Source organism: Mesorhizobium sp. ORS 3428, from assembly GCF_001854785.1.
Taxonomy (GTDB): Bacteria; Pseudomonadota; Alphaproteobacteria; order Rhizobiales; family Rhizobiaceae; genus Mesorhizobium.
In genome coordinates, this window is sequence record NZ_MDFL01000115.1 from 228370 (window position 1) to 284421 (window position 56052).

At 63.0% G+C, this 56052-nt stretch carries 60 protein-coding genes and 1 tRNA gene (1 of these 61 only partly in view); 33 read left to right on the forward strand and 28 right to left on the reverse strand.

What is annotated here, in order from left to right; genetic code table 11:
- From ORS3428_RS14205 to ORS3428_RS14220, 4 genes are all read left to right on the forward strand, one after another.
- On the forward strand, positions 1-298 hold the 3' end of the coding sequence (locus tag ORS3428_RS14205; RefSeq protein ID WP_071098714.1) for an AAA family ATPase. It extends 479 nt beyond the left edge of the window; the window shows 298 of its 777 coding nt (coding positions 480-777); its start codon lies beyond the left edge, outside the window; its stop codon occupies positions 296-298.
- Entirely contained in the window at positions 295-816 is a 522-nt protein-coding gene (locus ORS3428_RS14210) for a CoA-binding protein (protein ID WP_071098716.1), read from the forward strand. Before ORS3428_RS14205 ends, ORS3428_RS14210 begins: the two co-directional genes overlap by 4 nt.
- Positions 817-975: 159 nt before the next feature.
- Positions 976-2256 carry an O-acetylhomoserine aminocarboxypropyltransferase gene (locus tag ORS3428_RS14215; protein ID WP_071098719.1) on the forward strand — a complete coding sequence of 427 codons (1281 nt, stop codon included), beginning with the start codon at positions 976-978 and terminating at the stop codon, positions 2254-2256.
- A 4-nt stretch (positions 2257-2260) separates the two neighbouring features.
- Entirely contained in the window at positions 2261-2605 is a 345-nt protein-coding gene (locus tag ORS3428_RS14220; RefSeq protein WP_071098721.1) for a cupin domain-containing protein, read from the forward strand.
- A gap of 261 nt (positions 2606-2866) precedes the next feature.
- Here the strand turns inward: ORS3428_RS14220 and ORS3428_RS14225 are convergent, their stop codons facing one another.
- Positions 2867-4105 (reverse strand): cytochrome P450, encoded by a 1239-nt coding sequence (locus tag ORS3428_RS14225; RefSeq protein WP_071098723.1) that lies wholly within the window; start codon positions 4103-4105, stop codon positions 2867-2869.
- A 121-nt stretch (positions 4106-4226) separates the two neighbouring features.
- A complete protein-coding gene (locus ORS3428_RS14230) occupies positions 4227-4817 on the reverse strand; it encodes a TetR/AcrR family transcriptional regulator (RefSeq protein WP_071098725.1) in 591 nt (196 codons plus the stop codon).
- Between the two features lie 131 nt (positions 4818-4948).
- On the opposite strand from ORS3428_RS14230, the gene ORS3428_RS14235 reads away from it, so the two are divergent.
- Complete coding sequence (locus ORS3428_RS14235) at positions 4949-5521, forward strand: peroxiredoxin-like family protein (protein ID WP_071098727.1); 573 nt, start codon at positions 4949-4951, stop codon at positions 5519-5521.
- A gap of 78 nt (positions 5522-5599) precedes the next feature.
- Here ORS3428_RS14235 and ORS3428_RS14240 read toward each other — a convergent pair whose 3' ends face one another.
- Positions 5600-6340 (reverse strand): hypothetical protein, encoded by a 741-nt coding sequence (locus ORS3428_RS14240; protein WP_071098729.1) that lies wholly within the window; start codon positions 6338-6340, stop codon positions 5600-5602.
- A 121-nt stretch (positions 6341-6461) separates the two neighbouring features.
- Between ORS3428_RS14240 and ORS3428_RS14245 the strand changes: the two genes are divergently transcribed.
- Together ORS3428_RS14245 and ORS3428_RS14250 are read left to right on the forward strand one after the other, a co-directional pair.
- Positions 6462-6794 carry a DUF6949 family protein gene (locus ORS3428_RS14245; protein ID WP_443136855.1) on the forward strand — a complete coding sequence of 111 codons (333 nt, stop codon included), beginning with the start codon at positions 6462-6464 and terminating at the stop codon, positions 6792-6794.
- Between the two features lie 17 nt (positions 6795-6811).
- Positions 6812-7339 (forward strand): gamma carbonic anhydrase family protein, encoded by a 528-nt coding sequence (locus ORS3428_RS14250; RefSeq protein ID WP_071098733.1) that lies wholly within the window; start codon positions 6812-6814, stop codon positions 7337-7339.
- A 41-nt stretch (positions 7340-7380) separates the two neighbouring features.
- Here ORS3428_RS14250 and ORS3428_RS14255 read toward each other — a convergent pair whose 3' ends face one another.
- From ORS3428_RS14255 to ORS3428_RS14270, 4 genes are all read right to left on the reverse strand, one after another.
- Positions 7381-7929, reverse strand: coding sequence for an ankyrin repeat domain-containing protein (locus ORS3428_RS14255; protein ID WP_071098735.1), 549 nt, complete (start codon positions 7927-7929; stop codon positions 7381-7383).
- A 209-nt stretch (positions 7930-8138) separates the two neighbouring features.
- Positions 8139-8744, reverse strand: a complete 606-nt coding sequence (locus tag ORS3428_RS14260; protein ID WP_071098738.1) for a transglutaminase-like cysteine peptidase — start codon at positions 8742-8744, stop codon at positions 8139-8141.
- A 269-nt stretch (positions 8745-9013) separates the two neighbouring features.
- Positions 9014-9628, reverse strand: a complete 615-nt coding sequence (locus tag ORS3428_RS14265) for a PilZ domain-containing protein (RefSeq protein ID WP_071098741.1) — start codon at positions 9626-9628, stop codon at positions 9014-9016.
- A 176-nt stretch (positions 9629-9804) separates the two neighbouring features.
- A complete protein-coding gene (locus ORS3428_RS14270) occupies positions 9805-10443 on the reverse strand; it encodes a PAS domain-containing protein (RefSeq protein ID WP_071099263.1) in 639 nt (212 codons plus the stop codon).
- A 423-nt stretch (positions 10444-10866) separates the two neighbouring features.
- Between ORS3428_RS14270 and ORS3428_RS14275 the strand changes: the two genes are divergently transcribed.
- The 4 genes from ORS3428_RS14275 (at position 10867) to ORS3428_RS14290 (ending at position 14316) form a co-directional block, all read left to right on the forward strand.
- Positions 10867-11601 carry a rhomboid family intramembrane serine protease gene (locus ORS3428_RS14275; RefSeq protein WP_071098743.1) on the forward strand — a complete coding sequence of 245 codons (735 nt, stop codon included), beginning with the start codon at positions 10867-10869 and terminating at the stop codon, positions 11599-11601.
- A 132-nt stretch (positions 11602-11733) separates the two neighbouring features.
- Entirely contained in the window at positions 11734-12165 is a 432-nt protein-coding gene (locus ORS3428_RS14280) for a CBS domain-containing protein (protein ID WP_040969253.1), read from the forward strand.
- Positions 12166-12323: 158 nt separating this feature from the next.
- Entirely contained in the window at positions 12324-13826 is a 1503-nt protein-coding gene (gatB, locus tag ORS3428_RS14285; protein WP_071098745.1) for an Asp-tRNA(Asn)/Glu-tRNA(Gln) amidotransferase subunit GatB, read from the forward strand.
- Between the two features lies 1 nt (position 13827).
- Complete coding sequence (locus ORS3428_RS14290; RefSeq protein ID WP_071098747.1) at positions 13828-14316, forward strand: GNAT family N-acetyltransferase; 489 nt, start codon at positions 13828-13830, stop codon at positions 14314-14316.
- 16 nt (positions 14317-14332) lie between these two features.
- Here ORS3428_RS14290 and panC read toward each other — a convergent pair whose 3' ends face one another.
- A complete protein-coding gene (gene panC / locus ORS3428_RS14295) occupies positions 14333-15184 on the reverse strand; it encodes a pantoate--beta-alanine ligase (RefSeq protein ID WP_071098749.1) in 852 nt (283 codons plus the stop codon).
- Entirely contained in the window at positions 15181-16020 is an 840-nt protein-coding gene (panB, locus tag ORS3428_RS14300; RefSeq protein WP_071098751.1) for a 3-methyl-2-oxobutanoate hydroxymethyltransferase, read from the reverse strand. Before panB ends, panC begins: the two co-directional genes overlap by 4 nt.
- A 226-nt stretch (positions 16021-16246) precedes the next feature.
- Here panB and ORS3428_RS14305 point away from each other — a divergent pair, with 226 nt between their 5' ends.
- Positions 16247-16645, forward strand: a complete 399-nt coding sequence (locus ORS3428_RS14305; RefSeq protein WP_071098753.1) for an NADH:ubiquinone oxidoreductase subunit NDUFA12 — start codon at positions 16247-16249, stop codon at positions 16643-16645.
- A 118-nt stretch (positions 16646-16763) separates the two neighbouring features.
- The gene (locus tag ORS3428_RS14310) at positions 16764-17348 is read left to right on the forward strand and encodes a DUF2155 domain-containing protein (RefSeq protein ID WP_071098756.1); all 585 of its coding nucleotides are present in this window, start codon (positions 16764-16766) and stop codon (positions 17346-17348) included.
- Positions 17349-17423: 75 nt separating this feature from the next.
- On the opposite strand, the gene aat is transcribed toward ORS3428_RS14310, so the two are convergent.
- The 6 genes from aat to ORS3428_RS14340 form a co-directional block, all read right to left on the reverse strand.
- Complete coding sequence (gene aat, locus ORS3428_RS14315; RefSeq protein WP_071098758.1) at positions 17424-18041, reverse strand: leucyl/phenylalanyl-tRNA--protein transferase; 618 nt, start codon at positions 18039-18041, stop codon at positions 17424-17426.
- A gap of 22 nt (positions 18042-18063) precedes the next feature.
- The gene (accC, locus tag ORS3428_RS14320; RefSeq protein ID WP_071098760.1) at positions 18064-19407 is read right to left on the reverse strand and encodes an acetyl-CoA carboxylase biotin carboxylase subunit; all 1344 of its coding nucleotides are present in this window, start codon (positions 19405-19407) and stop codon (positions 18064-18066) included.
- Between the two features lie 18 nt (positions 19408-19425).
- Positions 19426-19893, reverse strand: coding sequence for an acetyl-CoA carboxylase biotin carboxyl carrier protein (gene accB, locus ORS3428_RS14325; RefSeq protein ID WP_071098763.1), 468 nt, complete (start codon positions 19891-19893; stop codon positions 19426-19428).
- 26 nt (positions 19894-19919) lie between these two features.
- Entirely contained in the window at positions 19920-20354 is a 435-nt protein-coding gene (gene aroQ / locus ORS3428_RS14330; protein ID WP_071099264.1) for a type II 3-dehydroquinate dehydratase, read from the reverse strand.
- A gap of 242 nt (positions 20355-20596) precedes the next feature.
- Positions 20597-21403 carry a DsbA family protein gene (locus tag ORS3428_RS14335; RefSeq protein WP_071098765.1) on the reverse strand — a complete coding sequence of 269 codons (807 nt, stop codon included), beginning with the start codon at positions 21401-21403 and terminating at the stop codon, positions 20597-20599.
- Between the two features lie 52 nt (positions 21404-21455).
- Entirely contained in the window at positions 21456-22847 is a 1392-nt protein-coding gene (locus ORS3428_RS14340; RefSeq protein ID WP_071098767.1) for a M48 family metalloprotease, read from the reverse strand.
- Between the two features lie 213 nt (positions 22848-23060).
- Between ORS3428_RS14340 and ORS3428_RS14345 the strand changes: the two genes are divergently transcribed.
- Together ORS3428_RS14345 and ORS3428_RS14350 are read left to right on the forward strand one after the other, a co-directional pair.
- The gene (locus tag ORS3428_RS14345; RefSeq protein ID WP_071098770.1) at positions 23061-24209 is read left to right on the forward strand and encodes a pyridoxal phosphate-dependent aminotransferase; all 1149 of its coding nucleotides are present in this window, start codon (positions 23061-23063) and stop codon (positions 24207-24209) included.
- A gap of 5 nt (positions 24210-24214) precedes the next feature.
- Positions 24215-25144 (forward strand): glutaminase, encoded by a 930-nt coding sequence (locus ORS3428_RS14350; RefSeq protein ID WP_071098773.1) that lies wholly within the window; start codon positions 24215-24217, stop codon positions 25142-25144.
- A 95-nt stretch (positions 25145-25239) separates the two neighbouring features.
- On the opposite strand, the gene ORS3428_RS14355 is transcribed toward ORS3428_RS14350, so the two are convergent.
- Complete coding sequence (locus ORS3428_RS14355; protein WP_071098775.1) at positions 25240-28227, reverse strand: Rne/Rng family ribonuclease; 2988 nt, start codon at positions 28225-28227, stop codon at positions 25240-25242.
- A 92-nt stretch (positions 28228-28319) separates the two neighbouring features.
- On the opposite strand from ORS3428_RS14355, the gene ORS3428_RS33305 reads away from it, so the two are divergent.
- From ORS3428_RS33305 to ORS3428_RS14395, 9 genes are all read left to right on the forward strand, one after another.
- Positions 28320-28457 carry a hypothetical protein gene (locus ORS3428_RS33305; protein WP_157895961.1) on the forward strand — a complete coding sequence of 46 codons (138 nt, stop codon included), beginning with the start codon at positions 28320-28322 and terminating at the stop codon, positions 28455-28457.
- A 408-nt stretch (positions 28458-28865) separates the two neighbouring features.
- Positions 28866-30122 carry an N-acetylmuramoyl-L-alanine amidase gene (locus ORS3428_RS14360; RefSeq protein WP_071098778.1) on the forward strand — a complete coding sequence of 419 codons (1257 nt, stop codon included), beginning with the start codon at positions 28866-28868 and terminating at the stop codon, positions 30120-30122.
- Positions 30123-30354: 232 nt separating this feature from the next.
- On the forward strand, positions 30355-32811 hold the full coding sequence (locus ORS3428_RS14365) for a penicillin-binding protein 1A (RefSeq protein ID WP_071098780.1): 2457 nt from the start codon (positions 30355-30357) through the stop codon (positions 32809-32811).
- Between the two features lie 182 nt (positions 32812-32993).
- Positions 32994-34125, forward strand: a protein-coding gene (gene prfB / locus ORS3428_RS14370; protein WP_108723081.1) for a peptide chain release factor 2 whose coding sequence is annotated in 2 segments (ribosomal slippage) — positions 32994-33059 and positions 33061-34125 — 1131 coding nt in all. Because the reading frame shifts where the segments join, the coding sequence is not laid out codon by codon here.
- A 92-nt stretch (positions 34126-34217) separates the two neighbouring features.
- Positions 34218-34613: a GFA family protein gene (locus ORS3428_RS14375; protein WP_083355137.1), complete on the forward strand. Its 396-nt coding sequence runs from the start codon at positions 34218-34220 to the stop codon at positions 34611-34613.
- Positions 34614-34909: 296 nt separating this feature from the next.
- Positions 34910-35287: a hypothetical protein gene (locus ORS3428_RS14380; RefSeq protein WP_071099267.1), complete on the forward strand. Its 378-nt coding sequence runs from the start codon at positions 34910-34912 to the stop codon at positions 35285-35287.
- Positions 35288-35590: 303 nt separating this feature from the next.
- Positions 35591-35959 carry a GFA family protein gene (locus ORS3428_RS14385; protein WP_071098783.1) on the forward strand — a complete coding sequence of 123 codons (369 nt, stop codon included), beginning with the start codon at positions 35591-35593 and terminating at the stop codon, positions 35957-35959.
- A 105-nt stretch (positions 35960-36064) separates the two neighbouring features.
- Positions 36065-36715 carry an OmpA family protein gene (locus ORS3428_RS14390; RefSeq protein ID WP_059184805.1) on the forward strand — a complete coding sequence of 217 codons (651 nt, stop codon included), beginning with the start codon at positions 36065-36067 and terminating at the stop codon, positions 36713-36715.
- Between the two features lie 438 nt (positions 36716-37153).
- Entirely contained in the window at positions 37154-37762 is a 609-nt protein-coding gene (locus ORS3428_RS14395) for a hypothetical protein (protein WP_071098785.1), read from the forward strand.
- Between the two features lie 103 nt (positions 37763-37865).
- Here the strand turns inward: ORS3428_RS14395 and ORS3428_RS14400 are convergent, their stop codons facing one another.
- From ORS3428_RS14400 to ORS3428_RS14435, 7 genes are all read right to left on the reverse strand, one after another.
- Entirely contained in the window at positions 37866-39371 is a 1506-nt protein-coding gene (locus tag ORS3428_RS14400; protein WP_071098787.1) for a DEAD/DEAH box helicase, read from the reverse strand.
- A 223-nt stretch (positions 39372-39594) separates the two neighbouring features.
- Entirely contained in the window at positions 39595-40368 is a 774-nt protein-coding gene (locus ORS3428_RS14405) for an NAD kinase (RefSeq protein ID WP_071098790.1), read from the reverse strand.
- 446 nt (positions 40369-40814) lie between these two features.
- Positions 40815-41576 (reverse strand): MBL fold metallo-hydrolase, encoded by a 762-nt coding sequence (locus tag ORS3428_RS14415; RefSeq protein WP_071098794.1) that lies wholly within the window; start codon positions 41574-41576, stop codon positions 40815-40817.
- Between the two features lie 3 nt (positions 41577-41579).
- Positions 41580-42644 carry an ABC transporter ATP-binding protein gene (locus tag ORS3428_RS14420; RefSeq protein WP_071098796.1) on the reverse strand — a complete coding sequence of 355 codons (1065 nt, stop codon included), beginning with the start codon at positions 42642-42644 and terminating at the stop codon, positions 41580-41582.
- On the reverse strand, positions 42641-43423 hold the full coding sequence (locus ORS3428_RS14425) for an ABC transporter permease (protein WP_071098798.1): 783 nt from the start codon (positions 43421-43423) through the stop codon (positions 42641-42643). Before ORS3428_RS14425 ends, ORS3428_RS14420 begins: the two co-directional genes overlap by 4 nt.
- 2 nt (positions 43424-43425) lie before the next feature.
- Positions 43426-44271, reverse strand: a complete 846-nt coding sequence (locus tag ORS3428_RS14430; RefSeq protein ID WP_071098800.1) for an ABC transporter permease — start codon at positions 44269-44271, stop codon at positions 43426-43428.
- 7 nt (positions 44272-44278) lie between these two features.
- Complete coding sequence (locus ORS3428_RS14435; protein WP_071098802.1) at positions 44279-45358, reverse strand: polyamine ABC transporter substrate-binding protein; 1080 nt, start codon at positions 45356-45358, stop codon at positions 44279-44281.
- Positions 45359-45451: 93 nt separating this feature from the next.
- On the opposite strand from ORS3428_RS14435, the gene ORS3428_RS14440 reads away from it, so the two are divergent.
- Positions 45452-46066, forward strand: a complete 615-nt coding sequence (locus ORS3428_RS14440) for a TetR/AcrR family transcriptional regulator (protein ID WP_071099268.1) — start codon at positions 45452-45454, stop codon at positions 46064-46066.
- 55 nt (positions 46067-46121) lie between these two features.
- On the opposite strand, the gene ORS3428_RS14445 is transcribed toward ORS3428_RS14440, so the two are convergent.
- Positions 46122-46322 (reverse strand): DUF2905 domain-containing protein, encoded by a 201-nt coding sequence (locus ORS3428_RS14445; RefSeq protein WP_071098805.1) that lies wholly within the window; start codon positions 46320-46322, stop codon positions 46122-46124.
- A gap of 175 nt (positions 46323-46497) precedes the next feature.
- Here ORS3428_RS14445 and ORS3428_RS14450 point away from each other — a divergent pair, with 175 nt between their 5' ends.
- Positions 46498-47061, forward strand: coding sequence for a DUF2569 family protein (locus ORS3428_RS14450; RefSeq protein ID WP_071098807.1), 564 nt, complete (start codon positions 46498-46500; stop codon positions 47059-47061).
- Between the two features lie 709 nt (positions 47062-47770).
- Positions 47771-48058 (forward strand): DUF3303 domain-containing protein, encoded by a 288-nt coding sequence (locus tag ORS3428_RS33655; protein ID WP_201788315.1) that lies wholly within the window; start codon positions 47771-47773, stop codon positions 48056-48058.
- Positions 48059-48238: 180 nt separating this feature from the next.
- Here ORS3428_RS33655 and ORS3428_RS14460 read toward each other — a convergent pair.
- A tRNA-Thr gene (locus ORS3428_RS14460) sits at positions 48239-48314 on the reverse strand.
- Positions 48315-48470: 156 nt separating this feature from the next.
- Between ORS3428_RS14460 and ORS3428_RS32470 the strand changes: the two genes are divergently transcribed.
- Both ORS3428_RS32470 and ORS3428_RS14465 read left to right on the forward strand, forming a co-directional pair.
- Positions 48471-48638: a hypothetical protein gene (locus tag ORS3428_RS32470; protein ID WP_108723064.1), complete on the forward strand. Its 168-nt coding sequence runs from the start codon at positions 48471-48473 to the stop codon at positions 48636-48638.
- 242 nt (positions 48639-48880) lie between these two features.
- Entirely contained in the window at positions 48881-49198 is a 318-nt protein-coding gene (locus tag ORS3428_RS14465; protein WP_071099269.1) for a BA14K family protein, read from the forward strand.
- A 76-nt stretch (positions 49199-49274) separates the two neighbouring features.
- On the opposite strand, the gene ORS3428_RS14470 is transcribed toward ORS3428_RS14465, so the two are convergent.
- The gene (locus tag ORS3428_RS14470; protein WP_071098810.1) at positions 49275-49697 is read right to left on the reverse strand and encodes a hypothetical protein; all 423 of its coding nucleotides are present in this window, start codon (positions 49695-49697) and stop codon (positions 49275-49277) included.
- Between the two features lie 123 nt (positions 49698-49820).
- Between ORS3428_RS14470 and ORS3428_RS14475 the strand changes: the two genes are divergently transcribed.
- Positions 49821-50177 carry a hypothetical protein gene (locus ORS3428_RS14475; RefSeq protein WP_071098812.1) on the forward strand — a complete coding sequence of 119 codons (357 nt, stop codon included), beginning with the start codon at positions 49821-49823 and terminating at the stop codon, positions 50175-50177.
- 81 nt (positions 50178-50258) lie between these two features.
- On the opposite strand, the gene bhcR is transcribed toward ORS3428_RS14475, so the two are convergent.
- Positions 50259-51080: an HTH-type transcriptional regulator BhcR gene (gene bhcR / locus ORS3428_RS14480; RefSeq protein ID WP_071099270.1), complete on the reverse strand. Its 822-nt coding sequence runs from the start codon at positions 51078-51080 to the stop codon at positions 50259-50261.
- Between the two features lie 205 nt (positions 51081-51285).
- Here bhcR and gcl point away from each other — a divergent pair, with 205 nt between their 5' ends.
- The 3 genes from gcl (at position 51286) to ORS3428_RS14495 (ending at position 54927) form a co-directional block, all read left to right on the forward strand.
- Positions 51286-53067 carry a glyoxylate carboligase gene (gene gcl / locus ORS3428_RS14485; RefSeq protein ID WP_071098815.1) on the forward strand — a complete coding sequence of 594 codons (1782 nt, stop codon included), beginning with the start codon at positions 51286-51288 and terminating at the stop codon, positions 53065-53067.
- Between the two features lie 26 nt (positions 53068-53093).
- A complete protein-coding gene (otnI, locus tag ORS3428_RS14490) occupies positions 53094-53891 on the forward strand; it encodes a 2-oxo-tetronate isomerase (RefSeq protein WP_071098817.1) in 798 nt (265 codons plus the stop codon).
- Positions 53892-54042: 151 nt separating this feature from the next.
- A complete protein-coding gene (locus tag ORS3428_RS14495) occupies positions 54043-54927 on the forward strand; it encodes a 2-hydroxy-3-oxopropionate reductase (RefSeq protein ID WP_071098819.1) in 885 nt (294 codons plus the stop codon).
- 105 nt (positions 54928-55032) lie between these two features.
- Here ORS3428_RS14495 and ORS3428_RS14500 read toward each other — a convergent pair whose 3' ends face one another.
- Complete coding sequence (locus tag ORS3428_RS14500) at positions 55033-55896, reverse strand: TrmH family RNA methyltransferase (protein ID WP_071098821.1); 864 nt, start codon at positions 55894-55896, stop codon at positions 55033-55035.
- Between the last annotated feature and the right edge of the window lie 156 nt (positions 55897-56052).

The following is a 56052-nucleotide window of genomic DNA, read 5'->3' on the forward strand; positions in this document are numbered from 1 at the left end:
CTGTCGCCGGCAAGGCATCTATATTCTCGACGAACCCGAAAGCGCGCTTTCGCCGACGCGCCAGATCGAATTGCTCAAGCTACTACAGCGTATGGATCGGTCCGGCAGTGCGCAGGTGATCATGGCGACGCATTCGCCGCTGTTGATGGCCTGTCCGAATGCGCGGCTGTTTCGCATCAGCCGCTTTGGTCTCGATCCGATGGATTTTTACGACACCGATCATTTTCGCATGATGCGCGACTTCTGCAGCGATCCGGCTGGTTTTCTCGCTGAAGCGCTGTATGAGGACGAGCCATGAATCACGACGCCTACGACAGCAGCTACATTGCCGGTATCCTGAACTCGGTGAAGACGATCGCCATGGTCGGCGCCTCGCCCAACGACGTGCGGCCGAGCTATTTCGTGCTGAAATATCTGCTCGCCAAGGGCTTTTCGGTGTTCCCGATCAACCCCGGCCATGCCGGCAAGCAGATCCTGGGCTGCACCGTCTATGCCAGCCTGGCCAACCTGCCGCAGCCGGTCGACATGGTCGACATTTTTCGCGGTTCGTCGGCGGTGCCTGGCATCGTCGAGCTGGTGCTGAAGATGGACACTCTGCCCAAGGTGCTCTGGATGCAGCTTGGCGTTCGCCATGACGAGGCCGCCGCCCGCGCCGAGGCCGCCGGCATCAAGGTGGTGATGAACCGTTGCCCCAAGATCGAATATGGCAAGCTGTCCGGCGAGATCGGCTGGACGGGCGTCAATTCCGGCATGCTGTCGTCGAAGAAACCCTTGATGCGGCAGGGCTTCCAGAGCTTCGGCGTGCGGCAGAAATAGGCGGTCCGCGGGCGCGCAAATCAATTCCGGGATGAAATGGATTTTTCCCGGCGTTCGCCGCAGATCGCATGCCGAAAGGTATTTTCTTCTTTGCATTCCCGGACGGGCTTCGCCAAGAATGCGCGGCGATTTTCGCAAGGTTAGGAGAGGGAGGTTTCGATGACCCGTACGCCCGGTTTCAACACACTCGCCGTGCATGCCGGCGCCAGGCCGGATCCGGCGACCGGCGCGCGTGCCACGCCGATCTATCAGACGACCTCCTATGTCTTCGATGACGCCGATCACGCCGCCTCGCTGTTCGGGCTGAAGGCGTTCGGCAACATCTACACCCGCATCATGAACCCGACGCAGGCGGTTCTTGAAGAACGACTTGCGGCGCTCGAGGGGGGCACCGCGGYCCTTGCCGTGGCCTCGGGCCACGCCGCGCAGGTCATCGTCTTTCACAATCTGATGCGGCCCGGCGAGAATTTCATCGCCGCCAACAAGCTTTATGGCGGCTCGATCAACCAGTTCGGCCACGCCTTCAAAAACTATGGCTGGGAAGTCCGCTGGGCCGACGTCAACGACCTCTCGACCTTCGAGAACCAGATCGACGAAAAGACCAAGGCGATCTTCATCGAAAGCCTCGCCAATCCCGGCGGCATCTTTGTCGACATCGAGAAGATCGGCGATATCGCCCGCAGGCATGGCCTGCCGTTGATCGTCGACAACACGCTGGCCTCGCCCTATCTGGTGCGGCCGATCGAGCACGGCGCCGACATCGTGGTGCATTCGCTGACCAAGTTCATCGGCGGCCACGGTAATTCGATCGGCGGCGCCATCATCGACGGCGGCACCTTCGACTGGTCGAAGTCGGGCAAGTACCCGATGCTGTCGGAGCCGCGCCCCGAATATGGCGGTCTCGTCCTGCACGAGACCTTCGGCAATTTCGCCTTCGCGATTGCCGCCCGCGTGCTCGGCCTGCGCGATATCGGCCCGGCGATCTCGCCCTTCAACGCCTTCCTGATACTGACCGGCCTTGAAACGCTGCCGCTCAGGATGCAGCGCCACTGCGACAACGCCGTGAGCGTCGCCGCTTGGCTCTCCAATCATCCCAAAGTCGCGTGGGTGAACTATCCCGGACTGCCGAGCGACAAGAACAATGCGCTGCAGAAGAAATATTCGCCGCAGGGCGCAGGCGCGGTGTTCACCTTCGGCCTCAAGGGCGGCTATGAGGCCGGCGTCAAATTCGTCGAGGCGCTGGAACTGTTCTCGCACCTCGCCAATGTCGGCGACACCAAGTCGCTGGTCATCCACCCGGCCTCGACCACGCACCGCCAGCTTTCCGACGAGCAGAAGATAAGGGCAGGCGCCGGGCCGGATACGGTGCGGCTGTCGATCGGCATCGAGGATGTCAACGACATCGTTGCCGACCTGGAACAGGCGCTGAACAAGGTCTGATCGGATGTCTGCCTATCTTGCGGTCAATACCGATACCGTCGAGCCGGAGGCTGGCGCGCCGGCCCCGGAACGTGTGATCTCCGGCGATCCGAAATTCCGCACCTGGAATGTCGAGGAGCGCGACGGCGGCCTTTACGCCGGCGTCTGGGAAGCGACGCCCGGCAAGTGGCGCATCGTCTACGACGAATGGGAGTTCTGCCACATCCTGTCCGGCGTCTCGGTTATCGCCGAAGACGGCGGCGAGGTTCGCACGGTCACGGCTGGCGACAGCTTCGTGCTGCGGCCCGGCTTTAAGGGCACTTGGGAGGTGCTGGAGACGACGCGGAAGGAATATGTGATCCGGCTTTGAGGAGGCTTGTGGTTACTTCCCATCATGCCTTGGCACATAGAGATTGGCCGAAACGCCCATCGCGTCGTCATCCTATGGCGAAACAAGGAGCGAAGCGACGCAGCGCAGACCATGGGATCCATGCCCTGACGTTAAGGCGTTGCAACGGTGCAGAATTCTGCTCCGCTGCATACTTCGGCCAAGGTTACGGCGTGGATCCTTGGGTCTTCGCTCCGCTTCGCGTCGCTACGCCCAAGGATGACCAACTCGGGTACGCCTCGCTCATAAGTTGACAGCGAGCCTCTCCAACCCATGGAAATGATAGGTGTCGCGGAAGCGCGGCTCTTCGGTCAGCCGCAGCTCTGGCAGCCGCTCGAACAGCGTTTTCAATGACACCTGGAGTTCGAGCCGCGCCAGCGGCGCGCCGATGCAGAAATGGATGCCGGCGCCGAAGGAGACGTTCTTCTGGTCCGCGCGCGCGGGATTGAAGGTGGCAGGTCCAGCGAACGCCAGCGGGTCATGGTTGGCCATGCCGAGCAGCAGCGCTACCATTTCGCCGGGCTTGAGCAAAATGCCCGGTGCCACTTCGATCTCCTCATAGGCGTAGCGCAGGAACATGTGCAGCGGCGCGTCGAAGCGCAGGCATTCCTCGACCGTCGCGGCGTTCGCTTCCGGTGTTTCGAAGAAGCGGCGGGGATCGCCGCCTTGCGCCAGGATCGAGCGCACCGCATTGCCGGTCTGGTGCACGGTCGCCTCATGCCCGGCGTTAAGCAGTAGGATCGCTGAGGAAACCAGCTCGTCCTCGGAAAGCTTCTGGCCGTTGTCCTGAGCCTCGATGAGCAAGGACAGCAGGTCATCGCCGGGCTTCTTGCGCCGCTCGGCGACGTAGCCGCGCAGGAAGGCCGCGAAATCCCGCGCGGCGCGGTTGGCCGTCTCCTCGGCCTCGCGGGTGCGGCCATGCATGTACATGGCGACCATCTGATGCGACCAGTCGAGCAGTTGCGGCCCCATCTCGACCGGGACCCCGAGCATCTCGGCGATGATGGTGATCGGCAGCGGCGAAGCATAGGCCGGCAGAAGATCGACGCCGCCCGGCTCGAAGCGGTCGATCAGCTCATTGGCCAAGGCCTCGATGCGCGGCCTCAGCCGCTCGACCTGGCGCGAGACGAAGGCGCGATTGACCAGGGTCCTGAGCCTCGTATGCACCGGCGGCTCGAGCTCCAACATCGAATTCGCCTCGATCGCGTCGAAGGCGGCCAGATGCGAGCGGTCGTCACCGATCCCGCGGCTGTCGGGAATGCCTGCCGGGTTCTGCCGGCCGAAACGGCGGTCGCGCAGCAGTCGGTTGACGTCGTCGAAGCCGCCAAAACACCAGAAGCCGTAATCCTCCCAGAAGAAGGCATTTGAGGCGCCATGCAGGAAGGCATAAGCCTCGTAGGGGTTCTGTACGAAGGCCGGCTGATGCGGGTCGAGCCGCAGGCGGCGGTTGCCGGGATCGAAGGCGAGATAGGCTGGCATCATGTTGGACCATTAGCGCGCCTTGTCGGCCGGATGCCAGACCGTATCTGGCGCCCATCGTGCCGATGCATTGAGCCAGGCAAGCCGTCGGTAAGCGGAGTGGCCCAGTCTGTTCCGGCCACGGCTACGGTCCTTGATAGTCCTCAGCCAACGCGACTGCCGATCTCGCGATGCTGCGCAATCGGTCACCGTCGCCTCCCGCCCGCGCCAGCACCCTCAAGGCGATTACGGCCGACAGCATCTGCCGTGCCGTTGCTCGGGCGTCCCGCCGATGGTGAGAGCGGGGCTCGGGGGAAAGCCGCTCCAGCCCGCGGTGGAATCCGTCCTCGATTTCTCGAAGACTCGCCTCGATCAATTCCGCGAGCTCGTCGTCCCATGGCGCAACCTCCATCGCCGAATTGACGAGGAGGCATCCGCGGCGATCCTTGAGCGAAGCCTCGACGAGATTGTCGAAAAAGGCGCGGATCCCACGGATCGGATCGTCGCTGGCATCGAGCTCCGCAATACGCCGCCTTGCGTAGGTGTCCAGGTAGGCGTCGAGGCAGTGCCGGAACAGCGAACGCTTGTCGCCAAAGGCGTTATAGAGGCTGGCGCCGGTGATCGACATCGCGCTTGCGAGATCCCGAACGGAAGTTGCCTCGTAGCCGCGACGCCAGAACTGATCCATCGCAGCGGCCAGCACTGACGGCTGATCAAAAGTTCGTGGTCGCGCCATTCACCACTCTCCCAAACCACATGTTCCGTCTCTTCGCCCCTTGCAAAGCAAATCGAACGGTGCATGTTTTATAGCGATCGATCTAAAATGAAAACACCGCGCCCAATGGGCATCACAAAGGGATATGTACGATGACTGGTTCCTTCCCTCACCTTATTCCGCGTCAGCCTGTCCCCGATTTGCGGGTACCGTTGGTCGGTGGACGATCCTACAATGTCCGCGCGGAAAAACCGCCGGCATTTTCGCTTATCGTTTTCTACCGCGGGCTGCACTGCCCGATCTGCAAGACACAGCTCAAGGATCTCGAAGCCAGGCTTGGCGAGTTCGAGCATCGCGGCGTCTCGGTCGTCGCAATTTCGACGGACAATGAAGAACGAGCAAGCCAGACGAGCCCGACCTGGCAACTGCCGCAACTGCGCATCGGTTACGATCTGTCTTTGCCGGTCGCCCGGGAATGGGGTCTCTATATTTCCCGTGGCCGCGGGAAGACGTCCACCGGGGTGGACAAGCCCGACCTTTTCTCTGAGCCGGCGATCTATCTCGTGCGGCCGGACGGCACGCTCTATTTCGGCAGCGTTCAGACCATGCCGTTCGCGCGTCCCCATTTCGCCGACATACTGGGAGCGATCGACTACGTGGTGAAGAACGACTACCCGGCTCGCGGCGAAGTCGACAGAACTGTTGAGCACGCCGAAGCGAGCTAAAGGCAAGCTGCTCTCGACGCAAACAAGCGGCTTAGACGTCAGGGAAGCTCGGCGTGGCTCTCGCCGGCCTTGAGACAGTCAACGCTTGGAACTGACGGGTCTTGTCTTGAGGACACCCGCCACCTTGGCGGCGATCGCGGCGTCGAGCGCCTGCCATTCCCCGAGAAGCTCGCGCGGGAAACGGTAGGTGAGGCTGAGATCGTCGCCGACCTGGATGTCGCGCTCGCAGGGCGCCAGCGATTCTTCGGCGCTCGGCCCGCTCAGGCAGCGGGCGACGAACGGGTCCTTGCCCGGGCGGTCGGCAACCGCCAGCATCTCGTTGAGATAGCCCGACTTCTCGGTGAAGCCATACAGCGTCGTGCCGGCCGGGCCGGGCGTGCCTGGCTTGACGATCAGGCTGCTGTAGATGGGCGCGAAGCGGCCGCTCATGTCGCGCGACATCATCCGCGGCTCGAACGACAGGAAGATGATCTTCTTGGCTGTGCCGGTGTGGTTGAAGTCGTCGCGCGCGGCGGTGCTGTAGCCGTCCATCTCCGGATAGCGCAGATAGAGGTCGAGGCGCGACGCGATGCCGTCGCGCCGTGCCTGGTCGAAGCGGATGAAGTTGGCCGGCACGCTGATCACATTGTTGCCGATGACGACCTGCCGGACCGTCGTGTCGTCGCTATAGCCCGCCATCGCGATGGATCGGCCCAGCCATTTCCCGCCGATGCTGATTGCCACCGAAAGCAGGGCAAGTGATGCGAAGGCGTAGAAGACCCGCTTCATCAAGGCCGAGTCGACGATCTCGAAATCCGGGCTGTCGGCTGCCTCTCTCATCGCGATCCCCGATCCACTCACCTGTCCTCAGGTGGCACAGCTCGCGCGGCATGGCTCTTGCAGCGCGTCGGCACGACTGTGCAGTTTCATGGTAAACGGCTGGTAAAAGATGGATCCCATATTGCTCCCGCTCTACGCTTTTGCGGTCGGCCTGACCGCTTGCGGTCTCGCTGGCTCGGCGTTGGAACTCCTGTCGGGCCGCCGGCTGGCCTTCGCCGAACCCTACGTGTCGCCTGCCCATATTGTGCGCTCGCTTGCGGTTACCGCCTGCGCCGGTCCGTTCATGCTCACCAATGATGCGCTCGCCGCCAGGCGCGAGGGGCGCATCGGTATGCTGGCGCTGCTTTCCTGCGGCTGCACGGCCGTGGCTTGGGCGCTGGCGCTCGGCGTCGTGCTGATCACCATTGCCTCCTGGGCGACCGGTCTCCTAGGTTCGGCCGATTACTCGGCTTGAGACGAATCGGAGGCGAAATGCCAATCTATGYGATCAACGGGAAGGCGCCGCAGTTCGAGGATGCCGAAACCAACTGGATAGCACCCGACGCCACACTGATCGGTGACATCAGAATAGGCCGCAATGCCGGGTTCTGGTTCGGCGTCGTCATCCGCGGCGACGGGGAGCCGATCACGATCGGCGCCGACACCAATGTGCAGGAACATACGGTCATGCATACCGATCCGGGCTATCCGCTCACCATCGGGCAGGGCTGCACGGTTGGCCATCGCGCGCTGCTGCACGGCTRCACGATTGGCGACAACAGCCTTATCGGCATGGGCGCGATCCTGCTCAACGGTGCGAGGATCGGCAAGAATTCGCTGGTCGGCGCCGGTGCACTGGTGACAGAAAACAAGATTTTCCCGGACAATTCGCTGATCGTCGGCTCGCCTGCCAAGGTGGTGCGGGTACTGGACGACGCGGCGATCGAGAGGCTGCGCGTCTCGGCCGCGCACTATGTCGCCAACGGCAAGCGCTTCAAGGCCGGATTGAGGGAGGTTTGAGAGCGCGGCGGCCGGCGCCTCGCGGCACGGCTTGCGTCGGCTCAGCCTTGTCGGGACATCGCATTGCRCAGCAGCGATGCTCCCGCTTCAAAGCCGGCCCTGTCCGCGCCTTCCAGGGCCGACTCGTAATCATCGATGCGGGTTCTGAGCGACGGATCCGCGCCCGATGCCAGCAGCAGGCGGATGGCCTCCGTGTCGCGCTGCGCCACCGCATTGTGGAGAGGCGTCCAGTCGTTCACGCCGCGCATGTTCGGGTCGGCGCCGTGCTCGAGGAGGGCCCGGATGATCTCCAGCCGCTCCGGCCGCTCGGTGGACAGCGCCGCAATGATCGATGGAAAGCCGGCAGGATCCTCGTAGTTCGGATTGGAGCCGGCACCGAGCAATGTCGCAATGAAGGCAATCGGGCTCCAATAGATCGCGTATTCCAGCGGATGGCCAAGGCCGAGCTCGAACGGCATCCTCTCGTCGAACCAACGCGCTGAGCCGCCGAGCGCCCTGCCTAGGGTCTCGAAGTCGCCCACCTTGAAGGCGTCGTCTATGGCCTTGAACATCCGATGGCGTTCGCAGCGATCCTCGGGGATTTCCAGCATGGCCTTCCAATATTGCTCCCATCCGCTGCAAGGAGAAAGGCCTGCCGGATCGCGGGCCGGAGCGGGCGTTTCCAATAGGACATGGCCTATCGGTCGGTGTCGATAGCCGCGGAAAAGGCGGAGCCGGCCCGGGGACAGGGCCGGCTCCTAAAACCCGGTCGTTGGGGACGGGGAGGGTGGGGACTCGACCGGGCTTTTTGGTCGCGCCCTCAGCGGACGCTGGCGACGGCGTCTTCGCGGCCGCCGTTGATCGAAACCCAAACGCCGGAATTCTCGGTCGATTGGCGCTTGAGGTAGGTATAGACCGTGTCRTTCCAGGCGAGCACCTTCGGCTCGAGATTGTCGAGGATGAACTCGCCGAGACTGGTGCGCACCGTCAGCAACGCATGACCGTCGCCGTTCGGCTGGCGCACCACCGTCATCAAGAGGTCGCCGGCGGGGACACCGGCGGCCATCAGTTCGCGGCGCTTCTCCAGTGCATAGTCCTCGCAATCGCCATAGCCGTTGTCGGGATAGGCCCAGTATTCCTCGACCCCGTAGTTCTCCATGTCGGTGCGCGGCTTGACCCGCGTGTTCACCGAATTGTTGACGTTGATGATCGTCGCCCACAGCTTGCGGGTCAGTTCGATCGGAGGCCCTTTCGGCGTCCGTTCATTGCATTCGATCGGAATGCGCTGGCAGAATTCATAGTGGCCGACCGGCTGGGTGGTTCGGCTGCCCGTATGCATGAACACCGGTCCCGCGCTTGCCGTCCCCCAGGCGGAAAGCTGCATCGCCATTGYCAAGAGCAACAGCTTGCCCCTCGTCATTTTCATTCTTGCAGTCTCCCCGTTCGAGAGAGACTGTGCCACGTTGCAATTTATTTGGCGCAAAGACGGGAAGCAGATATTGAGTAAAACGCCAGTAGAACAAATATAAAATTTGAACTATCTCGATTTGGGATTGTTGAGATTTTGACCTGGCGTCGTCCCGCTTTTCGAGACGTTCCAACATGCCGGCGCTTGGTTATGAAAGCGCGCCGACACGGCCAACAAAAAACCGGCCACAAGCGGCCGGTTGGGTCCCTGCCTGGATTTGGCGGCGGTCAGGATCGCGGTGCGTTGAATTCCTGGTCCAGCGTTTCCGGCCGCTGGATGACAGCGAATTCGATGGCGACGCCGTCCTCGAAGTGACGCACCACCTGGCCGCGCATGGTCCCCAGCATGACCTGCACGCCGATCGCCGGCTTGACGTCGATCTCGATTGCCGCGCCCGAAAGCGACAGGTCGATGATGCGGCACTGATATTGGCGCCCGTCGGTGAGCTGCAGCACGCTCATCGGATTGCGCGGCGCGACGCGCTCGTGGCGGCGATCTTCCGGTAGGTCCAGCTCGTGCTTGTTGGCGAGCCAGGTGAGCTGCGCGGCAAGCTTGTCCCTCTTGCGCTCGGAAGCGATGACGGTCATTGCGAAACCGTCCTGCGAGGTCCGCGTCACGACGCCTTCGATGCGGCCGATATGGTCGATATAGGCGATGACCTTTTCGCCAGGCATGCCGACGCGGTCGGTGCGCAGGGCTACATTGCCGGGCGACATGTCGATGACTTGGCATGGATGCTCGGTGCGGTCTTCCAGCATGAAACGCCCGTACATCTTGACCCGGACGCGCYGGAAATTGCGCCGCTCCACTCGTGACGGCGCGTATTCCGCCGCTGACCTCATGACTGCCTACACCCCGTTGGCATCCCTGGCGATGATGCGAGGAATTTCACAGGAAAAAGCTACAACAAAGCAGGTTAATAAAGGGGAAAAAGCCGGCCGCGATGCCCCTGGTCGGAGCCCCATTCAAGCGCAATAAACTCAGGCCCGATTGGGGCAAGATTGCCCCGGGCTTTGCCTCACTCGTTGCGCCCGCCGTCGAAGACAACAAGGTGCCGGATCCGGCGCACGCGGCCGAGCGCCGAGATGGTCTCTGGTGCGTCGAATTCCGTCGGCACGAGCGACGGAACGTCGATCGCGGGCCGGTTTTTCAGGAACATCGGCTCCTTGTCGGGATCGATGACCCGGATCGCATCGATCAGGGCATCGGCGAGCGGGTCGGCGCCAAGCCAGAACGGCCTTTCCGCTGCGCTGATGATGCCGAGGCAGCGCGGGCTCTCGACGCCGCCGTCGAGCGGCAGCGCGAGCAGCTCGAACTTGTTGGAACGGCCGTTTCGGCTGAAGCCCTCATAGTTGAGCAGCAGGACCGATTTCTGGTCGAAGACGCCGTGGATGAGCCGCGACACCAGCCGCTGGTCCTTCTCGCGCCAGAGCGAGGGGAAGGAGAAGCCCTTGAGCTCGCGGCCGTAATAGGCGCAGAGCCTGGTGCCGGCGAGCCGGAACACGGCTTCGCCGCGTGTGTCGCGCTCCAGGATGAACGTATCGGCCAAGAGCGACTTGATGTCCGCCGGCTCCACTTCCGAACGCTTCGGGGCAGGGCGGCCATCACGCAGCTGGTTCCAATATTGGAACAGCGTGATTGATCCGTTTTGATTCATTTCCATTCCGCTCCGCGCAATCTGTCTTTTGCTGTCCCATCGGCGAACAGACAGGGCGCCCTCCGATGACCTTCATGCGGTGCGGAGCAGGATGCGTGCCAGTATCGTTAACGTTTGTTCACGGGTCGGGGTCGTTAAGGTTAACGATTGGTTTACGTTGCGCGCCGTCAGGGGCTGTGGCACACCAAAAGCCACTCCAAACGGTCGTTTTCGCAACGATCGGCAGCACTTCAGTCAAGGGTTTAGGGGAGCAGGGGACTTGACCCGCCGTTCAGGGGAAACCCTGGACGGCTTTCTTTTGATTCGCGCCTTAACGATTCGGGCCCTATTTGGATTCAGCTTGGGGCGATTCGCGGTTTGTGATTCGATCGAGCGTGATCTAGATGCTCGGCGAAATCGAGTCTCCAGCAAACCGCAAGGCGCATGAGCGAACCGGAAAGCCCTCCTGAAGCCGAACCGCAGCCGGACGAGGCGGCGAAGCCGCGCCGCGAGCCGGTGTTCAACCTGCCGCCGGTCGTGCTGGCGGTGATCGCCATCTGCATCGCCGTCCATCTGGTGYGGGTCTATCTGCTTACCGACGACCAGGACTTTGCCCTGCTGGTTCGCGCGGCCTTCATCCCGATCCGCTATTCGGGCCGCTACGACATCGATTTCTATGCCTTTTCCAGCCCCTTCACCTACGCCTTCCTGCATGGCGGCGCGGCGCATCTCCTTGTCAACATGGTGTGGCTGGCGGCTTTCGGCTCGCCCCTGGCAAACCGTTTTGGCACGCTGCGCTTCGCCCTGTTCTTTGCCGCAACGGGCCTCGCATCCGTAGCCCTGTTCTGGGCCCTGCATCCGCTGGGCCAGATGCCTCTGGTCGGCGCTTCTGGCGCGATCTCGGGCATGATGGGGGCGGCGGCGCGCTACGGCTTCCGTATCGACCGCTCGTCGGGCAGGGCGGCCTTCGCCGGCGAGCCGTTGCCGTTCGCGATTGTGCTGCGCTCCCGCGGTGTCGTGACTTTTCTGGGCGTCTGGATGGTGATCAACCTTGCCACCGGCTTGCTTGGCTTCGCCCCGGGTATCGATGGCCAGATCGCCTGGGAGGCCCATATCGGCGGCTTTGTCGCCGGCTTTTTCGGCTTGCGCATGTTCGACCGCCCCATGCCGGCCGAGTAGCGCGGCATCATACTTGAAATGCAACCAATCACGGCGCACGATGTTGCCTAGGCACCCAGCGTCTTCCAAAGGGCGCTGGGGCTGACAAGCCGCCGAAGGCCGGAGTCGGCGCGCTGGGCTGAGGAGGACGCCATGACGGTTAAGGCAATTCTTGAAAGCAAGGGCCATGACGTGTTCACGCTCGGGCCCAACGAGAAGCTGAGCGAAGCCATCCGGATTCTGACCGAACACAGGATCGGCGCGCTCGTCATCACCAATGGCGACCGCAAGATCGTCGGCATTCTTTCCGAGCGCGACATCGTGCGGGTGCTGGCCAGGGAGGGCGCGGCCGCGCTCGATATTCCGGTGCGTTCGGCCATGACGCCGAAGGTCAAGATCTGCAATGAGAACCACACGGTCAACGAGGTCATGGAGATCATGACGAAGGGTCGCTTCCGCCATCTGCCGGTGGAGAAGGACGGCATGCTCGACGGGATCGTGTCGATCGGCGACGTGGTCAAGCGCCGCATCGAGGATGTCGAGCGCGAAGCCGAGGAGATACGGGCCTACATCGCCACCGCCTGAGCGGTGCGAGCAGCCCGTCCGGCCGCTGCTGGCGGCTTTAAGCGCAAGCCGCCGTAAGGGCCAGCGTGYGGCTTTGCGCTTGTCTCACCGGGCGGTTTGCACTAGCGAGTGACTTTCACTTTCAACGTGACACTCACGTTCCGAGTTTGCAGGCCCCAATGAGCATCATCGATACCCGCACGCCCGACCCCAAGCGTTTAATCTCCGGCGCAACCGGCGACTGGGAAGTTATCATCGGTCTCGAAGTGCATGCGCAGGTGACGTCTGAGGCAAAACTGTTCTCCGGCGCTTCGACCTCTTTCGGTGCGGCGCCCAACGCCAATGTCAGCCTGGTCGACTCGGCGATGCCGGGCATGCTGCCGGTGATCAACGAGGAATGCGTCAAGCAGGCGATCCGAACCGGGCTTGGATTGAAGGCCGTGATCAATCACAAATCGGTCTTCGACCGGAAGAACTATTTCTATCCGGACCTGCCGCAGGGCTACCAGATCTCGCAGTACAAGCAGCCGATCGTCGGCGAGGGCAAGGTGATCGTCTCCGTTGGTCCGGACCGGCAGGGCGAGTTCGAGGACATCGAGGTCGGCATCGAGCGGCTGCACCTGGAGCAGGATGCCGGCAAGTCGATGCACGACCAGCATCCGACCATGTCCTATGTCGACCTCAACCGCTCGGGCGTAGCGCTGATGGAGATCGTCTCCAAGCCCGACATGCGCTCCGCCGACGAGGCCAAGGCCTATGTCAGCAAGCTGCGCACGATCATGCGCTATCTCGGCACCTGCGACGGCAACATGGATGAAGGCTCGCTGCGCGCCGACGTCAACGTCTCGGTGCGCCGTCCGGGCGGCGCCTTCGRCACGCGCTGCGAGATCAAGAACGTCAACTCGATCCGCTTCATCGGCCAGGCCATCGAATCCGAGGCGCGCCGGCAGATCGCCATCCTGGAAGACGGTGGCGTGATCGAGCAGGAGACGCGCCTGTTCGATCCCAACAAGGGCGAGACGCGCTCGATGCGCTCCAAGGAAGAGGCGCATGACTACCGCTATTTCCCCGACCCTGATCTCCTGCCGCTGGAGTTCGACCAGGCCTATGTAGACGCATTGGCCGAGCATCTGCCGGAACTGCCCGACGACAAGAAGGCGCGGCTGATCGGCTCGCTGGGCTTGTCGACCTACGACGCCTCGGTGCTGGTCTCGGAAAAGCCGATCGCCGACTATTTCGAAAAGGTAGCGGCCGGGCGTGACGGCAAGCTGGCCGCCAACTGGGTCATCAACGACTTGTTGGGCGCTCTCAACAAGGCCGGCAAAGATATTGAAAACGCGCCGGTTTCTCCCGATCAGCTCGGTGCCGTGATCGACCTAATCAAGGAAGGCACGATTTCCGGCAAGATCGCCAAGGACCTTTTCGAGATCGTCTGGAACGAGGGCGGCGATTCGCGCCAGCTCGTCGAGAGCCGCGGCATGAAGCAGGTCACCGACACCGGTGCCATCGAGAAGGCGGTCGACGAGGTCATCGCCGCCAATCCGGACAAGGCCGAGCAGGCGCGTGCCAAGCCGACCATGGCCGGCTGGTTCGTTGGCCAGGTGATGAAGGCGACCGGCGGCAAGGCGAACCCGCAGGCGGTCAACGAGCTGGTCAAGACCAAGCTCGGCATCGAGGGCTAGCATGTTCGTGCGGACGGCGAGCGAACGCGATCTCGCCGCCGTCCGTGCGCTGCTGGTCGAGACCTGGCATGCCACCTACGACGCCATCTATGGTGCCGGGCGAGTCACCGAGATCACTGACGACTGGCATTCGATCGCCTCGCTCAGGTCGCGGCTGACGCGCCCCAATTCGGAATTCCTGGTGGCCGACGACGGCAAGCGCATCGGCGGCATGGCTTTCGCTTCCGCCACCACGGATCCAAAGATCGTCCTCCTGAACCAGCTCTACGTGCACCCGGACTGCCAGCGCCAAGGGATCGGCCGGTTGCTGCTCGACGAGGTAGAGGCCAGCTTCCCGGAAGCGCGGACTCTGCGCCTGGAGGTGGAAGAGGCAAATGCTGCGGYGATCGCCTTCTACGAGGCGAACGACTTCCGGCCCACCGGCAGCACCGCCGATTGCGGCGGCGGTTCGGGAATGCCCGCGCTGATACTGGAAAAGCGCCTGGCGTGAGCCCATCCGAAACCAGTCAGGCGCCAGGAATCTCCACATTGTCGATTAGCCTGGTCGTACCGAGCCAGGCCGCAGCGAGCAGGCGGCCGTCGCGGTCCCGCCGCCAGGGGGCGAGTGTCCCTGCTTCCCGCGCGGCGACATAGTCGACCTTTCGAAAGCCGGCCCGGATCAGCGCTTCCGCGGCGTCGCCGGTGGCGCTGGTCTCATTGGCTCCGGCCGCGAGTTCCGCCGCTGTCCGACGCAGAACCGAGTTCAGCTTGCGCGCGACCTCGAGTTCGGCCTCGCCGAGATAGGCGTTGCGCGACGACATGGCGAGGCCGTGGGAGTCGCGCACCGTGGGCGCGCCGATGATCTCGACCGGCAGATTGAGATCGCGGCAAAGTTGCCTGACGACGCAAAGCTGCTGATAGTCCTTCTCGCCGAACACGGCGCAATTGGGCGCAGCCTGCAGGAAAAGCTTGGCCACCACCGTGGCGACGCCGTCGAAGAAGGTCGGCCGGAAATCCGTTTCAAGGCCGGCAGCAGGGCCGCCAACCGAAATTTTGGTGGCAAAGCCGTCCGGATACATTTCCGCCACGCCCGGCGTAAAGGCGAGGTGTGCGCCTGCCTCCTGCAGCCGTTCGATATCGCGGGCCAACTGGCGTGGATATTTGTCCAAGTCCTCGGTCGGCGCGAACTGCGTCGGATTGACGAAGATGGAGACGACGCAACGCTCGGCCTGTTCGAGCGCGATCCTGACCAGCGAGATGTGCCCGTCATGCAGGGCGCCCATGGTCGGCACCATGGCGATCCGCAGGCCGTCCTGGCGCCAGTCCCGGATTTGCGCGCGCAACGCCGCGATTGTGTCGACGACAATTAGCCCGCTCATACCTCGTCCTTGCTTGATGCTGCCGAGAAGACGTGGTCCGATCCTGGAAATGTGCGGCTGCGCACCTCGGCGGCGTAGCGTGCCGCCGCATCCGAAATGGTATCGCGCAAATTTGCGTACTCCTTGACGAATTTCGGCACGCGGTCGACCGTCATGCCGATCATGTCGTCGATGACCAGGATCTGGCCGTCGCAGTCGCCGCTGGCGCCGATGCCGATGGTCGGGATTCCAATATGACGGGTGAGGTCCGAAGCCACGGCCTCTACTGTGCCCTCGATGACGACCGAGAAGGCGCCGGCCTTTTCGACCGCTTCGGCGTCACGAAAGAGGGCGGCGATGTTCTCCCTCGTCCGGCCCTTTATCTTGTAGCCGCCGTCCTTTTCCACCGACTGCGGCTGCAGGCCGATATGACCCATGACCGGGATGCCTTCAGCGACGATTGCCGCGATCTGCGCGGCCATATCGACGCCGCCCTCGAGCTTCACCGCCTGGCAGCCAGTCTCGCCGACGATGCGCCTGGCCGAGACAACGGCCACTGCCGCCGAGGCCTCGTAGCTGCCCGCCGGCATGTCGACGACGACGCAAGCCTTTGTCGAGCCGCGCATTACCGCTTGCCCGTGTGCTATCATCATCTCCAGCGAGGCGCCGAGCGTCGTGGCATGGCCGTGCAGCACCATGGCGACGCTGTCGCCGACCAAAAGCAGATCGACATGCGGATCGAGCATGCGGGCTATCGGGTAGGTATAGGCGGTGAGGCAGACGATCGGCACACCTGCCTTGCGGCGGCGAATGTCTTCGGCGCCGATGCGATTGCCGGTGGACCGTTCTGGGGCCAATCCTCACCTCCCTCAACCGGCGCGGGCCAAGCGCTCGCCTTGCGGGCGTGCGAGCTTTAGGAACACAGGCGGCGCTTGGCAAGCAGGGTTGCCGTTCCTCCTGCGCCCTGTATCGATTTAGCGCAACAAGCATTTGCGTCGCCGGGGGTGGCAAAGCCCTTGCCTTCGCGACGACCTGACGCCATAAGCAGGAAACAGCGCGGCCGCTGCCGCCACGAGGATCTGGATGAAGACTTTCCTGCTGCAGTTTTTCACCTGGTGGAACAGCCAGACGCTGGGCACGCGTTTCCACACCTGGCGTTTCGGCAAGAAGGTGGGCGAGGACGAGGCCGGYAACGTCTATTATGAAGGCGGCATCGACTCCGAAGGCCGCACCCGCCGCTGGGTCATCTATCGCGACTATTCCGAAGCCTCGAAGATCCCGCCGGGCTGGCATGGCTGGATTCATCACCGCGTCGACACGCCTCCTTCGGGCGAGACCTACAAGGCTCGCGAGTGGCAGAAGCCGCACCGGCCGAACCTGACCGGGACGCCCGGCGCCTATCGCCCGCAGGGTTCCATCCTGACCAACCAGCACCGCCCGCAGGTCACAGGCGACTACGACGCCTGGACGCCCGGTTCGTAAACGCGCGCTTCGGTCCTTTGTCRCCACAATTGGCGTTTAGCTGCTTGCTGATATCGCAGCCATGACTAGCCTTGGGCGATCGAGAGAATCACCCGGGCGCAACCACCGGTATCCTTGCATGAGCCACTTCGCCCGAATGTCGACGGGATTGTTCGCGGCAGCTTTCGTTCTGGGCGCCTCGACGGCAGTGTTTGCCGCCCAGCAGGCGCCGGCAGCGTCGTCCGTCTCCGACCGCATCACCAACCCTGTCGCCGAATTCGCCGGCATCGACAAGATCACCGGCCGCATCATCACCTTCGACGTCTATATCGACGAGACGGTGCAGTTCGGCGCCCTGCAGGTGACGCCGCGCGTCTGTTACTCGCGACCCGAGACGGAACAGCCGAAGACCGATTCCTTCGTCGAGGTCGACGAGATCACGCTCGACCGCAAGATCCGCCGCATCTTCACCGGCTGGATGTTCGCCGAAAGCCCCGGCCTCAATGCCGTCGAGCATGCCGTCTATGACGTCTGGCTGAAGGGCTGCAAGCAGAAGTCGGACGTGCCGCCGCCGACCGCAGCCAAGGCCGATACGGCCAAGCCGAAGGTGAATGCCGCCAAGCCCAAGGCGCCCGCCCAGGAGCAACCCGCCGATTCGGCGCCAGACTCGACCGGCGACGCAGTGGCCGCGCCCTCCGAGGACGACAGCACGGACACGAACTGATCGCGGAACGCGGGCCTGCGGTCGCGCTCCCGCGCTCCCATATGCCGGTGGAGACATCAGCCGTCGGCTACGGCCTCAGGGATAAAAGATCGCCTCGCCCTTCAAGGCCTCGGCCAGCATCTTCTCATAGCGGCTGCGCGGCACGTCGATGGCGCCGAAGCGTTTGAGGTGCTCGGTCGTGAACTGTGTGTCGAGGRGCGCGAACCGGCGCTCATTCAGCCGCTCGACGAGATAATAGAGGCAGGTCTTCGAGGCGTCGGTTTCCCTGGCGAACATGCTTTCCCCGAAGAATACGCGACCGAGTGAGACGCCGTAGAGGCCGCCGACCAGCCGGCCCCTGCGCCACGCCTCGACGGAATGGCAGTGGCCCAGCCGGTAGAGCTCGACATAGGCTTCGCGGATCGGCGCGTTGATCCAGGTCGAGCGGCGCTCGTCGCGCTTTTCGGCACAGCCGTCGATCGTCGCCTCGAAGTCGAAATCGTAGCGGATGTCGAAGGGATGCTTGCGGATCGTCTTCTTCAGGCTGCGTGGCGTGTGGAAGCCGTCGAGGGGGATGATGCCGCGCGTTTCCGGCCGCACCCAGAACACTTCCGGATCGTTCGCGCTCTCGGCCATCGGGAAGACGCCCGAGGCATAAGCCTTCAGGAGCAGGTCGGTTGGGATGCGATAGCCGGGCGCGTAGGGTCGAGTCATTGCGGTATTATACCGCAAGACCCTAATCCACCTTGGCCAAATATTTTTCGAGCCAGTGGATGTCGTAGTCGCCGTTGGCGATGTCGGCATTGCCGACCAGGTCGCGGAACAGCGGCAATGTCGTCTTGATTCCGTCGACGACGAATTCGTCCAGCGCGCGGCGCAGCCGCATCATGCATTCGACGCGGTTGCGACCGTGCACGATCAGCTTGCCGATCAGGCTGTCGTAATAAGGCGGGATCCTGTAGCCCGAATAGACGCCGGAGTCGACGCGCACGCCCAGGCCGCCGGGCGTGTGGAAATGCGTGATCGTGCCGGGCGACGGTGTGAATGTGCGCGCGTCCTCGGCGTTGATGCGRCACTCGATGGCGTGGCCGTTGAACTTGATGTCTTCCTGCCTGACCGACAGCCCGCCGCCCGAGGCGACGCGGATCTGCTCATGCACGAGATCGATGCCGGTGATCGCCTCGGTCACCGGATGCTCGACCTGCAGGCGGGTGTTCATCTCGATGAAATAGAACTCGCCATTCTCGTAGAGGAATTCGATGGTGCCGGCGCCACTATAGCCAAGATCGGCGATCGCCTTGGCGCAGATGCCGCCGATGCGCGAGCGCTCCTCGGTGTTGAGGGCCGGAGAGTTGGCTTCCTCCCACACTTTCTGGTGGCGGCGCTGCAGCGAGCAGTCGCGCTCGCCGAAATGCACACCATGGCCGGCACCGTCGCCGAACACCTGCAATTCGATATGGCGTGGCTTTTCGAGATATTTCTCGATGTAGACGGCATCGTCGCCGAAGGCGGCGCCGGCTTCCGACTTTGCCGTCTGCAGCGCCACCTCGAGGTCGGCTTCCGTGCGCGCCACCTTCATGCCGCGGCCGCCGCCGCCGGCCGAAGCCTTGATGATCACCGGATAGCCGATCGCGGCGGCGACGCGTTTTGCTTCCTTCTCGTCGCTGATCGCGCCGTCCGAACCTGGCACCACCGGGATGCCGAGGCGCTTTGCCGTGCGCTTGGCCTCGATCTTGTCGCCCATGATGCGGATATGGTCGCCCGACGGGCCGATGAAGGTGATGTTGTGGGCCGCCAGAATGTCGGCGAACTTCGCGTTCTCCGACAGGAAGCCGTAGCCCGGATGCACCGCGTCGGCACCCGTGATCTCGCAGGCCGCGACGATCTGATGGATGTTGAGATAGCTTTCGCGCGACGGCGGCGGGCCGATGCAGACGCTCTCGTCGGCGAGGCGCACATGCATCGCGTCGGCATCGGCCGTCGAATGGACAACCACCGTCTGGATGCCGAGCTCCTTGCAGGCGCGCAGCACCCGGAGGGCGATTTCGCCGCGATTGGCGATGAGTATCTTCTGGAACATTCCTGGCTGTTCCCGGCTCTACTCGATGACCACGAGCGGCATGCCGTATTCGACCGGCTGTGCATCCTCGACCAAGACCGCGGTCACCGTGCCGGCGCGCGGCGAGGGGATCTGGTTCATCGTCTTCATCGCTTCGATGATGAGCAGCGTCTGGCCTTCCTTTACCTTCTGGCCGATCTCGACGAAGGGCTTTGAGTCGGGCGAGGGGGCGAGATAGGCTGTGCCGACCATCGGCGACGGCACGGCGTTCTTGGATGGATCAGCCGTGGGCGCCGCCGCCGCTGCCGCCTGGGCCGGCGCGGGAGCCGCAATCGGGGCAGGGGCCGGAAGCTGGGCGGCGACCGCGTGGACGGCCTGCGCCTGGCGCGACACGCGGACCTTCAGGTCGCCAAGCTCGACCTCGATCTCGGTCAGGTTGGTGTCGTTCAGTATACCCGCCAGATCGCGGATCAGCTGCTGGTCAACACCGTTCTTCTTTATCGACATATTCGAGCCTTCTGTTTGTGGGCCGGTCACAGGCGTGCTGCCAGCGCTTGCAGCGCGAGCGTGTAGCCCAGCGGCCCGAACCCGCAGATCATGCCGACAGCGACCGGCGCGACCATGGAGACGTGGCGGAAGGGTTCCCGCGCGTGGATGTTGGAAAGATGGACTTCAGCGACGGGCAGCGGCGCGATGGCGCGGATGGCGTCGTGGATGGCAATGGAGGTGTGGCTGTAGGCGCCGGGATTGATGACGATGCCGGACGCCTTGTCGCCGGCCTCGTGGATCCAATCGACGAGATCGCCCTCGTGATTGGACTGGCGAAAATCGATCTGCAGCCCGAGCGCCGCGCCGGCGGCCTTGCAATCCTCGGCGATCGCGGCAAGCGTCTTGCCGCCATAGACCCCTGGCTCGCGCTTGCCGAGTGCATTGAGGTTGGGACCGTTGAGGACGAAAACCGTTTTCAAAATGCCGACCTTGTCTAACGCCGGCCCCAAGCCGGCGCGCCGGACCTTATAATGGGCATAGCCGCCCGCGAAAAGAGCGCAAGTGCGTTCTTTCGCTGTCCACAACAGGCGGGAATGCGCCTCTTGTCGCGGCTGGCGATCACTCAGAGCGGTTCATCGTGGCAGGGAAACGACAGACCGCTCTATCTCTTGTTGACGCGATTCCGGGCGGAAAACCGGCTCACACCTTACCTGGAATTGCCTTAAAGCGCGCTCTTGGCCTGCTCGATCTTCTCCGCCAGGACCTGCTGTCCGAGCGCGCCGAAGATCACTTCGTTGCCGACCACATAGGACGGCGTGCCGGTGATCGACAGCTTGGTGGCGAGGTCGTAGGTCCGCGAGAGCGCTTCGTTGATGCTCGGATCCTTCATCTTCTCGCGCAGCTTCGCCTCATCGGCGCCGAGCGAAAGCGCAACCTTGATGGCCGCGGCTTCGGTGGCGCGGCCCTGGCCGCCGAGCAGCGCGGTGTGGAAGGCGCCGTATTTCTCCGGCATCATCAGGTGGAAGGCCATCGAGACAACGCTGGCCTTTTGCGAATCCGGGCTGAGGATCGGGAATTCCTTCAGCACGAAGCGCAGATCCGGGTCTGCCTTGGTCAGCGCCTTCATGTCTTCGATGGCGCGTTTGCAGAAGCCGCAATTGTAGTCGTAGAACTCGACGATGGTGACCTTGCCTTTCGGGTTGCCGACGACGCCGTCGAAGGTGGAGTTGAAAATCTCATCCTTCGCATTCTTGATGACGCCGAGCGCCGCGAGCCGCTGTTCTTCCTTCTGCTTGGCCTCCAGCGCGTCCTGAACCTCGAGCAGCACCTCCGGGTTTTTCAACAGATAGTCGCGGATTATGCCTTCGACCTCCTTGCGGTCGATCTTGCTGCTGTCCGCGGAAGCCATTGGGATGGCCTGTGTCGTATCGGCCTTCGCGGTTTGCGGGCTTCCCGCCACGAAGCCGAATGCCAGCATGCCGAGCGCTACCGCCACGCCGGCGCTGCCGAGCAGGATTGCCTTGTTCATGATCAGTTCCTTCTGCCTGTCCCGGCCCAGTCGCCGCGCACGGCCGGGAGGTTCATTTGAGTTTATTCGATGGCGTGTAATTTATGATATCCTGCGCGCGAAGCCAGCCGGGCTCGCCACGTTTCAACTTCTGTTGAGCGCGCATGGCGAAAATTTTCGCGTTCTTGTAGTCCGCCGAATAGAAATGGCCTTCGGCGGTCGCGAGGTCGGCGGACGGGATCTCACCCAATTCGCCATAGGCTTGCGCCAGATAACGATAGGCGTCCGCATTTTCCTTGTCGCGTCCGATCCCGTTGTTGARCTGGATCACCGCCTTCTTCAGCGAATCCGGTGTGCCGACCGCCATAAGCGCCTGGCCGAGCGAGACCAGCAGCAAGCCGGACCGCGCCGGGTCGAGGCTGACAGCCTTGGCGTACGCATCCGCAGCATCCTTGGGCTTGTTGACCTTCATCAGGATGTCGCCGCGCAGTTCCTGGAAATAGGGGTTCTTCGGCTGTTCCTTGATCAGCGCTGCCGTCTTGGCGAGTGCGGCGGCCGGATTGCCGTTGAGATAGGTTACCTGCGCGTCCCCGTAGCGCGAGGCGAGGCTGGTCGGGTTCTTGCGCATCAGCCGCGCCACGGCCGCCTGGCCCTGCGTATAGGCGGCGATCTTGATGCGCATCATGTCATGCCGCTGCTGCAGCGCCGGCGGGTCAACCTTGTCGACATAGGGACTTTGCTTGACCAGGACTTCGAGATTGGCGATGCGCTCCTGCGGCATCGGGTGGCTGATCCGGTAGGGATCGAGCTGGGTGCCCGACAGCGAAAGCGCGCTCTGGAAGCGGCCGAAGGTCTTCAGCATGCCCATGCCGGACTGGCCTGTGGCATTGAGATAGGTGATGGCCGAGCGGTCTGCGGTGATTTCCTCGCCGCGTTGATAGGCAAGGATGCTGCGCTGCGCCATCTCGCCGCCGCCGGCGGCGACGCCGATGCCGGCGCCGGCAAGTCCGCGGCTGTTGGTGGTGGCGCCAGCGACCATCGCGCCGGCGCCGAGCAGCGTCGCGATGATGGCCATGGTCTTGGCGCGGTCGAGCTGGTCGCGCAGCTTCTGCTGGTGGCCGCCGGCAATATGGCCGGCTTCGTGGGCGATGACGCCGATGATCTCGTTCGGCGTTTCGGCCGTCACCAACGCGCCGGTGTTGATGAACAGGCGGCGGCCGGTGACGAAGGCGTTGAAGCTGGAATCGTTGACGAGAACGATGTCAATGCCGTCATTGGCAAGGCCCGCTGCCTTGAAGATCGGCCGGGCATAGTCGCGCACCAGCGCTTCGATCTCGGCGTCGCGCACCACCGGCACATTCTGCGCAAAGGCGCTTACCGAGCTTGTGACAGCGACTGCGGCGGCCAGCAGGAGAGTTGCGAAGCCGCGTGCGGTTCGCCCTATTGCGGTCGATATATCGATCATAGGTCGGGTCGGCTAAACATGATTGGTCCACTGGTAAACGAGCGGGCGAAGGATGAAAAGTCGGCGCCGATAACTTCCTGCGCGCTTGTGATCCCCACATCAATCGGGCATTTGTGCGGCCAAGCCGACGAACTACGGCAATTGCGGAAAGCTGAGCAGCGCTTCCCGCACTGAATTGCTCCAACAACAAGGGCAGGCTGGACGAGAGGTCAGATGGTCGTTTCGCTTTCACGCCGCGGCGAGGTAGAGCCGTTCCACGCCATGGACATCTTGGCCGAAGCCAACCGGCTGAAGGCCGCCGGCGTTCCCGTGGTGTCGATGGCGGTCGGCCAGCCCTCGGACCCGGCGCCGGTCGGCGTCCGCGAAGYCGCCGCCGTGGCGCTTAAGCACGGTCGCATCGGCTACACCGACGCGTTGGGCCTGGCTGAGCTGCGCAAGGCGATCGCCGCGCATTATGGCGAGCATTACGGGATCGATGTCGCGCCGGGCCGGATTGCCGTCACCACCGGCTCGTCCGCCGCCTTCAACCTTGCTTTCCTAGCGATGTTCGATGCGGGCGACCGCGTCGCCATCGCCGCGCCCGGCTATCCGGCCTATCGCAACATCATGGCCGCGCTCGGCATCGAGATCGTCGAGATCGAGCTTGGATCGGACGCGTATCTCCATGCCGACCACTTGAAGGCCGCGCACCGCGACAAGCCGCTCAAGGGTGTGCTGTTTGCCAGCCCCGCCAATCCGACCGGCGCGGTCATTCCGGCCGAGGAACTGTCCGCGTTGGTGAAGACGGCAGAGGAGCTCGGCATCGCGGTGATTTCCGACGAAATCTACCACCGGCTTGCCTACGCAGCGCCGGACGTCAGCGCGTTGTCCTATGGCGCCGGCGTGACGGTGATCAACTCCTTCTCGAAATACTACTGCATGACCGGCTGGCGCATTGGCTGGATGGTGTTGCCGGAAGAGCTGGTGCGGCCGGTCGAGCGCATCGCCCAAAGCCTCTATATCTCGCCGCCGGAACTGTCGCAGGTCGCCGCGATCGAAGCGTTCAAGGCAACCGAGGAGCTCGAGAAGGTGAAGGCGCGCTATGCCTGGAACCGCGACCTCTTGATGAAGCGCCTGCCGGAGCTCGGCTTCGCGTTGGCGGCGCCCATGGACGGCGCCTTCTACGCCTTCTGTGACGTCACAAGGCACACCAATGACAGCATGGCCTTTGCGCGCAAGATGCTAGCTGAGGCGCATGTGGCGGCCACGCCCGGCCGCGACTTCGATCCGCTTCAGGGCCATCGCGCCATGCGCTTTTCCTATGCCGGCAGCCACGACGACATGGTCGAGGCGCTGGCGCGCATCGAACGCTGGCTGAAATAGACGCCATGCCGGAACTGGAACAAGCGCTGGCCGAGGTGGCCGCCGAAATGGCGGAGCGCACTGATCGCGGCCATGTCGCCACCTACATCCCGCAGCTCGGCAAGGTCGACCCGAAGAAATTCGGTATCGCCGCCGCCACCAATGACGGTCGCGTGATCCTTGCCGGCGACGCCGATCAGCCCTTTTCGATCCAGAGCGTCTCCAAAGTGTTCACCTTGACGCAGGCGCTTGGCAAGGTCGGCGACGCGCTGTGGCAGCGTGTCGGCCGCGAACCGTCCGGCAATCCGTTCAACTCGATCGTCCAGCTGGAGCATGAGAACGGCATTCCGCGCAATCCGTTCATCAACGCCGGCGCCATCGTCGTTTCCGACATCCTGCTGGCCGGCCATCAGCCGCGCGAAGCGATCGGCGAGATCCTGCGCTTCGTTCAATTCCTCGCCGACGACGACACGATCATCATAGACCGCGCGGTCGCGGCATCCGAGCGCGCCACCGGCTACCGCAACTTCGCCTTGGCCAATTACATGAAATCCTTCGGCAATCTCCATCACGAGCCGGAGCTGGCGCTGGGCGTCTACTTCCACCATTGCGCCATCGCCATGAGCTGTCGGCAGCTCGCCCTGGCCGGCCGCTTCCTCGCCAATGGCGGCAGGAATCCGGCAACCGGGCATTCGGTCGTGTCGACGGAGCGGGCGCGCCGCATCGGCGCATTGATGCTGACCTGCGGCCACTATGACGGCTCCGGCGACTTTGCCTTCCGCGTCGGCATCCCGGGAAAAAGCGGCGTCGGCGGCGGCATATTGGGGATCGTGCCGGGCGTGGCCTCGCTCGCCGTCTGGTCGCCCGGCCTCAACGAAAACGGCAACTCCAGGCTCGGCTCGATCGCACTGGAGAAGCTCGCCAGGATGATGAACTGGTCGATCTTTGCGCCTTGAGCGCCTGGTTTCGACTCTCGGAGAACCTGAAAAAGAAAATCCCGCGCCGGACGGCGCGGGATTTGGCAACAGATCAGCCTAACAAGTTGAAAGGCTTAGAAAAAGCCTTTCCTCTGCCACCAGCCGGCGCGCTTCGGCTTGTCTTCGGCCTTGGCCTCGTCGGTAACGTTCGACGAAACGACGGGAACGACCGGCGCGTCGCTCGACTGCGGCTTGCGCCGCGTCGGATGCGCATTGACGCGCGCTTCGGCATCGGCCGGCGCAGAGTCCGCGCCAGCCGGCTCCGGTTCGGCGGCCGAAGGCTCAGCGGAGGGCTCCGCGACCGGCTCGGACGCGGTCTCGGCGACCGTTTCTTCCACGGCCTTCTTCGATCGCGATGCACGGCGCGGCTTCTTCGGCTTCTCCGTGTCCGGAGCATCGTCATTGGCGGGCGCCGGAGCAGCCTGTTCGTCTGTCAGCGATGCCGTCACAGCCTCGTTGCCGGCATCATCGGTTTGCGCCGCGTCGCCTTCCACACCACCGGCCTCGTCGGCAGCTGCCTCAGCCGAAGCTTCGCCCTCGCGGCGATTGCGCTTGCCGCCACGCTTGCCGCGGCGACGCTTCTTGCCGTGACCTTCTTCGGGCGCTCCTTCGGTCGTTTCCGCGTCGGCCGGCGCATCGGCCTTCGCCTCGGCCGTTGCTTCGCCTGCCTGTGCGGCGGCATCCGCCTGCGCCGGGGCCGAGACGGCCTCGGCATGGGCTTGATGCTCGCGGTCGCGATCCTTGCCGCCGCGCCGCCGCCGGCGCTTGCGGCGCTTGCGGCCGCCTTCGCCGCCGTCTTCGGACCGCTGCTGATGCTGCTGTCCCTGCTGCGGATGATGCGGCTGTTCGGCCTGGACCGACACCTCGTCTTCCTCCTCGACGACGATCTCGTCCTCCGGCTCCGGCTCGACATAGGTCGGCAGGCCGCGCGCCTCGACGAAGCCTTCCGGCTTCTCCGCCACGGCGCCGCGGAAGATCGCGTAGTGCTGCGCGCCGAGCGTCTCGTCGGCCTCGAGAGTGATCGTCAGGCCGAAACGGGCCTCGAGCTCGACCAGATTGGCGCGTTTGTGGTTGAGCACATAGAGCGCGGTCGCCGCCGGTGTGCGCACGATGATGTGGCTGCGCGAATCCTTGAGCAGGAATTCCTCGATCGCTCGCACCACCATCAGCGCCACCGACGAATCGGAGCGCACATGGCCGGTGCCGCCGCAATGCGGGCAGGGTTTCATCGTCGATTCCAGCACGCTGGCGCGGATGCGCTGGCGCGACATCTCCATCAGGCCGAAATGCGAGATGCGGCCCACCTGGATGCGGGCGCGATCGTTCTTGAGGTGATCCTTCAGGCGCTTCTCGACCGCGCGGTTGTTGCGGTTCTCCTCCATGTCGATGAAGTCGATGACGATCAGGCCGGCAAGGTCGCGCAGCCTGAGCTGCCGCGCGACTTCCTCGGCGGCCTCCAGATTGGTGTGGAGCGCGGTATCCTCGATCGAATGCTCCTTGGTGGAGCGGCCGGAGTTGACGTCGATGGAGACCAGCGCCTCGGTCTGGTTGATGATGATGTAGCCGCCGCTCTTAAGCGTCACCTGCGGCTGCAGCATGCGGTCGAGCTGCGCCTCGATGCCGTTGCGCACGAAGATCGGGGTCGTGTCGCGGTAAGGCTGCACCACCTTGGCGTGGCTCGGCATCAGCATGCGCATGAAGTCCTTGGCCTCGCGATAGCCGTCCTCGCCGGAGACCAGGATCTCGTCGATGTCCTTGTTGTAGAGGTCGCGCACCGAGCGCTTGATCAGGCTGCCTTCCTCGTAGACCAGGGCAGGGGCCGTGGACTGCAGTGTCAGATTGCGGACGTTTTCCCAAAGCCGCATCAGATATTCGTAGTCGCGCTTGATCTCCGCTTTGGTGCGGCTTTCGCCGGCGGTGCGCAGGATGACGCCCATGCCCTGCGGCACGTCGAGGTCGGCCACGACCTCCTTCAGGCGCTTGCGGTCCTGCGCATTGGTGATCTTGCGCGAGATGCCGCCGCCGCGCGCGGTGTTGGGCATCAGCACCGAATAGCGGCCGGCGAGCGAAAGGTAGGTGGTAAGGGCCGCGCCCTTGTTGCCGCGCTCTTCCTTGACCACCTGGACCAGCAGGATCTGGCGACGCTTGATCACCTCCTGGATCTTGTATTGGCGGCGCACCGGCTTGCGGCGGTTGCGGACTTCCTCGAGCGCGTCCTCGGCGCCGACCGATTCGATCTCGTGCTCGTCCGAATGCGCGGACTGCACCTCTTCGAGCATGCCGCGATCATTGTCGCTGGGGGCGGATTCGCTGGTCGTCTCCGCTTGCGGCAACGCTTCGGAAATAACATCCGCCTCGATGCTGGCGGCAATCGAGGTGGGGCCGCCCTCGTCGGGCTGATCATCCTCGGTCACGGCCACATCGTGTTCGACATCGCCGCCGGCTTCGACCGACTCGTTCGTCTGCTCGCTAGTACCCTCGGCTCCCGCCTCGACTGTCTCGGAAGCTTCTTCGGCGCTCTCGGTCAGAGCACCGGCGGCGACTTCTTCAGCATCGGCGGCTACTTCGTCAGCATGTGCGACGGCATCGGATTCGGTATCAGCCGCCGCAGGCGTTTCCCCGGCGCTTTCGCCGTATCCCTCGGAGACGGCAGCTTGCTTCTGCTCGCCGCGGTCGCGATTCTTGCCGCCGCGCCGGCGGCTGCGCCGGCTGCCGCGATCGCGCGCCTGCTGCTCCTCGCCGGCCTCGGCCTCCTCGTCGTCATCGTCCTCGGCCTCCTGCGCTTCAGCGCGCAGCAAAGCCTGACGGTCGGCAACCGGGATCTGGTAGTAGTCGGGGTGAATTTCACTGAAGGCGAGAAAACCGTGACGGTTGCCGCCATATTCGACAAAGGCTGCCTGAAGTGAAGGTTCGACGCGGGTTACGCGGGCGAGATAGATGTTTCCTTTGAGCTGTTTCTTGTCCTGGGATTCAAAGTCGAATTCTTCGATGCGGTTACCGCGAACGACAACAACGCGTGTTTCCTCCGGGTGGGAGGCGTCTATCAGCATCTTGTTGGGCATTATTTCGTTTCCTCCCGGCAGCCATCAGCCGCAGCTGGCGGGGCAGAGCCCGCCGCTGCGTGCCAGGATTTGTGTGCATGCCGGATAATTGATTGTCCGCCGGCCGCTGCTTCAACGCGATGGCGGTGCCGCCCGCTGCCACAATGGCGCGGTTCGATGCGGACCTTTCCATGATTGCGCTTGAAGCCATCGGCACCCAGCAGAACCTTTTGAACCAAAGCCCGGGCTGAGCCGGACCAGCTTGTTTGCTCACATAGAGCCGGCGCGGGACATCCCGGCCGTTTTCCATCGCGCAAGCGATTCCCCCGCCACGGGAGCATGCCTGCGAAAATCGTCGCGATCACCTGAAACCCGGAAGCGCCTTCAATTCTTACCTCTGGCGGGAAACTGCAGAGGCAAGCGGTTCCAGGATTGCAGTGATCCAATGTCGCTTTTATGATTTGGCGGGGTTGAAGGCAACCCCGATTTCGGATGCCGGCAAAAAGCGCTTCCGTGGGGGAAGGTCGCGCTCCACCCATTGCATGAAAAGGCTTGGTTAACCTTCTCTGGATACCAATCGTTAATCGAGTTGGCTGCCAGACAGGCCCTTCTACGAAAGACCCGGCGCAAGGCGCCAAACCGGGAGCGACTGGTAAGAGATGGGACTGGCTGGCACCGCAGACAAGGGGCGTGGCGCCGCCGGCCGATTCTTGCTCATCGCAAGGACTTTCTCCCTGCTGATGATCCTGCTTGGCCTTACAGCCGCATCACGTGCGGATGGGCTGCTTGGCGCAACCGGTTACAAGATGGCGGGCGACGCCACCAAGATGCGCGTCGTCATGACCTTCGACCGCGAACCGGATGTGAAATGGTTCCTGCTGCGCGGTCCCAATCGCCTGGTGATCGACCTGCCGCGCACCCGATTCGCCCTAAACGCCAAGGAGGTGAAGCCGCGCGGGCTGGTGCGTGACGTTCGCTATGGCGACCAGGGCCAGGGCTCTCGGCTGATCCTCACCGGCAAGGGGCCGTTCGCCGTCGACAAGCTCGACGTGCTCAAGAATGACGACGGCAGCGGCTATCGCATCGCCATCGACATGTCGGCGGCGTCGGACCGGGAATTCGACGAGGCGCTTGCCAACCAGTCGCTGACCACCGGCTCGACCGTTTCCACTGACAAGGGCGGCCGGGTCGGCACCGGGCCCGTCTCGGCGCCCGGCCACCGCTTCACCGTGGTCATCGATCCCGGCCATGGCGGCGTCGACGGCGGCGCGGAGAGCGCCGGCGGCACGATCGAGAAGAACGTCACGCTCGCCTTCGCCACCGAATTGCGCGACAAGCTGACCGCGGTCGGCACATACGATGTGTATATGACGCGCGACAGCGATGTATACTTGGCGCTCGACGAGCGCGTGCGCATCGCCCGCCAGCACGCAGCCGATCTTTTGATCTCCATCCATGCCGATACGATCGCCGTCAAGGGCCTCCGAGGCGCCACCGTCTATACGCTCTCGGACAAGGCCTCCGACCCCGAGGCCCAGGCGCTCGCCGATCGCGAAAACCTGTCCGACCAATTCGCCGGCATGAAGATCGAGGACGACAACAAGGAGGTCACCGACATCCTGATCGACCTGATCCGGCGCGAGACTCACGGCTTTTCGATGAGCTTTGCCCACACGCTGGTCGGCCAGCTGTCGACCAGCGTCGGCCTGATCAACAATCCGCAGCGCTCGGCGGGCTTCAAGGTGCTGAAGGCGCCCGACGTTCCCTCTGTCCTGGTCGAGCTCGGCTATCTTTCCAACAGCAAGGACGAGGCGCAGCTCCTCAGCGCCGACTGGCGGGGCAAGGCGGCGCAAAGCATAACCAACGCCGTCGCCCTGTTCGCCGCGGCGAAAGCCGGATCCGCGCCCGGCGGCTGACGGGCGAATGTCCGCCCCACAACCAAAGGCGGTCCTGCAACCACAAGCGGCGTTGCGCAACGACAACACGGGGCGTTATTATTTCACCGATCGAGTCCTGAAATTTCGCGCTGCCGTATTTTGTCCACATGGCCGCGACATGGGTTTTCCATTGCGGATTGGGACCGCCCGTGAAGCTTGCGCGCCTGTCGGCTTCGTTTAGGAAAATCCCGAACCTCGGACTGGAGCGGGCATGATTCGTCTCATCGGCTATTTCTTCGGCATCGGCACGACGCTGGCGTTGCTGGTCGCTGCCGGGCTGGCCATCTACATCAGCCATCTGACGAAGGACCTGCCCGACTACGAAGTCCTGGCCAAGTACGAGCCCCCGGTGACGACGCGCATCCATGCTTCGGACGGTTCGCTGATGGCCGAGTATGCGCGCGAGCGCCGCCTTTATCTGCCGATCCAGGCGATCCCCGATCGCGTCAAGGCCGCCTTCATGTCGGCCGAGGACAAGAACTTCTACAACCACCCGGGCATCGACATCACCGGCCTCGGCCGCGCCATTATCGTTAACCTGCAGAATCTCGGTTCCGGCAGGCGCCAGGTCGGCGCCTCGACGATCACGCAGCAGGTGGCGAAGAACTTCCTCCTCACCGCGGACCAGACCTACGAGCGCAAGATCAAGGAGATGATCCTGGCCTTCCGCATCGAGCAGGCCTATTCGAAGGACCGCATCCTCGAGCTCTATCTCAACGAGATCYTTTTCGGTTTCGGTGCCTATGGCGTCGCCGGTGCGGCGCTGACCTATTTCGACAAGTCGGTCAACGAGCTGAGCGTCGCGGAGGCCGCGTATCTGGCTTCGTTGCCCAAGGGTCCGAACAATTACCATCCCTTCAAGCATGCCGACCGCGCGCTTGAGCGCCGCAACTGGGTTATCGACCAGATGGTCGCGAACGGTTACGTCAGCCATGACGAGGGCGAGAAGGCCAAGGCCGAGCCGCTCGGCGTGACGCCGCGCCGCAACGGTTCCTACCTGTTCGCCGGCGAGTATTTCACCGAGGAAGTGCGTCGCCAGATTATCGCGCGCTATGGCGAGAACGCCCTCTATGAGGGCGGATTGTCGGTGCGCACCACGCTCGACCCGAAAATCCAGCTCATTGCCCGCAAGGCGATGCAGAATGGCTTGTTGAAGTACGACATGCTGCGCGGCTATCGCGGACCGGTGACCCACATCGATGTTTCCGGCGACTGGGGCGTGCCGCTCGGCAACGTCAAGGGCCTGGAAGACGTACCGGAGTGGACGCTCGCCGTCGTGCTCGACAGTTCGGCCAGCGGCCTGACCATCGGCATCCAGCCAAAGCGGCAGGTCTCGGGCGACCTCGTCAAGGAGCGCGTCGAGGGAACCGTCAGCAAGGAGGACATGGGCTTCGCCATGCGCCATTTCGTCAACGRCAAGTCCGTCAGGGCGAAATCTCCGGCCGACGTGCTGGAGCCGGGCGACGTCATCTTCGTGCAGAAGAACGAAGGCTCCGACAACGCCTACAGCGTGCGTCAGGTGCCCGAGGTTGAGGGCGGCCTGGTTRCAATGGACCCGCATACGGGCCGCGTGCTGGCCATGGTCGGCGGCTTCTCATACGCGCAGTCCGAGTTCAACCGCGCGACGCAGGCGATGCGCCAGCCGGGCTCCTCGTTCAAGCCGATCGTCTATTCGGCGGCGCTCGACAACGGCTACACACCCGCCTCCGTGATCATGGACGGTCCGATCAACATTCAGAGCGGCAACACGACGTGGACGCCGAAGAACTATGACGGCACGGTGGCCGGCCCGGCCACCTTGCGCTCGGGCATCGAGAAGTCGCGCAATCTGATGACGGTGCGGCTTGCGAACGACATGGGTATGAAGCTGGTCGTGGAATATGCCGAACGCTTCGGCGTCTACGATCATCTTGCGCCATACCTGCCGATGGCGCTGGGCTCCGGCGAGACCACGGTCATGCGCATGGTGTCGGCCTATTCGATCATGGCCAATGGCGGCAAGTCGATCAAACCGTCGTTGATCGACCGCATCCAGGATCGCTACGGCAAGACCGTGTTCAAGCAGGACGAACGCGGCTGCGAGGGCTGCAACGCCACGGAGTGGCACAACCAGCCCGAGCCGGAACTGGTCGACAATTCCGAGCAGGTGCTCGACCCGATGACCGCCTACCAGATCACCTCGATGATGGAGGGCGTGGTCCAGCGCGGCACGGGCGCCACTGTTGGTGAGCTCGGCCGCCACATCGCCGGCAAGACCGGCACGACCAATGACGAGAAGGACGCCTGGTTCATCGGCTTCACGCCGAACCTCGTCGTCGGTCTCTATATGGGCTACGACACGCCGCGCGGCCTCGGCAAGGGCGCCACCGGTGGCGGTCTGGCCGCGCCGATCTTCAAGGATTTCATGCGCGTGGCATTGGACGGAACACCCAATGTCGACTTCCAGGTTCCGGAAGGCATGAAGCTGATAGCCATCAACCGCAAGACCGGCATGCGCGCCGCTGAAGGCGATCCGAACACCATCGTCGAGGCGTTCAAGCCAGGTACCGGCCCGGCCGACAGTTATTGGGTCATCGGCATGGGCGCGGACGGCTCCAACGGCGCGGGCGGCGCGCTGTCGCCGCAGGCCAACCAGGCCATCCAGGACGGCGGCGGCGGCCTCTACTGACGTTCCCAGATTCGGCTTGGGCCGACTATCCTATTGTAAGACCATGATCTTTCCGACAATCGGCGTCCACTCTTCGGGATCATGGTCTAGCCGGCCCATTTCGCTTTACAGGCGGCGGTGCGGTGCCTATGTATCGCGCCGATTCCGAAAAGAACGAGAAGAACAGGACAGAACCAAGAGCCATGCGCGCGGAAACGCAGAACATTGTCGACGAGATCAGGCAGGCGATAACCCTGCTGAGGAGGCATCTTTGACTGGGATCAGGCCATCAAGCGGCTTGAATACCTGAACTCGCGCGCGGAGGATTCCAGCCTCTGGAACGACCCTGTGGRAGCGCAGAAGCTGATGCGGGAACGCCAGAGCCTCGACGAAGGCATCGCGGCTGTCAAAGGTCTCACGCAAGCGCTCGAGGACAATATCGGCCTGATCGAGCTCGGCGAGGAAGAGGGCGACGAGGGCGTCGTCGCTGAAGCCGAAGCGGCGCTGCGTTCCATGCAGGGCGAAGCGAAAGCCCRCCAGGTCGAGACGCTGCTCTCGGGCGAGGCGGACGCCAACGACACTTATCTCGAAATCCACGCCGGCGCCGGCGGCACGGAGAGCCAGGACTGGGCCTCGATGCTCTTGCGCATGTACACGCGCTGGGCCGAGCGCCGCCGCTTCAAGGTCGAGGTGCTGGAAGTCCACGAAGGCGAAGAGGCCGGCATCAAGTCGGCCACGGTGCTGATCAAGGGCCACAACGCCTATGGCTGGCTGAAGACGGAATCCGGCGTTCATCGCCTGGTGCGCATCTCGCCCTATGACAGCAATGCGCGCCGCCACACCTCCTTCGCCAGCGTCTGGGTCTATCCGGTCATCGACGACACGATCGAGATCAACGTGTCCGAATCCGACGTGCGCATCGACACCTACCGCTCGTCAGGCTCGGGCGGCCAGCACGTCAATACGACCGACTCGGCGGTCCGCATCACCCATCTCGCGACCGGCATTGCGGTTGCGTGCCAGGCCGAACGCTCGCAGCACAAGAACCGGGCCAAGGCATGGGAAATGCTGCGTTCGCGGCTTTACGAGGAAGAACTGAAGAAGCGCGAGGCCGTGGCAAACGCCACCGAGGCATCGAAGAGCGATATCGGCTGGGGTCACCAGATCCGCTCCTATGTCTTGCAGCCCTATCAGTTGGTGAAGGATCTGCGCACCGGCGTCGAAAACACCAGCCCGTCAAGCGTACTCGATGGCGATCTCGACGAGTTCATGGAGGCTTCGCTGTCGCATCGTATCGAGGGCGGCGCCGGCGAAGTGGTGGCGGACCTCGATTAGGACGCTTTGATAGGCCGGTACGCAAACAGCGGCCTGATCTGGGATCGAAGACACTCAGCATCACAGCAGGCGGAGGGTGGCCGGTGACTCGAATGCTCACGGGAAAGTGTTTCTGCGGRCATGTCCGCTACGAGGTGGCGGACGAGTTCGCCTACGCGGCAAATTGCCATTGCTCGAACTGTCGTCGCACCACCGGGTCKGCCTTCAAACCCTTCGCCGGCATCGAGCGCGACAAGTTTCGGCTGATCGCCGGCGACGACAAGCTGCTGATTTACGGCGACATAGGCGGCCACGACGCCCATTGCGGGTATTGCGGCTCGTTGCTCTATTCGCTGGTGCGGGAGGGCGCCTATGTCCATGTCGCCCTGGGGACCTTGATGGACGATCCAAGCATCCGGCCGAGCGCACACATCTTCGTCGGTTCCAAGGCGAAGTGGTTCACAATTACAGACGACCTGCCGCAATATCGTGAACATGTCACCGGCTGACCGTCGGAACCTGTCTTGCCAGAATTTCGTTGTTAGGCACCCTGGTCGCCGGGTTGTCGTTTTACCTTCGTTAACCAAGTCGGCGCACCTTCCGCGGCCGACGCTGAAGCCCGGTGCGATCCAACGGGCGCTCCCACTTCTTGCGCCGGCCAAGGAATCAGCCCAGCATCCGGGCTGCGGGATAGAAGCATATATGGCCGGACGCGGCATATCTGCGACTGACGATCCGGCCACAGGGAAGGACACGTTCCGGGACGGGCAAGCTACAATGCTTGATGCTCGAAAGGAACACTTCGATGTCTGTAGCCAAATCAAGATCGGCCCAAGCCGCTCGATCGGCTGGGCGATTGCTGTTTCCCCTGTTGGCCACCGTCGGGGTGGCGATGTTGACCGCGACGGCCGCCGCGCACGATGCGAAACCCACGGCGGCGCTCCCGCAAGGCTGGAGCTATCCCTTTGCCTGCTGCGCCAACTACGATTGCAAGGAGGTACCGCAGACATCGATCGGCGAGCGGCCGGAAGGCTACGTGATAAAGGGCACGGGCGAGGTGGTCGCCTACAGCGACAAGCGTGTCAAGAATTCGCCGGACGGCGAATATCACTGGTGCGCGCACCAGGCCGGTCTCGATGCCGGTAAGACCATCTGCCTGTTCGTGCCGCCGCCATCTTACTAGGGCATTTTGCCGCCAAGCGGAATCGCTAGGCGTCGCGGAAATGCAGTCAAAACAAAGAGATGGAGCGGGATGCCCCATTCCATCCAAATGCATCCCGCTCTAGCCAGTTGCCGCGGACCGCGCAGGCGCTCAAAGCGCGTCAGTCTCCTCGCCCTCCGACAGCATCGCGTTGCCAAGCCTGGTGACAGACAGTTGTCAGGACCGCCTCTTTATGTTGCCTTGCCACCAGAGCAATTCCGGGAAAACTGCGCAGCGGTTTCCATCCGGGAACGCGCGGGGCGGACAACAGAGAGGAGACGTTTCATGACCATCAAGGGAAGCTGCCACTGCAAGGCGACGACATTCGRGGTTTCGGAAGCGCCGCAGACCGTGACGCAATGCACGTGCTCCTTTTGCTCCAAGCGCGGGTCGCTCTGGGCCTACTACGCCCCATCGCAATTCAAGCTCACCAGCCCGCACGAAAACGTCTCCTTCTACCAATGGGGCTCCAAAACCATCAAGCACGGCTTCTGCGCCGTCTGCGGCTGCGGAACTTTCACCGAAACGCCTGATTGGTCGACCGGTGAGCCGGACTTCGACAACCCGAAAATCAGCGTCAATTCGCGCCTGTTCGACGATTTCGACCTGGGCAAGGTGGAAGTGGTGGTGATCGACGGCAAGAACCTCTGGTAGCGCCGCTTTCCTGTTCCGTTTTTCGCCGCAATTCGTGCTACAAGGCGTGCGGAAGGGCTGATTTGGCGCGGCTGCAATGGCCGCGATTTGGAGAGGGACATCAATATGAAGAAGACCGTGCTCGTCGTCGTGGCGACGGCTGTGCTCGTGAGTGCCTGCACCACTACCGATCCGTATACTGGCGACCAGAAGATCTCCAACACCGCTGCCGGTGCCGGCCTCGGCGCTTTGGCAGGCGCCAGCCTCGGTCTGCTCGCTGGCGGCAATGACCGCCGCAATGCGCTGATCGGCGCGGGCATCGGCGCGCTTGCCGGCGGCGCGATTGGCGCGACAATGGACCAGAACGAAGCCGAACTTCGCCGTCAGCTGCAGGGCACCGGCGTCAGCGTCACACGCAGCGGCGACCAGATCATCCTCAACATGCCGTCCGACATCACCTTCAACGTCGACCAGGATGCGGTGAAGCCGGGCTTCTATCCGGTGCTGAATTCGGTGGCGCTGGTGCTCAACAAGTTCCGCCAGACCACCGTCGACGTCTTCGGTCACACGGACTCGACCGGCGGCGACGAACACAATTTCGACCTGTCGCAGCGCCGCGCCCTCGCCGTCGCCAATTACCTCTCCGGCCAGGGCGTCGATTCCCGCCGCTTTGCCGTCACCGGCTTCGGCAAGACGCGTCCGGTCGCGTCCAACGCGACGGCCGCAGGCCGCGCGCAGAACCGTCGCGTCGAAATCCAGCTGTCGCCGCTCACCTGATCTCAGGGCCAGGCGGAACATGGAATAGCAACGGCCCCGCAAGGGGCCGTCTTTTAATGCACGTCTCCCGAAGGGAGCCGGCTTCGGGGCAAGACATGCGTAAAATCAAAAACCTAAAGCGCATGGAGCGAATCTGAAAGATCGCGACGCGCCTTGGTTGGACGGGCGCAATCCGTAGGAGGTCGGAGCGGTTCAGCCTTCGATGCAACCGCCGGACCGCTCAAAACAAAACCGATGCTGCGCACCTTCCTGGAATTTCCTGGAATTACTTCAATCGAATGGCTCAGATATATTAGATTTCTCTAAATGGATGCTTTTCCGAAGCCGGGGAAAAGACTAGCATCATGCTGTTCCAGAGGGGATGGGGCGAACAACGGCCGCGCTATAGCAATCTCCGCCTCGGTCCTGCACGGCCAGATCAAAGTCTGGGAGGAATGCATGACAAGAACGGCTCGCCTCGGGCGCTGCGGCGTCCTCGTTTTGACTGGTATCTTGAGCGCATGGCTTGGAGGCGCCGCGGCTCGGGCCGAAGACGCCAGCAAGGTCGACATCGAAGCCTTGAAAAAGTCGCTGGCCAAATATGAGGACTACACGGTCGCCGTACGCGACCTCTATTTGTCGACCGTCGGCTGCGTGTACTTCTCTGGCGAGAAGATAGCCGGCGCGATGGAATATCCGAAGGGTGCCATGGGCGTCCATTTCGTCAACGTCCCAAGTGTCGGCCAGAAGCTCGACCCGATGAAGCCCAACGTCTTGATCTATGAGCCGACGAAGAAGGGCTTGAAGTTGGTCGGTGTGGAGTGGCTGGTGCCGCTGACGCCCGACCTCAAGGAGGTGCCGACGCTTTTCGGCCAAAAATTCATGGGGCCGATGGAGGGGCACTATCCGCTGATCCCGAAGGAGTTCGTCCACTACGATCTGCACGCCTGGCTGTTCAGCGACAACCCGAACGGCATGTTCAGCCCGACGAACCCGAAAGTGAAATGCAGCAAGGCCGATTTTCCGATGTTGGAGAAACCGACAAAGATGATGCCCGGCCCGATGTGAGAGGCTACAGGCTGTTCAAGCAAAAAAGGCTTCGCTGTAGCCAGCCGCAAAAGGATCGGCCCCGAACGGGGCCGTTCCTCTCTGTCGAAGCTGGTATCGAAGATCAGACTTTCGCGACGATCCGCATGAAGGCCGGCACGTCGTCTCCGAAGCCGACTGTCGCGTCGTCTTCCTCCTGACGGTTGCGGGCAGGGCGGTTGTGGTCGCGCTGGGAACGGGCGTCGCCGCGCTGTTCGTTCCGGTTGGCGGTGCCCTTGCGGTCGTTCTCGGAGCGAATCGCGTCCTTGCGGGCGCGGCGCTCGGCGATGTCGGCGACTTCGGCAACCGGCCGCTCTTCGCGTGCCGCGTCAGGCGTCTCGTCATGCTTGGCGTGTCGGTCGCGCTTGCGCTCCTTGCGGTCCTCGTCCTTGCGGCCGGCGCGGCGCGGGGCACCGCGGCCGCGGCGGGGCGCATCCTCGCTTTCGCTCTCGGTGACCGTCGACAGGTCGCCGTCATGCCATTCGATCTTGGCACCGATCAGCTTCTCGATGGCGTCGACATATTTGGTGTCGGTGCGCGTCGCGATGGTGAAGGACTTGCCGGAACGGCCGGCTCGGCCGGTGCGGCCGATGCGATGCACATAGTCCTCGGCATGGATCGGCACGTCGTAGTTGAAGACATGGCTGACGTCGGGAATGTCGAGGCCGCGCGCGGCAACGTCCGAGGCGACGAGGTAGCGCAGCTTGCCGTCGCGGAAATTGTTGAGCATCTGCATGCGCGCACGCTGGTCCATGTCGCCATGCAGCGCGCCCGCTTCGAAATCATGCTTCAGCAGCGAGCGGAAAAGCTCCGACACTTCCACCTTGCGGTTGCAGAAGATGATGGCGTTCTTCAGCCCGTCATTCTCGGCCCGCATCAGGTTGCGCAGCGTCTCTCGCTTCTCCCACGGCTTGGAGCCTGATTTCACCAGGCGCTGGGTGATGCTGGTCGCGGTCGAAGCGGCCCTGGAGACCTCGACGCGCACCGGCGCGTGCAGGAATTTTTCGGTGAGCTTGGTGATTTCCGGCGGCATGGTCGCCGAGAAGAACAGCGTCTGGCGCGTGAAGGGGATCATCTCGCAGATGCGCTCGATGTCGGGGATGAAGCCCATGTCCAGCATCCGGTCGGCCTCGTCGATGACGAGGATCTCGACGCCGTTGAGCAGCAGCTTGCCGCGCTCGCGGTGGTCGAGCAAGCGGCCGGGCGTGGCAATCAGCACGTCGGCGCCGCGCTCCAGCTTCTTGTCCTGCTCCTCGAAGGAAACGCCGCCGATCAGAAGCGCGATGTTGAGCTTGTGGTTCTTGCCGTATTTGATGAAGTTCTCCTCGACCTGCGCTGCCAGTTCGCGCGTCGGCTCGAGGATGAGCGTACGCGGCATGCGCGCGCGGGCACGGCCCTTTTCCAATCGCGTCAGCATCGGCAGCACGAAGGAGGCGGTCTTGCCCGTGCCGGTCTGGGCGATCCCCAGCACATCCTTGCCGAGCAGCGCATGCGGAATGGCGCCGGCCTGGATCGGGGTCGGCTTGGCATAGCCTGCGTCGGTGACTGCGGAGAGCACCTTCGGCGACAGGCCGAGGTCGGTGAATGTCATCGCTTCTTGAGCGGTCTGGACGTCTGCGGACAATGTATGGCTGTCTTTGGCTGGTTCGGGAAAATCGCAACACGCGTTGCGGCAGGCGCCGCGCGCCTGCAAGATCGCGGTTGCAGTTAGGCGCAAGTCCGCGATTTGTCAACAGAAACGGCCGGATTTGGCGCGATTGTGAAGACGTAACCTTAATCGCGATGCTTAATCGGGGCAGTATCCTTGCGCCGGCTCAGTAGCGGAATTGCTCGGCGAGGATGCGTTCGTTCCATGAATGATTGGGGTCGAACAGCAATGTCGCCGTCGCCGTCGGCGATTCCCGAACCGTGACCGAGGCAACCGCCTTGACCTCGGTATGGTCGGCGGCGGCGTTCACCGGGCGCTTTTCCGCCTCCAAAATGTCGAAGCGCACGGTCGCCTTGTTGGAAAGCAGCGCTCCGCGCCAGCGGCGCGGCCGGAACGGACTGACAGGCGTCAGCGCCAGAAGCGGCGCGTCGAGCGGCAGGATCGGCCCATGCGCAGAGAGATTGTAGGCTGTGGAGCCGGCAGGAGTGGCGATCATCACGCCGTCGCAGTTCAATTCCTCCATCCGCACCTGGCCGTCCACGCTTATGCGGATCTTCGCCGTCTGGTAGGACTGGCGCCAAAGCGCCACTTCGTTGATAGCGAGTGCGGAGACCGTTTCGCCCTCATAGGTTACGGCCTGCATTTCCAACGGGCGGATCGTCTCGGACACCGCCGAGGCGATACGCTCTTCGAGCCCGCCGGCGCGATATTCGTTCATCAGGAAGCCGATGGTGCCACGGTTCATACCGTAGACCTTCTTGCCCGTGCTCATCGTGTCGCGGAGCGTCTGCAGCAGGAAGCCGTCGCCGCCAAGCGCAATGACGATCTCGGCATCCGCGACGGGTATTTGCCCGTAGCGCGCCGACAAGGTTTCCCGCGCCGCGCGGGCGTCGTCGGTGTCGGAAGAGACGAAGGCGAAACGGCTGGTTTCTTTGCTCATGGATCCCGAACGGCGAACGCGACCGCCTGCCGGGTCGCGCCGGCGACGGCGTAGCATGSGCCGCGCGCATCTGCAAAGGGAGGCGCGCCGTGCCGCGCGAAGATAGGGCGGCGCTCGCGCTTCATGACAGGCATAGAACGAATGTGATGGCCGGAATGGTTAAGGCAAAGCTTAAACACTCGTAAAGCCAGTTGGATCATGTTAGCCCGCAATGGATGGGTTGGCGGGGGCTAGCCAGTCGAGAGACCTGTCTATTGCCGGTAACACGTTTGATCATAGTCTTCCTGATGATGGGAAGCTTCGCGCTCATGTTCGCCGCGCTGGTGCGCCATTCGGAAGAGATGAGCCTGCGGCCGCAGCCGTCTGGCGCCCGCTGTGGCGAAGCTACCGCAACGCCCTGTCCGCAAAGGGCGCTTTAAGCGTGGATTACCGGCGCGCCTGATTGTTCAGCGGCCCTGCCTGAGGTGGCAGCCAGCCTGCCGCTTGTGGGCAAGATACTCGTCGATCAGCTGGCGGTAGCGCACCTTGCCGAAGCTCGGGAAGTGGCCGCCATGCACGACCGAGACGTCGAGATCCCGCGTGGCAAGCAGCGTCTCGACATAGTCAGCGACATCGGAGTGGTAGGTGTCGTCGATCAGGGGCCCGTCATAGACGATGTCCCCTGACAGCAGGATGYCGGTCTTCCTCTCGTAGAGCGCTATGCCGCCCGGCGAATGACCGGGCGTGTGGATCACCTCGAAGGCGCGGTCGCCGAGGTCGATCACGTTGCCATGTTCGAGCAGCCGGCCGGCGGGCGCGGGCAGGATGCGGTAGCGCGCGGTGTCCCATCCCTCAGGCATGCCGTCGAACATCTCCTCGTTGGCGTAGCGATCGGCGACCGTCCATTCGTTGCGCGGGTCGGCGAGGATTGCCGCCTCGGCCGAGTGCACGCAGCGATCCGGGAACTCGTGGTGGCAGCCGATATGGTCGAAATGCGTGTGGCTGGCGACGCAGACAAGCTTGYGTTCCGTGACCAGAGGCACGTGACGCCTCAGGCTGAAATGGCCAAGTCCGGTATCGAACAGCAAGTCGCGGTCGCGACCGCGCACATGCCAGACGTTGCAGCGGAAGAACGGCTTGATCCAAGGTTCGTGGATGAGCGTCACGTCGTCGCCCATGCGGATGGTTTCGTACCAGTCCGGAGCCTCGATAACCGGAAGCGTGCCCATGTCTCAGTCCGCCAGCAGAATGATGTCGCCAGCGTTGCACGAAACCGCGATCGTGTCGCCTGCCTGCACGGCGGCCGAAGCCGGTGCCTTGGCGATGAACTGCAGCGAAGGATCCTGCATTGAGGCGGCGAGCACGCGTTTGAAGCTGCCCTGGAAGACGACATCGCTGACCTTGGCGGTTCCCAGCGCGACATCGCCATTCGCTTCGCCAAGCAATAGGTGCTCGGGCCGGATGGCAAGCGCGAGAGAAGCGCCGGTTGGGGCAGTACAGGGCAGCGAGATCGGGCCGAGCGGGGTGGCCACCGTGACGCGCCCATCCCGCGTTTCGCCGGCCTTGCCGGCAAGGATGCTGCTCTCGCCCATGAAGCCGGCCGAGAATCGCGTCTTCGGCCGAGCGTAGACCCGTTCGGGCGTGCCTTCGTCCTCGATGCGGCCATCGTTCATCACCACGCAATGGTCGGCGAGCGCCATCGCTTCCTCCTGGTCGTGGGTGACGTGAACGAACGCAGTGCCGACGCGCTTCTGGATCGCCTTCAATTCGTCCTGCATCTGGCGGCGCAGTTTGAGATCCAGCGCGCCGAGCGGCTCGTCGAGCAGAAGCACTGCCGGTTCGATGACCAGCGCACGCGCCAGCGCCACGCGTTGACGCTGGCCGCCGGAGAGCTGATGCGGCTTCTTGTCGAAGGCAGCCGCCAGCCCGACGAGAGCCAGCGCCTCGCGCGCCTTGGCCGCCCGTGCCGCGCCGTCGACGCCCTGCATGCGCAGCCCGAAGCCGACATTGCTGCCGACGCTCATATGTGGAAACAGCGCGTAATCCTGGAAGACGGTCGTCGTCGGGCGCCTGGCCGGTGGCACGAAGGTGCAGTCCTCGCCGCGAATGAACACCTTGCCTTCGCTTGGGCTGACGAAGCCGCCGAGGATCGAAAGCAGCGTCGTCTTGCCGGAGCCGGACGGGCCAAGCAGGATCGTGTAGCTGCCGGGCTCGATCGTCAGCGACACGTTCTTCAGCACCTGATGCTGGCCGAAACGATGCGAGACATTGCGGATGTCGACCAAAGGCGCGCTCATGCCGGCTTTCTCCGCAGCAAGATCAGTTCAAAGAACACCACCATGACGATGGAAACGGCAAAGACCAGCGAGCCGACGGCGTTGGTCTTGGGATTGAGGCCGGAACGCAAAAGGTTCCAGATCTCCACGGGGAGCGTCGTCTCGAAGCGCGTGAGCAGGAAGGAGATGACGAACTCGTCCCAGGAGAAGGTCATCGACAGGAAGAAGCCGGCGAAGATCGCCGGCGCCATCACCGGCACGGTGATCATCAGCAGTACCTTCCATTCGGCGGCGCCGAGGTCGCGCGCGGCGCGCTCGATGTTGATCTGGTGGTCGCCCATCTGGCTGTAGATGATGGCGAAGCAGAGCGGCAGGTTGATCACGACATGGCCGATGCCGGCGGCAAGCAGCGACTTCGGCACGCCAGCCCAGTTGAACAGCACCAGCAATCCCATGCCGATGATCAGGTAGCTGACGGTGAGCGGCAGCGTGATCAGCCCGCGCAGCAGTGCAGAGCCCGGCAGCACGAAGCGCGCGAAGCCCCAGGCAGAGAGGTAACCGAGCGTGACGGAGGTAAGCGAGGAAAGCACCGCCACCAGCAGCGAATTGACCAGCGCCGAGGTCAGCCGCGTGTCGGAGAGCACCGCCTGATACCAGCGCAGCGACGGACCGGTGAAGGGCGGGATCGGGAAGGACGTCGACTGGAGCGAGAACAGCACCAGCACGACGACAGGCAGGAAGATGAAGCCATAGATGGCGATCGCGTAAAGCCAGGCGGCGATGCGGACGACGGCGCGCATGGTCAGGCCCGCTCGATCTTCAGCCAGCGGGCGCAGGCGAGATAGGCGACGGTGACGACCGCCATCAGGATGATCGACAGCCCCGATGCCAGCGGGAAGTCGCCTCGCCGACCGATCTGCATCATGACCAGCTGCGGCATGACCAGCTCATTGTTGCCGCCGAGGATCTGGGGCGTGATGTAGTCGCCGATGCAGAGCACGAAGGTGAGGAAGGCGCCGACCACGATGCCGGGCAGGGTGAGCGGCAGCACGACATGCAGGAAGGTGCGTATAGGCCCGGCGCCGAGATCGGCGGCGGCCTTGCGGTAGCTCGGGCTCAGCTGCTTGAGATTGGCGAAGATGGTCAGCGTCAACAGCATGACGAAGAAGTGCACGAAGCCGGTGACGGTGGCGAAACGCGTGCTGGCAAGCTGCAGCGGTTCGGCGATCAGTCCGAGGCCGGTCAGGGCGCGGTTGATGACGCCGTTCTGCGCCAGCACCAAAAGCCAGGAATAGGAGCGCACGACATAGGATGTCCAGAACGGCAGCACGGCCAGCATCAGCGCCAGCCGCTGCCAGCGTTCCGGCACCTGTTCGGCAAGGATCCAGGCGAAGGGATAGGCGAGCAGGATCGAGATCACGGTGACGATCGCCGTCACCTCAAGCGAGTTCACCATCGCCCGCCAGTAGGAAGGATCGGTGAAGAACTGGCTGTAATTGGCGAGCGTGAAACCGCCGCCTTCATGCGCCGTCAGGCTCGACAGCCCCATGGCGACAAAGGGCAGGACGAAGAAGAAAAGCGTCCACGCCAGCGCCGGCGTGACCAGCGCCCAGGGTAGGGCACGCCGGCTGTTTCCCGCGACGCGCATCGGCCGGTTACTGCGCCTGCAGCATCTCGGTCCACATGTCCTGCATCTTCTTGTCCAGATCGGCGTTCGGTGCCGGATAGGCCTGGGCGCGGGCGAGGAAGCCCGGCTGTTCGTCGAAGCGCAGGATCTTCTTCTGCTCGTCGGTCAACGCCGCCTTCTTGTTCGACGGCATGCCCCAGTAGCACGACGAGGTGGCGAGGCGCGCTTGGCCCTTCGGGCTCAATATGTATTGGATGAATTTCAGCGCCATATCCTTGTTCTTGGAATCCTTGAACATGGCAAGCGACTGCGACCAGAGCACAGCGCCTTCCTTCGGGATCGAGAAATCGAGCGCCGGGTTCTCCTTGGCAAGGCCGGCCGTCACCCATTCGCCGCCGCCGACCAGGATGTCGACCTCGCCCGTGGCCAAAGCGGTCTGGCTTGCGGTCACTTCGCCGACCAGCTTGGCATTGGCCTTCATCTTGAGAAGCTCGGCCTTGAGGGCGGGCAGGTCGGCCTCGGTGAGGTCGGCGGTCTTCTTGCCGATCGCCAGAGCCGCCATGCCGATGACCGGCAAATAGTATTCGTAGATCRCGACCTTGCCCTTGTATTTGTCGCCGGTGAGCGATCCTAGCGATTGCATGTCGGCCGGATCGACCTTGGACTTGTTGAAGCCGATCGTGTTGTAGCCGAATTTTTCGGTGATGCCGTAACGCTTGCCGTCGACGATGGTGGACTTGTCCATCTTCACCTCAGGGAAGAGGTCGGCGAAAGGCAGCTTGTCCTCGGGCAGCGGTTCGAACAGGCCTTTCTCGACGCCGCGCGGAACGTCGATGGAGTCGATGACCATCACATCCCAGTCGCCGGGCTGCGACTGCTCGACGATTGCCAGGCCGGCGCCGGTGCCCTCGAATTCCTTGACATTCACCTTGACGTGGTTGGCTTCCTCGAAGGGCTGCAGCAGCGCCGGATCGGAGTGGTCGCACCAGATCAGCGCATTGAGATCGGCGGCCTGAGCGCTGGCGGCGAGAAGCAGCGCTGCAGCCGCGCAGGCGGTTCCGAGATGGGACTTCAGCGTGGAAAGCGGATTCCGGTCGTTGATGGTCATCGAGTGTTCTCCCTGCCTTGCTGGCTTGTTAGGGAAAAGTTGAACCAATTCTAAAATTGAGTCAATTCTGTTTTTGTGGCAAAGAAGGCCGGCATGAGCGGATTGCGCGAAAGACAGAAGGCGGACAGGCATCGGCGCATTATCGATGCGGCGACGGCGCTGTTCCGCGAGGCAGGCTATGAAGGCGCCAAGATCGAGGCGATCGCCGCGCAGGCCGAGGTCTCGATCGGGACGATCTACAATTACTACCAGAACAAGGGCGACATCCTCGGCGCTATCGTCGCGATGGAGGTCAACGAGGTGCTGAACGCCGGGCGAGGGGTGGTCGCCAGCCCGCCAGCCAATGTCGGCGACGCGCTGGACACGCTGATCGGCATCTATATCGAGCACTCCCTGAACTATCTGAGCAAGGAGATGTGGCGCCAAGCGATGGCGATCTCGACGCAACTGCCCGACAGCCCGTTCGGCCAGGCCTATACGGCGCTCGACCGCGCCCTGACCGAGCAGATCCGCGCGCTGATCATGCGCCTGCAGGAGATCGGCCTGGTGCGGTCAGACATTGACGGCCCGGCTGTGGGGGAGCTCGTCTTCAACAACATGAACATGATGTTCATCGAGTTCGTGAAGCGCGAAGAGGCTAAGATACCGGAGCTGCGCGCGGCGATAAAACGGCAGAACAGGATCCTGGTGGCGGCGATTGGAGCCTGAGGGCCAGGACGAGGGGAAGAACGGCTTTCACCTAATCGCCGCAGCCGCAGCGTCCTTAGCGGTTGATCAGCCATAGARTGGCCGAGAGCACGACACTGACCAGGATTCCGGTGGTGATAGGAACGTAGAGCCTGAAGTTGTCACGCTCGATCACGATATCACCGGGCAGCCTGCCAAGGCCGATGYGGGTCACCCAAGGCCACAGCAGGCCTATGGCAACTATGCTGAGACCGATGATGATCAGTGTTCGTGACATGGCAGAATCCTGCCGGAATTGGTGTCTGCCAGAAATATGGTGACGACGGCTCTGGCGGGCAGGGTCGGGGTCAAATCTGCTACTGTTTCTCCGCTTACTTTACCCCGAGGGATTGCCTCTTAAGTTGAGGTTTGAAGTCTGTCACAACCTAAGAGAGCATCGATGGAGGGGTTAGATGCAATTTCCTATCTGGCATTGGGCAATCTTGCTGCTGCTGATCGGCGTGCCCGTTTTCTTTGCCGTCCGTTCGGCGACCAAGCAGTCACAGAATCCAAACGACCTAGTGGGATTTGGGGGCTGGCTTCTGCTTCTTGCAATCGGGCAGACCCTGGCGCCGTTCCGTACGCTGGCTGACCTGTACTCGTCGAGCGAGGGTTACCAGCAGCTTATGCTGCTCCCAAACGGCCCATTGGCCGTCTCTGGCGAAATCGTGCTTTCCTTGGGGTTTGCGTTGCTGCAACTGATTGTCCTTGTCGCGATGCTGCGGCGAAGCCCTCGTTTCAAACGGCTGTTCCTGTACCAGTGGATCGCAATCCCATTCGCGTTCGCGCTCGACGCAGTTTGGACCGCCACGATCCTGGGCGCGCCAATCAGCCGGGTTCTCCCGAGAGATGYGCTGGTCGCACCTGTCGCCGGATTTGTTCTGGCCGGGATTTGGGTCGCCTATGTCTACAAGTCCGTCAGGGTGAGGAACACTTTTGGTGGACCGCCCGCGACGGAGGTCGCAACCGCTTCATAGCGGGCCGATTTTGACTTGTGCCTTGCTCGTCCGCCGCGTCGGTAATCCAGAGACTCTCGCGACGATCTCGCAATCGGGAATGTTTAGCCGCGAAGACCGGAAACCTGCAGTTTACCAATGGCTGTCACGCCTGCGGGAGATCACCCAGGCAGTGCTGCGCCGAATATCTTTTGTCTCAGAACAGCGCTGTAGGTTCCGTCGTTTGCAAATCGATCCCACACGGAGAAACAGGCCGTGAGCGCGGCCAGAGCCAGAATTATGCGCATTGGAGCCCCCGGTGCCTGAAAACGCGCGATGGTACGTTCGGCTCAGAATGCACGCTATTGCCAATATAGAAGGTGGCCCAGGGCGATCCCTGCGTCGATCGCGAGTCCGAAAGCGGTATTCGATAAAGCTATATCCGATAAAGCCGACGGCAAAAGCGCCATAGCGGCTCCGAACGCTGGGCGGAGCGGCAACCGGCGAGCGTGCCGCCGGCTAGCCGGCCAGATTTGCTGCTGGTTTGTCGTGGTTCTGTTCTGGCTGTTTGTCGACAGCTTGTGYGGCCCTGCGGCGTTGAAATCGGATCGTCCTCAAATGTCGGACAGATCCACCACTTTCGTGTCGTGACACCTACCTCCATTGGAGGAGACGAGGGGACGGTCGGCATTTCGCTCCCGGGCTACAATGGCCACTTGGGAATTCGCGGTCACCCGGGAGGGAGGAGATTATGAAATACCTCATAAACTGGCACGAGCGGCCTCAGGGATCGGCGATCGAATACGAGAACGTCCAAAAGCGCATCATGAAGATCTTCCAGCACTKGGAAATACCCAGCGAGGTCAAGGTGCATGCCTTCGTGGTGCGGGTGTCCGCGCCTTTTGGCAGTTTGTCGGCCCATGCCGAGCCGCCAACAAAACTGATCAGAACACTACCTATGAGAAAAACTGACAATGTACGCATGTTGAACTCCTCCCTCTCTTTCGAGATGGCTAATTTAGCAAATTATCATGTATAGTTCGAGGCGGGCGTGGGGGCGGCAGCGTCCTGGCCTTCACTTTTGTCAGGAAAAGTCGGCTGCTGGCGTGCCTTTGTGACGAGGAATCGAACCGTCCTCCTTCGCCAACGATTCGGACGCCGCGCCTTCGTCTGTCGACGTTCGGGTGGCCTGCCACCCGAAGCTCGAACTAGCGAAGGGTGGTGCCCCCGGCAGGGATCGAACCCGCGACCTTCGGTTTACAAAACCGCTGCTCTACCAGCTGAGCTACAAGGGCACGGCGCTCCGGTAGCACATTTCGTGCGCCAGTAAAGACAAAACTCCGTTTTCGGTTGCTGATGAGCCCCGCAGCCGTGCCTAGAGCGGCATGCTGAAAATCGCGGATAGGCTTCCCATATCGTATCCAGGCGCAATGGCATCGAACGGGTGTCGCATGATCAGATTCGTCATCATCCTGCCGATCATCGTCATAACCTGGCTTCTGTTGGTGAAAGCCGTCAGCGATCTGAAAAAGGCCAACATCGACTGGACCGGCGTCGCCACCATCATCGGCTTCATCGCGCTGGCCTTCTGGCTGCGCCATATCACCGGGATGGGGTGAAGGGAGCGAGTAGCGAATAGGGAATAGCGAATAGGGAGTAGCCGAAAGAGAAGCTGCGGCTCGGCGGCTTGCAATAGTTCGCTACTCGCTTTTCGCTATTCGCTTGGAGCCCGCGCGGACCGCCGATCTGTTGTCCGGCCGGTCGAAAAAAATCTGAAAAAATCTTCGAACCTTTTTCCACGTCGCCGCGACAGACGATCAAGAGGCGGATGGATCGCCTCGGTCAATCCAAGGAGATCGTCATGTTCAAGCGCACTCTCGTTTCCGGCCTCATCGCCACCACCGTTGCTGCCGGTTCGCTCGTCGGCACCGTCCAGCCCTCCGCTGCCTCTGACCATCATCACCGCCGCGAACTCGGCATCGGCATTGCCGCCGGCGTCGGCGGCTTTGTCCTGGGCAGTCTGCTTGCCCAGCAGCAGCCGCAGCCGGTCTATGTTGATGAAGGCGGTTATGATGGTTCGTGGCATGTCCGCCGCTGCATGGCCCGCTACGCCAGCTACGACCCGGGTTCGGACACCTATATCGGCTACGACGGCTACCCGCACTATTGCCGCCTCTGAGACCGACCGTCTTGGGCAACAGAAGAGGGCTCGCAAGGGCCCCTTTTCTGTCATTTGAATGCCGGGGAGAGCGCGCCTAGAGCTGACTCTTCGGGTTGGAGTTGACGATCGGCAATCCGGCCGCGCGGCAGGCGCCGCCAACGGCCGGCCTCRCATCATTGCCCATTGCGACGAGTTCGAAGCTGCTCCCGGCGTTCGGGTAAATCTTGGCGATGAACGGCTCGTCGCCGCCATCAGCGCCGGATGAATTCCTGGCGTTGACGTAGCCGCAAACCACGATCTCATGGCGGCCCTTCAGCGTCCGCTCGCCGGCAAGCATGGTTCCGAACTTGGCGGAGGCGGGATTCGGCAAGCGCTGGCGCACGCCGCTGGTGATGATCTCCTCCAAGGCGAGCGAGATCGGCATGGGATTGACGCGCTGGTCGCCGGCATCGGGTCGAGGTGCCGCCACGCATCCGCACAGTGAAGCGGCGACCAAAAGCTGAACCGTTTTCTGCATCCGTGCCCTTTCGCATGCGTTCGAAAGCTCCCGCAAGGCGAACGAGCCCTTGCGGCCGGCGGTGTACAGCGTTTTTGCGAACGTCTAGTCTATCCCTCGACTGCCAACGCAGAGGAGGGGCCCTTGGATAACCAGGATCCGAAAGAAGAACGGGTCGAACCGGTTTTCCGCAACGGCACCGTCACCATCGTCGGCATCCTGCTGGCGTTTTCGCTGGGCTTCATCACCCACTGGGCGGCCAATCCGATCCCGTGGCAGACCTATCATCTGATTGCGGTCGTGCCGATCCTGGTCGGCATTGCCCTGCAGATGCGAGCGCTCGCCATCCTGCTCGATATCAAATCGCTGCAGCGCACCATCCATGACCGCGCCACCCGGATATTCATCGCCGGGCTGATCTTCACAGCCTGCGGTGTCGGGTTGGCGATACTGCTCGATTTCTTCGATATATCGGCAAAGAGCGCGTTGCCGGGCGTATGACCCCCAAAAAACTCGGCCTCGATTTTTGCTTCGCTGACCGCCGGTTCGGAAAGGCTCACGTGTGAACAAAAGCCGTCGTGATCAGCCTGCTCGTACACCGCCGATCATCTTGGTGACCTCGTCCGCGGCATCGCGCACCAGCGGACCGATCTCGGCGAGGCGCTCGGGCGTCACCCGCACCGTTGGGCCGGACACTGAGACGCCGCCGATCGGCTCGCCGAATTCGTTGAAGATGGCGGCGGCCACGCAGCGCATGCCGGGATGGCGTTCTTCGTCATCGACCGACCAGCCGCGATGCTTGATCGTCGCCAGATCGCGGGCGAGCGCCGAGATGTCGAACAGCGTCTTGTCGGTGTAACGCTGCAGGCCCGCCTTGCGCAGGATGGCTGCCACCCGTTCCGGCTCGAGATGCGCCAGCACCGCCTTGCCGATGCCCGAGGCATGGAAGGAACTGCGCGTGCCCGGCCGGAAGAAGGCGCGGATCGCCTGATGCGTCTCGACCTGGCTGACGAAGACAACGCAATCGTCTTCGGCGACCCCGAGATTGGCGGTCTCGCCGGTCTTTTCCATTAGCTCCTGCATGACGATGCGGGCACGGTCGACCAGTTTTCTGCGGCGCAGGAACGCCGCGCCCATACGATAGGTCTCGACGCCGATCGACCAGAGCTGGTCGGTCGAGTCGAACTCGACCATGCCGTGGCTCTCCAGCGTCGTCAGCATGCGATAGGCGGTGGAGGCGGCGATCCCGCTGCGCGCCGCGATCTCGCTTAGCGACAGGCCGCTGGCTTCGGCGACGATCGCCAGGATGCGCAGCGCCCGGTCGAGTGACTGCACCGAGGCCGCCTCCGACGGGCCGTTGAAGGCGCGCGGGCGGCCGCGCTGGCGCTTTTCCGTGGTTTCCATGCGCGCATTCTCGCCGATTTCGTGCAAGACGCAATGAAAAAGTTTTTCATCAGTTTCCCGAAGCGATTTTCTGGAAAACGAAAAGCGGCGCGAAATCAGAGATTAAGCGCCGTTTTCTCGAAATGAAAAAATATTCTGAAAAAATTGAAAAATCGAAAGCGCGCTGGCATTGTCAAGCCGACCAACAAATTCGTGGAGGCTGGAAATGGCCAGGATGCGCGCAGTCGACGCCGCGGTTCTCGTTCTGGAAAAGGAAGGCATCACCAATGCCTTCGGCGTGCCGGGCGCGGCGATCAATCCGCTTTATTCGGCACTGAAGGCGAGGGGAACCATCCGCCATGTGCTTGCCCGCCACGTCGAGGGCGCCTCGCATATGGCCGAAGGTTTCACCCGCGCCAAGGCCGGCAATATCGGGCTTTGCATCGGCACGTCCGGCCCGGCGGGCACCGACATGATCACGGGCCTCTATTCGGCATCGGCGGATTCCATTCCGATCCTCTGCATCACCGGGCAGGCGCCGCGCGCCCGCCTCAACAAGGAGGATTTCCAGGCCGTCGACATCGCTTCGATCGCCTCGCCGGTCGCCAAATGGGCAGTCACCGTCATGGAACCCTATCTGGTGCCGATGGCGCTGCAGAAGGCCTTCCACCTGATGCGCTCCTCGCGGCCGGGCCCGGTTCTGATCGACCTGCCGCTCGATGTGCAGCTCGCCGAAATCGAGTTCGACATCGACGCCTATGAGCCGCTTGCCGTGTTCAAGCCGGCGATGACGCGCGCCCAGGCCGAGAAAGCGCTGGGTATGCTCAACGAAGCGGAAAAGCCGCTGATCGTCGCCGGCGGCGGCATCATCAATGCGGACGCTTCCGATCTGTTGATCGAATTCGCCGAAGTCACCGGTGTGCCGGTCATCCCGACGCTGATGGGCTGGGGCTCGATCCCCGACGACCACCGGCTGATGGCCGGCATGTGCGGCCTGCAGACGTCGCATCGCTATGGCAACGCGACGATGCTCGAGGCCGACTTCGTCTTTGGCATCGGCAATCGCTGGGCCAACCGCCACACCGGCTCCGTCGACGTCTACACCAAGGGGAAAAAATTCATCCATGTCGACATCGAGCCGACGCAGATCGGCCGCGTCTTCGCGCCGGATCTCGGCATCGTCTCGGATGCGGGCGCGGCGCTGAAGATGCTGCTCGACGTCGCCACCGAATGGCGTATGGCCGGCAAGCTGCGCGACTGGTCAGGCTGGGCGAAGGAATGCCAGCAGCGCAAGAAGACGATGAAGCGCAAGACGCATTTCGAGCAGGTGCCGCTGAAGCCRCAGCGCGTCTATGAGGAGATGAACAAGGCTTTTGCGCGCGACACCACCTACGTCACCACGATCGGCCTGTCGCAGATCGCCGGCGCGCAATTCCTGCATGTCTATAAGCCGCGCAACTGGATCAATTGCGGCCAGGCCGGCCCGCTCGGCTGGACGCTGCCGGCAGCCCTCGGCGTGCGCGCCGCCGATCCGGATCGCAATATCGTGGCGCTCTCGGGCGACTACGACTTCCAGTTCATGATCGAGGAACTGGCGGTCGGCGCGCAGCACAAGCTGCCTTACATCCATGTCGTCGTGAACAATGCCTATCTCGGCCTGATCCGGCAGTCGCAGCGCGGCTTCTCGATGGATTACGAGGTGAGCCTCGCCTTCGAGAACGTCAACCGGGCGAACGATCCGGAGGCCGGCTATGGCGTTGACCATGTCGCGGTCGCCGAGGCTATGGGCTGCAAGGCGGTGCGGGTCAGGAAGCCCGAAGAGTTCGCCGGCGCTTTCAAGGAGGCTGAGAGGCTGATGAAGGAGCATCAGGTTCCGGTCGTCCTCGAATTCATCCTCGAGCGCGTCACCAACATCTCAATGGGCACGGAAATCGACAAGATCACCGAATTCGAGGAGCTTGCCGAACGCAATGAGGATGCGCCAACGGCCATCATGATGTTGGATTAAGGCCGGCGAAGAGAAGGAGAAGAGGAATGCCGCGTTTTTCAGCCAATCTTTCGATGCTCTTCGGCGAGCATGAATTCCTCGACCGCTTCGATGCGGCGCACCGCGCCGGCTTCAAGGGCGTCGAATATATCGGCCCTTACGATCATGCCCCGGATGTCGTGGCGGCGCGGCTGAAGAAGAATGGTCTGACCCAGGTTCTCTTCAACCTGCCAGCGGGCGACTGGGCGAAGGGCGAGCGCGGCATCGCCGTGCTCCCCGACCGCGTGCCGGAATTCCGCCAGGGTGTCGCCAAGGCGATCACCTATGCCCATGCGCTGGGCTGCGAGCAGATCAACTGCCTTGCCGGCATCGCGCCGCAGGGGGCAGATCGCGCGGTGCTGGAGAACGTCTTTGCCGAGAACCTTGCCTTCGCGGCCGAGAAACTGGAGCAGGCCGGCATCAGGCTGTTGATCGAGCCGATCAACACGCGCGACATTCCGGGCTTCTTCCTGAACTACACTGACCAAGCGCTGGCGCTGATCGACCGCATCGGCTCGAAGAACCTGTTCCTGCAGTACGACATCTATCACATGCAGATCATGGAGGGGGATCTCGCCCGTACCATCGAGGCAAACCTCGGCCGCATCGCGCACATCCAGCTTGCGKACAATCCCGGCCGGCACGAGCCGGGGACGGGCGAGATCAACTATCCCTTCCTCTACCAGCACATCGACCGCCTCGGCTATTCCGGCTGGATCGGCGCCGAATACAAGCCGAAGGCCGGCACGGAGGCAGGGCTCGGCTGGTTCAGGGAATTCGCAGGGCAGGGCAGCGCCGCGGCCTAGATTTTCACCAGCGTTGGCGCTGCCCCCACCTTACCCTCTCCCCGTGAAGAGCGGGGAGAGGAGGCACCAACGCTCGTCACTATACGGGGAGAAGGTGCCGGCAGGCGGATGAGGGGCAGCGCAGACGAAGACAATTTCAGGAGACTGCAAAATGGAAACCATCGGCTTCATCGGACTGGGCATCATGGGCGCGCCGATGGCGGGGCATCTGCTCGATGCCGGCTATACGCTCGTCGCCAGCGACCATCGCTCCAAGCCGCCGGCAGATCTCGTCGCCAAGGGGCTGAAGACCGTCTCGGGGCACAGCGCGGTGGCCGAGGCTGCCGACGTCATCATCACCATGGTTCCCGACACGCCGCAGGTGGCCGATGTGCTGTTCGGCGAGAACGGTGTCGCCTCGGGCCTGTCGAAGGGCAGGCTCGTCATCGACATGAGCTCGATCTCGCCGATCGCAACCAAGGAATTCGCGCGGAAGATCAATGATCTCGGCTGCGATTATCTCGACGCGCCCGTGTCGGGCGGCGAGGTCGGCGCCAAGGCGGCCTCGCTCACCATCATGGTCGGCGGCGAGGAAAAGGCCTTCGAGCGCGCCAGGCCGGTGTTCGAGAGGATGGGCAAGAACATCACGCTGGTCGGGCCCAACGGCGTCGGCCAAACCACCAAGGTCGCCAACCAGATTGTGGTGGCGCTCACCATAGAGGCCGTCGGCGAAGCCCTGGTCTTTGCCTCGAAGGCCGGCGCCGATCCGGCGAAGGTGAGGCAGGCGCTGATGGGCGGGCTCGCCGCCTCGCGCATCCTCGAAGTGCATGGCGAGCGCATGATCAAGCGCAGCTTCGCGCCCGGCTTCCGCATCGAACTGCACCAGAAGGACCTCAACCTGGCGCTGGAAGGCGCCAAGGCGCTCGGCGTCGCGCTTCCCAATACCTCGACGACGCAGCAGCTGTTCAATTCCTGCGCCGCCAATGGCGGGGCGAAGGAGGACCATTCGGCGCTGGTGAGAGCGTTGGAGCTGATGGCGGGACACGAGGTTGCCTAGAAGCGAATAGCGAATAGGGAGTAGCGAATAGGAGTTGCCGACCGGCAGACCGCCGTGTTCCGGCTACTCGCTACTCGCTACTCGCTACTCGCTACTCGCTACTCGCTACTCGCTACTCGCTAGGAATTTCCTCGCCGCATAAAGACTCACCGCCGCCGCGTTCGACACATTGAGCGAGCGGATGGCACCCGGCATGTCGAGGCGGGCGAGCGCGGTCACCGTCTCGCGGGTCTTGTGGCGCAGGCCCTTGCCTTCGGCGCCCAGCACCAGGGCGATTTTGTCGCCGGCGAACGTCTTCTCCAGTTCGGCCGGCCCCTCGGAATCGAGCCCGATCGTCTGGAAGCCGGCCTCGTGCAACTGGCCGAGCGCATCGGCAAGGTTCTTCACCTCGATTTGGTCGATATGCTCCAGCGCGCCGGAAGCCGATTTCGCCAGCACGCCCGATTCCTGCGGGCTGTGGCGCGCCGTGGTGATCAGCGCGCCGGCGCCGAAGGCAACCGCCGAGCGCAGGATCGCGCCGACATTGTGCGGATCGGTGACTTGGTCGAGCACCAGCACCAGGCTGGTGTCGCCGAGCGCGTCGAGGCGTTTCGGCTTCAGCGGCTCGGCCTCGATCAGCACGCCCTGGTGCACGGCATCCGACCCGGTGATTTTGTCGATGTCCTTCGGCTCGACCAACTCGGCCTTGAAGGGCAGGGCGGCAAGATCGGGAAGCGAAAGCCGCTCGGCCGCATTGCGCGTCACCAGCATCTTGCGGATCCGCCGCGCCGGGTTGTCGAGCGCGGCCCGTACCGTATGCAGGCCATAAAGCCGCACCAACCCGTCGGCAGGGCCTTCGCCGGGCGGCACCGGCTGGCGCGGCCGGAATGYCGGCGCGCCGCCTGCCTTCTGGTCGCGATGCGCGCGCCGCAACTTGGCGTAGTGGGTATCCTTGGGCGTGCCCGGCTTGTTGCTTCTATTGTCGCTCATGCCGGCCTCTATAGCCGTCCCGGTCGGCTAAGGATACGGCCGGCGGCGAGGAATGCGGAACATCCTCGAAAAACCCTATCGACGCGGTTGACACCCACCGGGCTTGCCGCCATAAGGCGCATCGCTGATTTCGGAGACATTCCTACTCGGGCTCCG

Coding starts and splice junctions, on each gene's coding strand:
- ORS3428_RS14210 (WP_071098716.1), top strand. CDS start 295: ATGAATCACGACGCCTACGACAGCAGCTACATTGCCGGTATCCTGAAC.
- ORS3428_RS14220 (WP_071098721.1), top strand. CDS start 2,261: ATGTCTGCCTATCTTGCGGTCAATACCGATACCGTCGAGCCGGAGGCT.
- ORS3428_RS14225 (WP_071098723.1), bottom strand. CDS start 4,105: ATGATGCCAGCCTATCTCGCCTTCGATCCCGGCAACCGCCGCCTGCGG.
- ORS3428_RS14230 (WP_071098725.1), bottom strand. CDS start 4,817: ATGGCGCGACCACGAACTTTTGATCAGCCGTCAGTGCTGGCCGCTGCG.
- ORS3428_RS14235 (WP_071098727.1), top strand. CDS start 4,949: ATGACTGGTTCCTTCCCTCACCTTATTCCGCGTCAGCCTGTCCCCGAT.
- ORS3428_RS14240 (WP_071098729.1), bottom strand. CDS start 6,340: ATGAGAGAGGCAGCCGACAGCCCGGATTTCGAGATCGTCGACTCGGCC.
- ORS3428_RS14270 (WP_071099263.1), bottom strand. CDS start 10,443: ATGAATCAAAACGGATCAATCACGCTGTTCCAATATTGGAACCAGCTG.
- ORS3428_RS14280 (WP_040969253.1), top strand. CDS start 11,734: ATGACGGTTAAGGCAATTCTTGAAAGCAAGGGCCATGACGTGTTCACG.
- panC (WP_071098749.1), bottom strand. CDS start 15,184: ATGAGCGGGCTAATTGTCGTCGACACAATCGCGGCGTTGCGCGCGCAA.
- ORS3428_RS14310 (WP_071098756.1), top strand. CDS start 16,764: ATGAGCCACTTCGCCCGAATGTCGACGGGATTGTTCGCGGCAGCTTTC.
- accB (WP_071098763.1), bottom strand. CDS start 19,893: ATGTCGATAAAGAAGAACGGTGTTGACCAGCAGCTGATCCGCGATCTG.
- ORS3428_RS14335 (WP_071098765.1), bottom strand. CDS start 21,403: ATGAACAAGGCAATCCTGCTCGGCAGCGCCGGCGTGGCGGTAGCGCTC.
- ORS3428_RS14350 (WP_071098773.1), top strand. CDS start 24,215: ATGCCGGAACTGGAACAAGCGCTGGCCGAGGTGGCCGCCGAAATGGCG.
- ORS3428_RS14355 (WP_071098775.1), bottom strand. CDS start 28,227: ATGCCCAACAAGATGCTGATAGACGCCTCCCACCCGGAGGAAACACGC.
- ORS3428_RS14360 (WP_071098778.1), top strand. CDS start 28,866: ATGGGACTGGCTGGCACCGCAGACAAGGGGCGTGGCGCCGCCGGCCGA.
- ORS3428_RS14380 (WP_071099267.1), top strand. CDS start 34,910: ATGTCTGTAGCCAAATCAAGATCGGCCCAAGCCGCTCGATCGGCTGGG.
- ORS3428_RS14390 (WP_059184805.1), top strand. CDS start 36,065: ATGAAGAAGACCGTGCTCGTCGTCGTGGCGACGGCTGTGCTCGTGAGT.
- ORS3428_RS14395 (WP_071098785.1), top strand. CDS start 37,154: ATGACAAGAACGGCTCGCCTCGGGCGCTGCGGCGTCCTCGTTTTGACT.
- ORS3428_RS14400 (WP_071098787.1), bottom strand. CDS start 39,371: ATGACATTCACCGACCTCGGCCTGTCGCCGAAGGTGCTCTCCGCAGTC.
- ORS3428_RS14405 (WP_071098790.1), bottom strand. CDS start 40,368: ATGAGCAAAGAAACCAGCCGTTTCGCCTTCGTCTCTTCCGACACCGAC.
- ORS3428_RS14420 (WP_071098796.1), bottom strand. CDS start 42,644: ATGAGCGCGCCTTTGGTCGACATCCGCAATGTCTCGCATCGTTTCGGC.
- ORS3428_RS14425 (WP_071098798.1), bottom strand. CDS start 43,423: ATGCGCGCCGTCGTCCGCATCGCCGCCTGGCTTTACGCGATCGCCATC.
- ORS3428_RS14430 (WP_071098800.1), bottom strand. CDS start 44,271: ATGCGCGTCGCGGGAAACAGCCGGCGTGCCCTACCCTGGGCGCTGGTC.
- ORS3428_RS14440 (WP_071099268.1), top strand. CDS start 45,452: ATGAGCGGATTGCGCGAAAGACAGAAGGCGGACAGGCATCGGCGCATT.
- ORS3428_RS32470 (WP_108723064.1), top strand. CDS start 48,471: ATGATCAGATTCGTCATCATCCTGCCGATCATCGTCATAACCTGGCTT.
- ORS3428_RS14465 (WP_071099269.1), top strand. CDS start 48,881: ATGTTCAAGCGCACTCTCGTTTCCGGCCTCATCGCCACCACCGTTGCT.
- bhcR (WP_071099270.1), bottom strand. CDS start 51,080: ATGGAAACCACGGAAAAGCGCCAGCGCGGCCGCCCGCGCGCCTTCAAC.
- ORS3428_RS14495 (WP_071098819.1), top strand. CDS start 54,043: ATGGAAACCATCGGCTTCATCGGACTGGGCATCATGGGCGCGCCGATG.